The following is a 57531-nucleotide window of genomic DNA, read 5'->3' as shown; positions in this document are numbered from 1 at the left end:
TTCCGTGCCCGGCCCCGGCGCCTCCCGTACCGCCGCGCCCCGCCCCGGCCCCCCCGGCCCCCGGCGCGCGGCGCCCCGCCCCGGCCCCCCGGCGCCCCCGTACCGCGGCTCCCGAGCCCTGCGCCCGACGCCCCGTGCCCCACGCCCCATGCCCCGAGCCCCCCCGCCACGGGTTCCTCCCACCGGTGGGGGCGCGTTACCGCGATTGGCGGCACTTGTGAGGTATTCGTGATGTACCACTGCTGATGCCTGCTTTGAGTCGGCTTTGCTCCCTAGAATCCCGTTTGTCTTGACCCCGCGACGTCAGGAGGACGGAATGGCGGGTCTCGCAGCCGCGGTGCTCACCCAGGAGAACCGCGTGATCGTGTTCGTCGTCGCGGGCGTGGCCCTCGCGGCGCTGGTCGTCGCGCAGCTGCTCGTGCGGCAGGTCCTGGCGGCCGGCGAGGGCACGGAGAAGATGAAGCAGATCGCGGCGGCCGTGCAGGAGGGCGCCAACGCGTATCTCGCCCGGCAGTTGCGGACGGTGGGGGTGTTCGCCGTCGTCGTGTTCTTCCTGCTGTTCCTGCTGCCCGCCGACGACTGGTCGCAGCGGGCGGGCCGGTCACTGTTCTTCCTGGTGGGGGCGCTGTTCTCGGCCGTCACCGGCTACGTGGGCATGCGGCTCGCGGTGCGGGCGAACGTGCGGGTCGCCGCGGCCGCCCGCGAGGCCACCCCGGCCGAGGGCGAACCGGCGAAGGACCTGACAGAGGTCGCCCACCGGGCGATGAAGATCGCGTTTCGCACGGGTGGCGTGGTCGGCATGTTCACCGTCGGCCTCGGTCTGCTCGGCGCGTCCTGCGTGGTGCTCGTCTACGCCGCCGACGCGCCGAAGGTCCTGGAGGGCTTCGGTCTGGGCGCCGCGCTCATCGCCATGTTCATGCGGGTCGGCGGCGGCATCTTCACCAAGGCCGCCGACGTCGGCGCCGACCTGGTCGGCAAGGTCGAACAGGGCATCCCCGAGGACGACCCGCGCAACGCCGCCACCATCGCGGACAACGTGGGCGACAACGTCGGCGACTGCGCGGGCATGGCCGCCGACCTCTTCGAGTCGTACGCCGTGACCCTGGTCGCCGCGCTCATCCTCGGCAAGGCCGCCTTCGGCGACCTCGGCCTCGCCTTCCCGCTGCTCGTCCCGGCGATCGGCGTGGTCACCGCCATGATCGGGATCTTCGCGGTGGCCCCGCGGCGCGCCGACCGCAGCGGGATGAGCGCCATCAACCGCGGCTTCTTCCTCTCCGCGGTGATCTCCCTGGTCCTGGTGGCCGTGGTCGCCTTCGCCTACCTGCCCTCCTCCTACGCCGAGCTCGCCGGCGTCACCGAGCCCGGCATCGCCGCGCACGACGGCGATCCGCGGGTCCTCGCGCTCGTCGCGGTCGCCGTCGGCATCGTGCTCGCCGCGCTGATCCAGCAGCTCACCGGCTACTTCACCGAGACCGGCCGGCGCCCGGTCCGCGACATCGGCAAGTCCTCGCTGACCGGCCCCGCCACCGTCGTCCTCGCCGGCGTCTCCATCGGCCTGGAGTCGGCCGTCTACACCGCGCTGCTCATCGGGCTCGCGGTCTACGGTGCCTTCCTGCTCGGCGGCGCCTCCATCATGCTGGCGCTGTTCGCGGTCGCGCTGGCCGGCACCGGGCTGCTCACCACGGTCGGCGTGATCGTCGCCATGGACACCTTCGGGCCGGTCTCCGACAACGCGCAGGGCATCGCCGAGATGTCCGGCGACGTGCAGGGCGCCGGGGCGCAGGTGCTCACCGACCTCGACGCCGTCGGCAACACCACCAAGGCGATCACCAAGGGCATCGCGATCGCCACCGCCGTCCTCGCCGCCTCGGCGCTCTTCGGCTCCTACCGGGACGCCATCGCGACCGCCGTCACCGACGTCGGGGCCAAGGCGGGCGAGACCAACCTCTCCATGGACATCTCGCAGCCCAACAACCTCTTCGGGATGATCCTCGGCGCCGCGGTCGTCTTCCTCTTCTCCGGGCTCGCGATCAACGCCGTGTCCCGGTCGGCCGGAGCGGTGGTGTACGAGGTGCGGCGGCAGTTCCGCGAGCACCCCGGGATCATGGACTACACCGACAAGCCCGAGTACGGGCGGGTGGTCGACATCTGCACCAAGGACGCGCTGCGCGAGCTCGCCACGCCCGGACTGCTCGCGGTGACGGCGCCGATCGCCGTCGGCTTCGCCCTCGGCGTCGGCGCGCTCGGCTCGTACCTCGCGGGCGCCATCGGCACCGGGGCGCTGATGGCCGTCTTCCTCGCCAACTCCGGCGGTGCCTGGGACAACGCCAAGAAGCTGGTGGAGGACGGGTACCACGGCGGCAAGGGCAGCGACGCGCACGCCGCGACCGTGATCGGCGACACCGTCGGCGACCCCTTCAAGGACACGGCAGGACCGGCGATCAACCCGCTGCTGAAGGTGATGAACCTGGTCGCGCTGCTGATCGCCCCGGCGGTCGTGCAGTTCAGCTTCGGCGCCGACGCGAGCCCCTGGCTGCGGACCCTGGTCGCGGTGCTGGCGATCGGGGTGATCGTGGCGGCGGTACGGGTCTCGAAACGGCGCTCGGTGGCGGTCGGCGACGACTCGCCGGAGCGCGACGGGAGGTCGAAGGGCGCTCCGGTCGCTCCCTGAACGACCACGCGACAAAGGCATGCGACGCAACCACGCCACGCAACCACGCGACGAAACCACGCCACGCAACCAGGCGACGACCGATCGGCGACCGGGGCAACGACCGGCCCCGAGCGCATTGATGAGTTCTCGTCAAAACAGGGGCGGACGACGCCTTCTGACGTGACGTCCGCCCCTGCTTCCTTGGTTCAAACGGCTGCAATATCGGATGAATCGGTCGCACGATCGGTGGAAGCCGTGCGTCCGACGTGTATGTTCCGGGGCCGAGAGCCTTGGAAGGGACCGATCCGGTGAACAAGAAGCTTGCGGCCGCACTGTCCGGCGGCGCGGTACTCATGCTCGTGCTGTCCGGTTGCAGCGACGACGAGGGCGACAAGGTCAACGACTGGGCCAAGACCTTCTGCGACCAGGCCCAGCCGCAGATCCAGAAGCGCGCCAACGCCAACCAGCTGATCATCTCCACGGCCGCCGACAGCAAGCCCGAGACGATCAAGGCCGCCGACTCGAAGGCCTTCCAGGACATCGCCGACGCCGACCGGGCGCTCGCCAAGGCCGTCGAGAGCGCCGGGGCACCGCCGGTCGACAACGGCCAGAAGGTCCAGCAGGACGCCATCAAGGAGCTCAACGCCACGGCCGCGGCCTACGACGGGCTGAAGAAGCAGGTCGACCTGCTGGACACGACGAACCAGCAGAAGTTCGCGGACGGCCTCAAGGTCGTCTCCGACAACCTGGCGAAGATCCAGAACATGGACCAGGACGCCGTCGCCAAGCTCCAGGCCGGCGAGCTCGGCCAGGCCATGGCCAAGCAGCCGGGCTGCCAGACGCCGAAGGCGTCCGTGCCGCCGAGCGGCTCCCCGAAGGCCGGCGCTCCGGACGCGGGCGCTTCGACCCCGGCAGGCAAGCCCTCCGGCTCCGCGAAGCCCTCCGCCTCGGCGAAGTCGGAGGAGTAGGCGCCACCCCTGGGAGCCGCCCCCCCCGGGATGCGCCCCCCGGGAGGCGCCCCCCCGGGAGGCGCCACCCCCAGGGGGCACCTCCCACGGGGAAAGCGCGGGCACCGCGGAAGGCGCCTGCCGCCGGCCGAGGACGCCGATGCCGAGGACGCCGATGCCGCGGCCGAAGGTGGCGGTGGCGGTGGCTGACGATGTCGATGGCTGACGATGTCGGTGGCGGCCGTCACAATGGGGCACGTGAGTACGACCAGCACGACCCCCAGCCTTCCGGTGCCCACGCACGCCGCCCGACTGCGCGAGGCGCTGCTCGCCGCCGACTTCACCGCCGACGGCCTGCTCGACCTGCTCGGCGCCCAGGCCTACGCGGCCCTGGCGCGCAGCGAGACCGTCCCCGCCCTGCGGGCCACCCGCGGGGACTCCCCGCTGGAGACCCTCGTCCGGCTCTTCCTGCTCCAGCAGGAGGTCGACTCGACGCGCGCCGCCGCCGCGCTGCCGCTCGACGAGGCGCTCGCCGACGGCTGGGTGACGGCCGAGGACGGCACGGTCCGCGCCACCGTCGACGTCCGGCCGTACGGCGGTCCGGACGGCGAGGACTGGTTCATCGTCTCCGACCTCGGCTGCGCCGTCGGCGGTGCCGCCGGCATCGGCAAGCAGGGCCGGGACCTGGCCGGCGCGGCCGTCGTCCTCGGCGTCGGCGGGGCCTCCACCACCCTCGCCGGCATCACCGTCCGCACCCCGGTCGCCACCGCGCTCGACCTCGGCACCGGCTCCGGCATCCAGGCGCTGCACGCCGCCCAGCACGCCACCCTGGTCACCGCCACCGACCTCAACCCGCGGGCGCTGGAGTTCACCCGGCTCACCCTCGCCCTCTCGGGGGCGCGCGGCGCCGAGCTGCTCAGCGGCTCGCTCTTCGAGCCCGTCGACGGCGACACGTACGACCTGATCGTGTCCAACCCGCCGTTCGTGATCTCCCCCGGCTCCGGGCTCACCTACCGGGACGGCGGGATGGGCGGCGACGACCTGTGCCGCACCCTCGTCCAGCAGGCCGGGGAGCGGCTCAACGACGGCGGGTACGCGCAGTTCCTCGCCAACTGGCAGCACGTCGAGGGCGAGGAGTGGCAGGACCGGCTGCGCTCGTGGGTGCCGGCCGGCTGCGACGCCTGGATCGTGCAGCGCGAGGTCCAGGACGTCACCCAGTACACCGAGCTGTGGCTGCGCGACAGCGGCGCCCACCAGGGCGACCCGGAGGCGTACCGGGCGGCGTACGGGCGGTGGCTCGACGAGTTCGAGGAGCGCAAGACCAAGGCCGTCGGCTTCGGCTGGATCACCCTGCGCAGGAACGCGGCCGTCGCGGCCGGCACGATCGAGCCCTCCGTCGTCGTCGAGGAGTGGCCGCACCCGGTCGAGCAGCCGCTCGGCGAGACCGTGCGCTCCCACTTCGAGCGCCAGGACTACCTGCGCGCCCGTGACGACGCGGCCCTGCTCGCCGACTCCTTCGTCCTCGCGCCCGAGGTCGTGCAGGAGCAGGTCGGGCTGCCCGGCGCCGAGGACCCCGACCACGTGCTGCTCCGGCAGAACCGGGGCATGCGGCGCGCCACCCGCGTCGACCACGTCGCCGCCGGTTTCGCGGGCGTCTGCGACGGCACGCTCAGCGCCGGCCGCATCCTCGACGCCATCGGCCAGCTCACCGGCGAGGACCCGGTCATGCTGCGGGACCGCACCCCGCAGGCCATCCGGCTGCTCGTCGAGGAGGGCTTCCTGCTGCCGGCCGCCCAGACCCAGGCCCCGTAGGAGCGGACGGACGGGAAACGGAGGGGAGGGGACGGAGACGTGATACGGATCGAGCTGGACGAGGGCGCGCTCGGCGCGACGCGGATCGCCATGAGCCCGCTGCGCGACGCCTTCTGCGCCCTCCACCTCCAGCTGCCCGGCCGCACCCCCTCCTGGCCGTACCAGGAGTGGGTGGGGCACGCCCGCGCGGTGTGGCGGGAGGACGACCGGCTGCGGCCGCTGTGGGAGCTGGTCACCCAGGGCCCGGGCGAGCTGTCGGACTTCCTGCTGCCCCGGCCGATCGGCACCCCCGACGTGTACGAGGAGCTGGACCTGCTGCGGGCCACCGAGCCCGCCGCCGTGCGCGACTTCGCCGCGTACTACTACCCGGACCTGATGGAGGCGCCGTTCCTGCGGCCCTATCTGACGGACCCGGAGGCCGCGTGCGCGGCGCTCGCGGACGCGTACGCCGCCTGGTGGGAGGAGACGATCGCCCCGTACTGGCCGGTGATGCGCCGGCTGGTCGAGGACGAGGTCCTGGTCCGCGCCCGCACCTTCGCGACCGAGGGCGTCGACGCGCTCTTCAGCGGTCTGGAGAGCCGGGCGCGCTGGGAGCGCCCGGTGCTCGAACTCACCAAGTACCTCGACGCGGAGTACGCGGCGGGGGAGCGGCGGCTCGTGCTCGTGCCGCTGGTCTTCGCCGAGGGCTGCCGGCTCTACTCGACCGACGACCCCGAGGTGCTCGCCGTCTCCTTCCAGGCCCGCGGCGCCGCCGCGCTGCGCGAGCCCGTCGAGCCGGCCGCCGAGGACCGGCTCGGACTGCTGCTCGGCCGGGGCCGGGCCGCCGTGCTGCGCGAACTCGGCGCCCCGCTCACCACCGTCGGACTCGCCGACCGGCTCGCCCTCGCGCCCTCCACCGTCTCCGAGCACCTCTCGCTGCTCGCCGGCGCCGGCGTCGTCACCCGCCACCGGGTGGGGCGCTCCGTCTACTACCAGCTCACGGACACCGGGAGGTCCCTGCTGGCGCTCCTCGCGGGCGAGGGCGTGACGGTCCGCGCCGCCTGACACCGAACGGGAAACACCGGACGGGAAACACCGGACGGGGAACGCCGGACAGGGAACACCGACGGGAAACACCGGGCCGACGACCGGCCACGAAAGCCGCCCGCGCCAACCGCCCGCGCCAACCGCCCCCCGACGATTCGGGCGCTCCCGAATCGATGGCCCGGGCCCGGCCGGCCCGGACAGACTCCGGCGCATGCTCGCTATCGAAGCGGACGCGCTGCGCCGCACCTACACCAGCAGGAACGGGTGGTTCCGGCCGCGCCGGACCGAGACCGAGGCCGTCCGCGGGGTCACCTTCGACGTGGCCCCCGGCGAACTCTTCGGCCTGCTCGGGCCGAACGGCGCCGGCAAGACCACCACCATCAAGATGCTCAACACGCTGCTGCTGCCGACCTCCGGCACGGCCCGGGTGTGCGGGCACGACGTGGCCCGCGACCCCGTCGCCGTGCGCCGCCGCATCGGCTACGTCTTCGGCGGCGACCGCGGCCTCTACGACCGGCTCAGCGCGCTCGACAACCTGCGCTACTTCGCCGAACTGTACGGAGTCGAGGCCCGCGACCAGAAGCGGCGGATCGCCGAACTCCTCGACCTGGTCGGGCTCGCGGGCCGCGAGCGGGAGCAGGTCGAGGGCTACTCGCGCGGCATGCGGCAGCGGCTGCACATCGCCCGCGGCCTGCTGCACCGGCCCGAGGTGCTGTTCCTCGACGAGCCGTCGATCGGCGTCGACCCGGTCGCCGCGCGCGATCTGCGCCGTACCGTCGCCGACCTCGCCGCCGGCGGCACGACCGTGCTGCTCACCACCCACTACATGGCCGAGGCCGACGAGTTGTGCGGGCGCGTCGCCGTCATCGCGGGCGGCCGGATCCGCGCCCTCGGCACCCCGCAGAGCCTCAAGGCCCGGATCGGCGACCGGGACGTCCTGGAGATCGAGGTGTACGGGGTCGGCGAGGACGTCCTCGACGCCGTCCGGCGCGTGCCCGGGGTACGGGGCGTCGCCGTGGAGGAACGGGGCACCGCCCAGGCCCTCACGGTGCAGACCGACCGGGGCGCCGAGCTGCACGCGCCGGTCCTGGCCGCGCTCGACGGCGTGCGGGTCGGACGGGTCGTCAGCCGCGAACCCTCCCTGGAGGACGCCTACATCGCCCTGGTGGAGGGGGAGAGCGCCCAGGACTCCGAGGCCGACTCCGACCATGCCCCCGGTTCCGGTTCCGGTCCAGATGCGGATGCCGATGCCGATGCCGATGCCGAGTCCGATCCTGCTGCCCAGGCCGACCCCGGCCCAGGCCTCGACTCCGGCCCCGGCCCCAACTCCGGCCCCGCCTCCGGCCCCCGCACCGGCGCCCACCGCCCCGGACCGGCCCGCGACCTGACGGAGACGAGCGCGTGATCCGCACCCTCCGGCTGATCGCCGTCGGCGTCCGCACCCACGTCTCGTACATGTCGCGCTCGCCGATCGAGATCACCTTCGCCGTCCTCGTCCCCCTCGTCTACGCCACCCTCGCCGTCTACCTCTTCCGCGCCGCCGGCGACCCCGACCGGCTGCTCACCGCCTCCGTCGGCGCCGGACTCATGGGCATCTGGGGCTCGGTGCTCTTCGGCTCCGGCGGCGCCGTGCAGAACCAGCGCTGGCTCGGCACCCTGGAGACCCTGGTCGCCGCGCCCACCCCGCTCGCCCTCGTGCTGCTGCCCGTCACCCTCGCGACCGCCGTCATCGGCACGTACGCGATGGGCGCGACCGTGCTGTGGGGCGTGGTCCTCTTCGGGGTGCCGCTCGACTTCGCACACCCGCTGCTCTTCCTCCTGGCCGTCCCCGTCTGCGTGCTCTCGCTCGGCATGATGGGGCTGCTCCTGGCCGCCACCTTCGTGCTGCTGCGCAACGCCAACGCGCTGGCCAATCCGCTCGACACGCCGATCTGGCTGCTGTCCGGGCTGCTCGTGCCGGTCACCGTGCTGCCCGAATGGACCCGGCCGGTCTCCTGGGCGCTGCCCACTACCTGGGGCGCGCGGGCCGTGCACGCGGCGACCTCCGGCGGCCCGTCCGCCGCGGAGGTGCTGGTCCCGCTGCTCGTCGCCGCCGCGCTCGGCGCCGGATACGCGCTCGCCGCCGTCCTCGTCCTCGGCCGGGTGGAGCGCCGGGCCCGGGCCGCCGCGTCCCTGGCCCTCGCCTGACCCCGAGCCTGATCCCCGACCCGACCCCGACTCCCGACCCGGACCCCGACCCCCGATCCGGACCTCGACCCGACCCGGACCGCGAATCCGGACCCGACCCGATCCCGGTCCCGAAAGGCCCTGCTGATGTTCCGTTTCCTCAGGCCGGCGCGGCTCGTGCTCGTCGGCGGAGCGCTCTCGTACCGCGCCCTGTTCAACTGGACGGCCCCGCCCATGTTCATCGGAACGCTGCTGGTGGGCCCGCTGCTCCAGGTCTTCTTCTTCGTCTTCCTCGGCCGGGAACTCGGCGTCGCCGACGACCGTTTCCATCTTGTCGGGAACGCCGTGCTCGCGGCTTCCGCCTCCTGCGTGTACGGCGGCACCATGGCCGTCGCCAACGAGCGCCGGTACGGCACCCTCGGGGCCGTCCTGCTCTCGCCCCGGCACCGGGTTCCGCTGTGGACGGGCCGCGCCCTGCCGTACGTCCTCAACGGGCTGTTCGTCAGCGTCGTCGTGCTCGCCGCCGCCGCGACGCTGCTCGGTCTGCCGGTGCCGGCCGCCGCCCTGCCCGGGCTCGGGCTGGTGCTGCTCGCCGGGGCCGCCGCCTGCTCGGCCTTCGGGCTGGCGCTCGGCGCGCTCGGGCTGCGCTTCCGCGACGTGTTCCTGGTGTCCAACGTGGCGAGCTCGGCCCTGCTGCTGCTCACCGGCGCGGCCGTGCCCCGCGCCACCCTGCCCGGCTGGATGCGCGCCACCGGGGAGGCGCTGCCGCTGACCCACGCGGCCGACGCGGCGCGCCGCCTCACCGCCGGCGGCGGGCTCGACGGGCGGCTGCTCGGGGCCGAGCTGCTCGTCGGCGCGGGGTACGCGGTCCTCGCCGTCGTGCTGCTCGCCGTCTTCGAGCGCGGCAGCCGGCGCCGCGCCACCCTCGACGTCCTCTGAGGGACGCCACGGGATCCCCCCTGCCAAGGGATCTCCTGGGGGCCGGCCTCTGACGGACCTCCTGTAAGAAGCGACACAGCGGCGGCACCGGCCGGCGGAGGGAGCGCCTCGCCCGTGGGGGAGGAGTACCGGCCATCCTCGTGAAACCCGGCCAGGTGCCTCATCGCCGTTCACCGGGAATTCGTCCTCCTGACGCCGGGAGGTGCCAGCCTCGGCGCCGGGGGCCTTGGGGCCGAGGACGAGGGAACGGGGAACGGGCATGGAGAGCGGGCCGGCGATCTTCGCGGGAGCGGCGTTCACGCTGTTCGGGGCCGCACTGCTGCTCTGGACGGGGGTCCGGGTGCGGCAGGGCGAGCCGGTCGCCTTCGGGGTCGCGCCGGGGGTCGCCGCCGCCCTCGCCGGACTGTTCGGCGTGACCTTCCTGCTGCTCGGGATCTGGTGCTTCGGCCGGCTGTGACGTGCCCGCGCCGCGCGCGTGACGCGGCCCCGTCCGGCAGTCCGGGCGGCAGGAAGGGCAGGACTCGGGTTACCGTTCGAGTGGCCGTTGCGGGCTTTCGCCGTTTGACACGGGGGCGGGTTGTACCGTCACACTCCGCAGCGACGACAGCGTCACCGTGCGTGTCGCTGCCGTGCGTGCCAGCGCAGTCCGTACGCGGTGCCGCGTACGGAGGCAGTACGCAGTACGCGCAGTACGGGCCAGAGAGCGTCGACCGGAGAGAAGAGCGAAGTTGTCCCCGACCAGCGAGACCGCACAGGGCGGCCGCCGACTCGTCATCGTCGAGTCGCCTGCCAAGGCGAAGACGATCAAGGGCTACCTCGGCCCCGGCTACGTCGTCGAGGCGAGCGTCGGGCACATCCGCGACCTCCCGAGCGGCGCCGCCGAGGTGCCCGAGAAGTACACCGGTGAGGTGCGCCGGCTCGGAGTCGACGTCGACCACGACTTCGCGCCGATCTACGTCGTCAACGCCGACAAGAAGGCGCAGGTCAGGAAGCTCAAGGAGCTCCTTGCCGAGTCCGACGAGCTCTTCCTCGCCACCGATGAGGACCGCGAGGGCGAGGCCATCGCGTGGCACCTCCAGGAAGTCCTGAAGCCCAAGGTCCCGGTCCACCGGATGGTCTTCCACGAGATCACCAAGGACGCGATCCAGCAGGCCGTGCGCAACCCGCGCGAGCTGAACAAGCGGATGGTCGACGCCCAGGAGACCCGCCGCATCCTCGACCGGCTCTACGGCTACGAGGTCTCGCCGGTCCTGTGGAAGAAGGTCATGCGCGGCCTGTCCGCCGGCCGCGTGCAGTCCGTCGCCACCCGGCTCGTCGTCGAGCGCGAGCGCGAGCGCATCGCCTTCCGCTCCGCCGAGTACTGGGATCTGACCGGCACCTTCGCCACCGGCCGCGCCGGCGACCCGTCCGACCCGTCCTCGCTGACCGCCCGGCTCGCCACCGTCGACGGCAAGCGCGTCGCGCAGGGCCGTGACTTCGGCGCCGACGGGCGGCTGAAGAGCGAGAACGTGCTGCACCTCGACGAGGAGAAGGCCCGCGCGCTCGCCGCCTCCCTCGCCGACACCCGCTTCTCCGTCCGCTCGGTCGAGTCGAAGCCGTACCGCCGCTCCCCGTACGCCCCCTTCCGCACCACCACCCTCCAGCAGGAGGCCAGCCGCAAGCTCGGCTTCGGTGCGAAGGCGACCATGCAGGTGGCGCAGAAGCTGTACGAGAACGGCTTCATCACCTACATGCGTACGGACTCCACCGTGCTGTCCGACACCGCGGTCGCCGCGGCCCGGGCGCAGGTCACGCAGCTGTACGGCGCCGACTACCTGCCCGAGAAGCCGCGCGTCTACGCGGGCAAGGTCAAGAACGCCCAGGAGGCGCACGAGGCGATCCGGCCTTCGGGTGATCGTTTCCGCACCCCGGCGGAGACCGGTCTGACCGGCGACCAGTTCAAGCTGTACGAGCTCATCTGGAAGCGGACCGTCGCCTCCCAGATGAAGGACGCGACCGGCAACTCCGTGACCGTGCGGATCGGCGGCACCGCCGCCGACGGCCGCGACGCCGAGTTCACGGCCTCCGGCAAGACCATCACCTTCCACGGCTTCATGAAGGCCTACGTGGAGGGCGCCGACGACCCGAACGCCGAGCTCGACGACCGCGAGCGGCGCCTGCCGCAGGTCGCCGAGGGCGACGCGCTCACGGCCGAGGAGATCACCGCCGACGGGCACGCCACCAAGCCGCCCGCCCGCTACACCGAGGCGACCCTGGTCAAGGAGCTGGAAGAGCGCGAGATCGGCCGCCCGTCGACGTACGCCTCGATCATCGGCACCATCCTCGACCGCGGCTACGTCTTCAAGAAGGGCACGGCCCTCGTGCCGTCCTTCCTCTCCTTCGCGGTGGTCAACCTGCTGGAGAAGCACTTCGGCCGGCTCGTCGACTACGACTTCACCGCCCGCATGGAGGACGACCTCGACCGCATCGCGCGCGGCGAGGCCCAGTCCGTGCCGTGGCTGAAGCGTTTCTACTTCGGCGAGGGCGGCGCTCCGGGCGCCGGCGAGGGCTCCGGCGCCGCCGATGCCGGCAACGGCGACGGCGACCACCTCGGCGGTCTGAAGGAGCTGGTCACCGACCTCGGCGCCATCGACGCCCGGGAGATCTCCTCCTTCCCCGTCGGCAACGGCATCGTGCTGCGCGTCGGCCGCTACGGCCCGTACGTCGAGCGCGGCGAGAAGGACCAGGAGGGCCACCAGCGCGCCGACGTGCCCGACGACCTGGCGCCCGACGAGCTGACCGTCGAGTACGCCGAGGAGCTGCTCGCCAAGCCGAGCGGCGACTTCGAGCTGGGCACCGACCCGGCCACCGGCCACCAGATCGTCGCCAAGGCCGGCCGCTACGGCCCGTACGTGACGGAGATCCTCCCCGAGGACACCCCGAAGACCGGCAAGAACGCGGTCAAGCCGCGTACCGCCTCCCTCTTCAAGACGATGTCGATCGACACCGTCACCCTCGAGGAGGCGCTCCAGCTGATGTCGCTGCCGCGGGTCGTCGGCACCGACCCCGAGGGCGTGGAGATCACCGCGCAGAACGGCCGCTACGGCCCGTACCTCAAGAAGGGCACGGACTCGCGCTCCCTCACCTCCGAGGAGCAGCTGTTCACGATCACGCTGGAGGAGGCGCTGGCGATCTACGCCCAGCCCAAGCAGCGTGGCCGGGCCGCCGCCAAGCCGCCGCTGAAGGAGCTCGGCACCGACCCCGTCAGCGAGAAGCCCGTGGTCGTCAAGGACGGGCGCTTCGGCCCGTACGTGACCGACGGCGAGACCAACGCCACCCTGCGCACCGGCGACAGCGTGGAGACGATCACGCCCGAGCGCGGCTACGAGCTGCTCGCCGAGAAGCGCGCCAAGGGTCCGGCGAAGAAGGCGGCCAAGAAGGCGCCCGCGAAGAAGACCGCCGCCAAGAAGACGGCGGCGAAGAAGACCGCCACGGCGAAGAAGGCCACCGCCGCGAAGAAGACCACGGCGGCGAAGAAGACCACCACGGCGAAGGCCGCCGCGAAGAAGACGGCGGCCGCCAAGCCGGAGTGACGCCTCGGTGACAGTGCGGGAGGGTGCGGGCCGCGGGGCCCGCACCCCCCGTCTGTTTGTTCGGGCGAAGGCCACGGGCAGCTGGGGCGTCCGGATAGGGTGGACGGATGACGCGAGCAGAGCAGCCAGACACCGACGCCGCACTCGTCGCCGATTCCCGGGAGCGTGCCGTACGGGCCCTCCTGCGCCACCAGCCCCTGCGGAGGCTGTGGAGCGCGCACCTCCTCGGCGGCACGGGCGACGCGCTCGCCCTCCTCGTCCTCGTCCTGCTCGGCCTCCAGGCCTCCTTCGCGAGCGGCGCCCTCGGCGACGGCTACCGCGGCGCGGCCCTCTCCGTGGCCGCCGTCGTCGGCGCGCGGATGCTCGCCGCCGTCCTCTTCGGCGCCGCCCTGCTCGGCCCGCTCACCGCGCTGACCGCGCCCGACGGGCCGCTCGACCGCCGCTGGACCATGATCGGCGCCGACGGGGTGCGGATCGTGCTGCTGGTCCTCGCCCCGGTGTGGATCGACTGGACCCCGGACAACGCGCTGTGGTTCCTGCTCGGCACCGTCTTCGTGGCCGGTGCCGCCGAGCGCGTGTGGACCGTCGCCAAGGACGGCGCCGCGCCCGCGCTGCTGCCCGCCCCGCCGATCGAGGGCGCCGCCGTCCGGCCGCTGCCCGACCACCTCGGCGCGCTGCGCACCCTCAGCCTGCGCACCGGCTTCCTCGCCGTGCCCGCCGGCGCCGCCGTCCTGCTGCTCGCCACCCTCGTCGGCAACCTGCTCGGCAGCGGCATCGACTGGTTCTCCGAGCACCAGGCCGCCCTCGGCTCGTACGTCGCCGCCGGCCTGTTCACCGCGTCCGTGAACGTCCTCGCCTTCCTCACGCTGCCCGGCGGCCAGACCCCGCGGCCCCGCTCGCCCCTGGAGGGCCTGCGCCGACCGACGACCGGCGAGCCCGGCGCCGAGAAGCGCCCCGAGAAGGGCCGCACCGGCGCCCTCGGACTGCTCGTCCTCGCCTGCGCCACCGTGGCCGCGGCCATCGCCGCGGCGGCCGCCGTCTCCGCGCTGCACGCCGTCGACCTCGGCGGCGGGCCGGTCACCTTCGCCCTGCTCGTGCTCGCGCTGAGCGGCGCCACCGCCGTCGGCATCCGCACCGCCGGATCCGTGCTCACCGTGCTGTCCCGGCGCCGACTGCTCGCCCTCGCGATCACCGTCACCGGCATCGCGCTGCTTGCCATGGGCCTCGTCCCCGACACCGCGACCGTGCTCGCGCTGGCCGCGCTGGCCGGATACGCCGCAGGGGTCGCCGCCCGCACCGGGCACGGCCTCGTCGACCAGGAGACCGAGGAGGCCCGTCGGCCCCGGGTCACCGAGCACCTCCAGGCCGTCGCCCGGGTCGGCATGGGCGTCGGCGCCCTCGGTGCCCCGCTGCTCGCCGCCGCGATCGGCCCGCACCGGCTCGCCTCCGGCAGCTTCGTCTTCGCCCACGGCGGCGCCGCCTTCACCCTGATGCTGGTCGGCGCGCTGCTGCTGCCGGTCGCCGCGCTCGTCCTCGCCAAGACCGACGACCGGGCCGGCGTCCCGCTCCGCCGCGACCTGCGCGACGCGCTGCGCGGCGCCGACCCGGCCCAGGCGCCCTCGCCGACCGGCTTCTTCATCGCCCTGGAGGGCGGTGACGGCGCCGGCAAGTCCACGCAGGTCGAGGCGCTCGCCGAGTGGATCCGCGCCAAGGGCCACGAGGTCGTCGTCACCCGCGAGCCCGGCGCCACCCCGATCGGCAAGCGGCTCCGCTCGATCCTGCTCGACGTCTCCAGCGCCGGCCTGTCCAACCGCGCCGAGGCACTGCTGTACGCGGCCGACCGCGCCGAGCACGTCGACTCCCTGGTCCGGCCCGCCCTGGAGCGGGGCGCCGTGGTGATCTCCGACCGCTACATCGACTCGTCCGTCGCCTACCAGGGCGCCGGCCGCGACCTGTCCGCGACCGAGATCAGCCGCATCAACCGCTGGGCCACCGGCGGCCTCGTCCCGCACCTCACCGTGCTCCTCGACGTCTCCCCGGAGACCGCCCGCGAGCGCTTCACCGAGGCGCCCGACCGGCTGGAGTCGGAGCCGCCCGAGTTCCACGCGCGCGTGCGGGCCGGTTTCCTCGCCCTCGCCGCCGGCGACCCCGGCCGCTACCTCGTGGTCGACGCCGGTCAGGAGCCGGAGGCCGTCACCACCGTCGTACGCCACCGGCTCGACCGGATGCTGCCGCTCTCCGAGGCCGAGGTGAAGGCCCAGGAGGAGGCGCGCCGCAAGGCCGAGGAGGAGGCCCGGAAGCGGGCCGAGGAAGAGGCCGCGCGCAAGGCCGAGGAGGAGCGCCTGGAGCGCGAGCGCCAGGAACAGCTCGCCAAGCTCCGTGCCGAGGAGGAGGCCCGGCGCAAGGCCGAGGAGGAAGAGGCCCGGCGCCTGGAGGCCGAGCGGCAGGCCGAGGAGGCCCGGCAGCGCGCCGAGGAGGCCCGGATCGCGGCCGAGGAGGAGCGCCGGCGGCGCGAGGCCGAGGAGAAGGCCCGCCGCGAGGAGGAGGAACGCCGCCGCAAGCAGGCCGAGGAGGAGGCCCGGCTGCGGGCCGAGGCCGAGGAGCGCCGCAAGGAGAAGCAGCGCAAGGCCGAGGAGGCGCTGATCCGCGCCGAGGAGGCCCGCCGGCTGGCGGAGGCCGCCGCGGCGAAGGCGGCGGAGGAGGCGGCCCGCAAGGCCGCCGAGGAGGCCGCGCGCAAGGCCGCGCAGGAGGAGGCGGCGCGCAAGGCCGCGCAGAAGGCGGCCGAGGCGAAGGCCGCCGCCGAGCGGTCCACGCGCAGCCTGGAGGAGTCGGCGAACGAGGTCACCGTCGAGACGCCGGTCGTGAAGCCGGGTGCGGTGCCGGGCACCGGGAAGGGTGCCGAGGACGCGGGTGCCGAGGACGCGGTCGCGGACGACGTGCCGACCGTCTCGCCGAACGAGGTCACCGTGCCCACCCCGATCGTGCGGCTCGACGAGGAGACCACGGTCATCCCGCGGATCCGCGACGCCCGGCCCGCTCCGGCGGCGGACGAGACCGCCGTGCTGCCGGCCGTGCAGCCGGGTGACCCGGTCGACCGCGTCCCGCAGGGCTTCTTCCGGGACGAGCGCCCCGCCGGCGCCGGGCACGACGCCCGTGCCACCGACGGCCGGGCCGACGACGGGGCCGACGACAGGACCCGCGAGCTGCCGCAGCTCGACGAGCAGGGCCGGCCGCGCCGCCGCTCCGACTGGGCGGAGGAGACCCCGCTCGACGACCTGCCGACCCTCGCGGACGAGCTGCTCGGCGGCTTCGGCGACGACGAGGACCGCGGGCGGCGCCGCGGCTGAGACCCGCTGTCAGACCGGTGCCCCACAATGGAACGCGTACCTGAGGAGGGGCATCGGACATGGCCGTTTGGGACGACCTCGTGGGGCAGCCGCGGGTCGAGGAGCAGCTGGCCGCCGCCGCGCGCGACGCCGACGCGCTCGTGACCGCGCACGCCGCGGGCGAGGCCGCCCCCGACGCGTCGAAGATGACCCACGCCTGGCTGTTCACCGGCCCGCCGGGGGCCGGCCGGGACACGGCGGCCCGGGCCTTCGCGGCGGCCCTGCAGTGCGTCAGCCCGGACCGCGCGCTCGGCGGCGCGCCGGGCTGCGGCTTCTGCGACGGCTGCCACACGGCGCTGGTCGGCACGCACGCGGACGTCGAGGTGGTCCGCACCGACCTGCTCTCCATCGGCGTGAAGGAGACCCGCGACCTGGTGCGGCGGGCCCAGCTGTCCCCGGCCGGCGGGCGCTGGCAGGTCATCGTCCTTGAGGACGCCGACCGGCTCACCGAGGGCGCGGCCAACGTGCTCCTGAAGGCCGTCGAGGAGCCCGCGCCGCGCACCGTGTGGCTGCTGTGCGCGCCGTCCCTGGAGGACGTGCTGCCCACGATCCGCTCCCGCTGCCGGCACCTCTCGCTGACCACGCCCTCGGTGGAGGCCGTCGCCGACGTGCTGATCCGCCGCGACGGCATCGATCCGGAGCGGGCGCAGGCCGCCGCCCGGGCCACCCAGGGACACATCGACCGCGCCCGGCGGCTCGCCACCGACGAGCGGGCCCGGGCCCGGCGCGCCGTGGTGCTGAAGCTGCCGCTGCGGGTCGGCGACGTCGGCGGCGGCCTGCGGGCGGCCCAGGAGCTGATCGACGCGGCGGCGGAGGACGCCAAGCAGGTCGCCGAGGAGGTCGACGTCAAGGAGACCGAGGAGCTGAAGGCCGCGCTCGGCGCCGCGCAGGGCGGCCGGATGCCGCGCGGCACGGCCGGTGCGATGAAGGAGCTGGAGGACCGCCAGAAGCGCCGGCGCACCCGCACCCAGCGCGACAGCCTGGACCTCGCGCTCTCCGACCTGACCGGCTTCTACCGCGATGTGCTCGCGCTCCAGCTGCGCGCCAGGACGGCCCTGGCCAACGAGGACGTACGGGACTCCCTGGAGCAGATCGCCCGCGACACGTCCCCCGAGCGCACCCTGCGCCGGATCGAGGCCGTCCTGGCCTGCCGCGAGGCGCTCGACCGTAACGTGGCACCGCTCCTCGCGGTCGAGGCGATGACGATGGCGCTCCGCGACTGACCGTCCGGCGCGAGGGGGGCGTGGGGGCCTCTCCTCGCGGTCGAGGCGGGACGACGGCGCTCCCGAGCAGCCGTGGGCGCACAGTGCATGGGCCCGGGTTCGGACGTTTCGCGGGCCCGGGTTCGGCCCGTTCCAGGGGCCCGGGTTCGGGCGTCCCATGGGCCCGGTTACGGCACGTCCGGGGCCGATTGGACACGTTCCGCACCCGGACGGATACGCTCCGGGAATGGACTCCAGGCGCCTGCTCCGCACCTCCGCCACGGCCCTCGCGGCCGCCGGGCTCATCCTCTCCGGCTGCTCGACGAGCGGCAGCGGCGCGGCCGCGCCGTCGCACTCCGCCTCCGCCTCGCCCTCCGGGACCTCCCGGCCCGGCCCGGCCCGCTCGGGGCCGCCCGCCGCGTCCCCGGAGGAGCTGAAGGCGTACTACGGCCAGAAGGTGGCCTGGCGGGACTGCGGGGTGCCCGGCTTCCAGTGCGGCACGGTGCGGGTGCCGCTGGACTACGCGAAGCCGGACGGCGAGCGGGTCGACCTGGCGGTCTCGCGGGTGCGGGCCACCGGCCCCGGCAAGCGCCTCGGCTCGCTCCTGGTGAACCCGGGCGGGCCGGGCGGCTCGGCCGTCGGCTACCTCCAGGGGTACGCGGGCATCGGCTACCCGGCGCCGGTCCGCGCGCGGTACGACATCGTGGGCGTCGACCCGCGCGGGGTGGCCCGCAGTGAGCCGGTGGAGTGCCTGACCGGGCCGCAGATGGACGCGTACACGCAGGTGGACGTCACCCCCGACAGCCCGGCCGAGCAGACCGCGCTCCGCAGCTCGTACCAGCGCTTCGCGGCGGCCTGCGAGAAGCGCTCCGCCAAGGTGCTGCCGCACGTGTCCACCGTGGAGGCGGCCCGCGACATGGACGTCGTGCGGGCGGTCCTCGGCGACGAGAAGCTGACGTACGTCGGCGCCTCGTACGGCACCTTCCTCGGCGCCACGTACGCGGAGCTGTTCCCGGAGCGGACCGGGCGGCTGGTCCTGGACGGGGCGATGGACCCCTCGCTGACCGCCGAGCAGCTCAACCGGGAGCAGACGGCCGGCTTCGAGACCGCGATCAACGCCTTCGCCGCCGACTGCGTGAAGCAGGCCGACTGCCCGCTCGGCACCACGTCCGCCCCGGCGGCCCTCGATGCCCTGAAGCGCTTCTTCCGCGCGGTCGACGCCAAGCCGGTGCCGACCGGCGAGAGCCGCCCGCTCGGCGAGTCCCTGGCCACCACCGGGGTGATCGCCGCGATGTACGACGAGTCGGCCTGGCCGCAGCTGCGCGAGGCGCTGACCCGGGCGATGGGCGGCGAGGGCTCGGCGCTGCTCGCCCTCGCCGACTCGTACTACGAGCGGGAGCCGGACGGCACGTACGCCAACCTGATGGACGCGAACGCCGCCGTGAACTGCCTGGACCTCCCGCCCGCCTTCCCCGGCGGCCCCGCGGACGTCGAGAAGGCGGTGCCGTCCTTCGAGCAGGCCTCCTCGGTCTTCGGCCGCAACCTCGCCTGGGCGGCCCTGAACTGCACCTACTGGCCCACCCCGGCCACCGGCCGCCCCCACCGCATCACCGCCGAGGGCGCCGCCCCGATCGTCGTCGTCGGCACCACCCGCGACCCGGCCACCCCCTACAAGTGGGCCCGCTCCCTCGCCGCCCAGCTCTCTTCCGGCACCCTCCTCACCTACGAGGGCGACGGCCACACCGCCTACGGCCGCGGCAGCGACTGCATCGACACCGCGATCAACACCTACCTCCTCGAAGGCACCCCACCGACCGACGGAAAGCGCTGCTCATAGCCCCGTCCGGCGGGTGGTCGGAGCACCCCAGGAAACTGTGTAGACTTGGCGACGCTGCTGCACCCACCATGGGACGCACGGCATGCCGCCTTAGCTCAGTTGGCCAGAGCAACGCACTCGTAATGCGTAGGTCTCGGGTTCGAATCCCGAAGGCGGCTCAGATGGAGCCCCAGGTCAGATACCCGCTGACCTGGGGTTTTCTGTTTGGCCCCCTCACTAGGGGCCGGCCGTCGACGACCGGCGGGCCGCCGTGCGTGCCCCTTGCGTGCCCATCCGTGTCAGCGCCTGACGGGAGAGGCGGCCGAGGGCCATCTGCGCGTTTGCGTCGGCCGTGTGCCTTCCTCCCGTGCCGCCTCGAGCCTTCGCGAGCAGGCGCTTGATACCCGACTGTGCGACATGGCGACTGCGGAGTCGAGGGACGTCTTGTGAGTCCGTTGTGAAACCTGAATCCAAACATTCTCTACACGATGGGATGGATGGAGCAAGGCGGGGTCCTTTTTCGTTTCTGGCCCCTCACACTCGATTGTGTCCGAGTGGGAGAGGCTGAGGTCGGTGGCATGGTGGATATCTTCGATCGAATCGAATTGGCCGTTCGGGATATTTTTGGCGAAGGGCCGGTTTGTGTTCATGTGGGGGACGTCAAGGGCTGTGGTATCAAGCGGCATCCGACGTATTCCGCCCTTCATTCGGATGCTATTCGTGCGGGAGTTCGTTCGGGTTCGGCCTCTCGCCTTTGGGAATCCTTGATCACGATGGGGAGGCTGTGTGATCTGGATGGTGGCGACACGTGGCGACTGGTAATCCTCGACTGCATCACTCCCTGTTTTCGTTCGCTTTCCTCGAACGTCTCCCGTGAATTCCGAGTCGATCGCTCGGACATCCGGTCGGCGATGGTGGCAACCGCGTTGGAGGTGTGGGCGGACACCTCGACTGGGGTACCGCGACGCGTCAGGGATCTCATGGTGAAAGCGGCCTTCGACGTGGCCTTTCGCCGAGGGAAGGCCGTGTCTTCGGACTGCTTGATCGATGACCTCGAACTGCTCCGCTGCGAGGCGCCCGCTCAGGGATCGGATCTGAGCGCGCACTCGATCATCGATGTCAACGGAATCCGAGATGCGGACGTCGCGGAGCAGATCAGAGGTGAGCGATTCGGGTCGCTGCTTCAAAGATCGGGTTGTTTTGGTGCCGTGGCGGGTTTTCACAGCGAAATTCGCTCAGGTCGGCGCACTGGATCGGTTGGTCAAGCGGTGGAGGTCTCGGGGTCGACTCGTTCCCGGATTTCCGGCCGGAGTTCCTACTATTATTCCTCTGATCTCTACCCCTCGTTTGTCGGGCTCCTTGAAGCGGCAAGCGTGATGGGGATCGCCGAGTCTGCGGCGCGTCGGCTCATCAGGGCCGGGCAGTTTCCCTTTCCTGTGGCGAGAGCGGGCCGGAGCTACATGGTCTCCGTCAGGGCGCTCATGCATTTCATGGATATCCCGGACGTCATTGTTCATGTCGATTACGTCGAGAACGGCGCCACTCACGCGAGCGGCGGCGTTCGGTGAGGAGACCCGGGGGCGCGGGTCTGACCGGAGTGTGGGCAGGCGGGGCGGGGGCGAGGGGGGTTTCCTAGGATGCGGGGGTTCCGGCGGCGGGTGCCGTCGGGGGAGTGGGGGAGTGGGGATGGGGCGGGAGCTCGAGGTGACCGGGCGGACGCGGTTGCGGCGGATGCGGCACAAGGGGAGTCATCGGCGGGAGGACCTCGACGCGGTGCTGCGGGCGGGGTTTCTGTGTCATCTCGGGGTCGTCGTGGACGGGGCGCCGATGGTGGTGCCGACCGTGTACGGGGTCGACGGGGACCGGTTGTACGTGCACGGGTCCGTAGCCAGCCGGAGTCTGGTGCAGGCGCCGGACGGGGTGGTGTGCGTGAACGTCACGCACGTGGACGGGCTGGTGCTCGCGCGGTCGGTGTTCGAGCACGGGGTGAACTACCGCAGCGCGATGATCTACGGCGTGCCGCGGCTCGTGACCGACCCCGAGGAGAAGCTGCGCGGGCTGCGGGCGCTCACCGAGCAGTCGGCGCCGGGGCAGTGGGAGTACGTGCGGCAGCCCAGCCGCAAGGAGCTGGCGGCGACCGCGCTCGTCGCACTCGACCTCGCCGAGGCGTCCGTGAAGGTCGCGAGCGGGCCGCCGGACGACGGCGAGGGGCCCGACGCCGAGCTGGGGCTGTGGGCCGGGGTGCTGCCGGTCGAGACGCGGTTCGGGGTGCCCGAGGCCGATCCGCTGCTGCCGGCCGGTATCGAGCCGCCCGCGCACATCGCCGGGCGGGCCGGACGCCGGCTGGGGCAAGGGCCCGGCCGACCCTGAGCCGCCGGACAGGCCCAGGCGGTCGAGGGGCGGCGGTGAGCCGGACGGCGGAGTTCGGGGTGACGGAGCGCGGGGCGCGGGGCTGACTGGGGAGTGAGCCTCTGTCCGCGCGTCACCCCGAGGAGCAGCAGTCCATGGCCATGAACACCGTGATCTTTCCCGTGAAGGACCTGGCGCGGGCCAAGGCCCTGCTCACCACCCTGCTCGGCACCGCGCCCAGCGTCGACGAGCCGTACTACGTGGGCTTCGACGTCGACGGGCAGCACTTCGGGCTCGATCCGAACGGGCACGGGAAGGGACTCACCGGGCCCGTGCCCTTCTGGGACGTCGACGACCTCGACGGGCGGCTCCAGGGGCTGCTCGCGGACGGCGCGACCACCGTGCAGGAGGTGCAGGAGGTCGGCGGCGGGATGCGGATCGCCACCGTGAAGGACCCGGACGGGAACATGATCGGGCTGCGGTCCACCGCCCGCTAGGCGGTTTCCGTCAGGGCGTGCCCTCCAGGGGCACGAGGGTCAGCCGGGACAGGTGGGACTCGTCCGCGAGGGCGTCGACCGCCGTGATCCGGCCGTCCAGGACGGTGAAGCGGAGCACCGCCTTCGGAGCGCCCTCCGGGGTCGTCCACAGCAGGCCCGCCGCGCCGTTCACCAGCGCCGTGCGGGCCTCGCGGACCCGCCCCGCCACGCGGTGCGCCACGGCCGGCGCACCGTGCGCGGGCGCGGCCCCGGCCCGTACCGCCTCGGCGTCCGCCCGGAGCACCGCGTCCGGGTCCAGCAGGGCCAGCAGGGCGTCCACGTCGTTGGCGCGCCCGGCCGCCAGGAACTCCGCCACCACCTTCCGCTGCCGCTCCGGGTCCGGGGCCGGCAGTTCCTCGGTGCCCTCCACCCGGCGGCGCGCCCGGGCCACCAGCTGGCGGGTGGCGGGCGGGGTGCGGGCGACGAGCGGGGCGATCGTGTCGTACGGAACGGCGAAGTCCTCGTGGAGGACGAAGGCGAGCCGTTCGGACGGGGTCAGGGCGTCCAGGGGGTCGTCGGCCGCCGGGGCGTCCCAGGGTTCGGTCGGCACCGGGCGGCGGGACTCGCGCTCCCGCAGCCGGTCCAGGCAGAACGCGGCGAGCTCGGCCAGCCGTCCGCCGGACGCCCGCACCGCCTCCTCCACGAGGGAGGGGGCGGCCGGTGTCCCGGCGGCGCCGAGCAGCCGCTCGGCCACCGGGGCGGGGTCCGGGGGACGGGTCTCCACGGAGGTCATGGCAGCGGGGAGGGCGAGGGGGAGGAGGCCGGCGGCTCAGTCGCCGTGGCCCGGGCCGCCGCTGCCGAAGCCGCCGCTGGAAATGCCGCCCCACTTGCGCTTTTCCTCGCTCGGGGGGTCGGTGGCCTCTTCGCCGGAGTTCTTCAGGTGGTAGGGCATGAGCCGGTGCTCGCCGTCGGTCTGCGGCATCTCGCTGGGCTTCCGGTACTCGGAGGTCTCACCGGGCAGTGCGCCGGTGTCCGGGCGGTGCGGCTGGGTGTCGGGGTCGGGAGGCGGGAGCTCCTTGTTCTTGACCCGGATGCCGAGCATGAAGGCGCCGATGATGATGGCGACCAGGATCAGTCCGCCCAGCACCTGCGCCAGGCCGGACTGCCAGACACCGGCCGCCGTGGTGACCTGCGTCGAGTCCACGAGGAAAGTGTTCATACAACAGGGTTACCCCGTTTTGCCTGGAATGTTCCCTCACGTCTTCGCGAGCCTGGGAGGGGGGCTCGGGACCGGGCTTGGATTCACGTGAAACATTCCGGGGCGGCCGCCGCGTCAATGAGGTGAAGCAGGCAAGAGCGCCGGCCGGAGAGCCGGCGAGCGAACTCGTGACAGCGACGGAGGGGAGGGACATGAGAACGTCCCGCGCGGACGAGTTCCTGGAGTTCGCCACGGCCCGATCAGGGCCTCTGTTCCGCTCGGCGTGTCTCCTGACCAGCGGCGACACCCATCTCGCCGAGGACCTGGTGCAGGAGACGCTGGGCCGGATGTACGCCGTCTGGGGACGCATGGCCCGGATCGGCAACCCGGCGGGCTACGCGCAGACGGTGCTCGTCCGCACCTTTCTCAGCCACCGCAGGCGCCGCTCGGCCACCGAGCGTCCCCTCGGCGAGCTGCCCGACCACGCCCCCGAGACCGGCGAGGACCCGGCGCTGCGCATCGCCCTCCTCGACGCCCTCGCCGGGCTCGCGCCCAAGGACCGGGCGGTGGTGGTGCTCCGTTACTGGGAGGACCGCAGCGTCGAGGAGACCGCCGACGCGATGAACACCAGTTCCGCCGCGGTACGCACCCGCAGCACCCGGGCCCTCGCGGCCCTCCGCACCCGGCTCGGCGGCAGCATCGCCGAGTTCGCCACCCGCTGAGCCGCTGACTGAGCACCCACTGAGCCGCTCACCGAGCACTCGCTGAGCACCCGCTGAGCCGTCTGCCGAGCGATCCGCCGAGCCGGCCGAGCCGCGCGCCGGCCCGGCACCGTCCGGCACCGTCCGGCACCGTCCGGCACCGTCCGGCACCGTCCGGCACCGTCCGGCCGGGCTCGGCGGCTCGGCCCCCGCACTCCTTCCCCTTGTCGAACCACGGACCCGGAACGGTGATCCCGCCATGCCTCAGCACGAAGAGCACGACGCGACGAACGGACGATTCGAGGACGAGCTCGGCGCGGTCATGCGCCGCGCCGGCGAGGGCTTCGCCCTCGACGACCGCCGCGAACTCGTCACCGGCGGCCTCTCCCGCGGCCGTCGCCGGGTGGTGCGGCGCCGCGTCGCCACCGTCGGCGGCGCCCTCGCGCTGGCCGCGATCGGTGTCGGCGGGGTCTACGGCGGCTCCGTGCTCGGCACCGGCGGCTCCGGCTCCGGCGTCGAGCAGGCCACGGTCGCCGGGCCCAAGCCGAAGCCCGCCCAGACGTCGGCGCCGGCGTCCGGGGCCGGCACGGGGAAGAAGGACGCCGGGCCCACCGACATCGCCGAGATCCCCGTCACCGAACTCGCCGCCGTCCTCAAGGCCAACACCCCGGCCGGCGACTGGCAGATCGACAACCTCGACGGCACCGGCCCGGCCGTCAGCGGCGTCTACGACGACGGCAAGGGCAAGGCGGGCGTCTCCGTCGGCCTCTCCCGCGCCGGCCGGGGCAAGGACGCGGGCGTCGACATGGTGACCTGCCCGGACAAGGTGCTCGTCCCCTACGACGCCTGCACCACCGAGAACCTGCCCGGCGGCGAACGGCTCATGGTCTTCCAGGGCTACGAGTACCCGGACAAGCGGGTCCTGACGAAGAACTGGCGGGCCGTGCTGCTCACCAAGGACGGCTTCCTCATCGACGCGAGCGAGTACAACGCGCCGACCGAGAAGGGCTCCGCGATCAGCCGCCCGAACCCGCCGCTCGACCCCGCGCAGCTCAAGACCCTGGTCACGGCGCAGGGCTGGCGGCCCCTGCTCAAGCAGATCCCCGAGTTCCCGGCGAAGCGGCTGGCCCCCAGCACCACCCACGCGGCCCCGCCGCCGGAGCCGAGCGGCGCCGCCGTCCAGGCCACCCTGCGCTCCCTGCTGCCCAAGGGGCAGCGCCTGCAGGTCGTCGACAAGGGCGGCGACGGCGAGTACGGCTACCTGGTCGTCGACGACGGCAAGGGCAGGAGCCTGGTCCAGATCAACGTCCAGGCGGACATGAGCGACGTCCGCGGCCAGCTCTTCGGCAGCGGCGACGTCCAGACCCTGCCCGACGGCACCGTCGTGAAGCTCACGAAGCAGCCGGGGGAGAAGGGCGGCGAGGGCGTCGTCTGGTGGAGCGCCGACACCATGGGCAAGGACGGCTTCCGGGTCGTCGTCTCCGCCTTCAACGCCGGCACCCAGCACGAGGCCGCGACCCGTGCCGAGCCCGCGCTGACCACCGAGCAGCTGAAGACCATCGCGCTCAGCCCGAAGTGGCGTGCGCTGACGCACCAGTAGCACCGGAGGGGTCGAGCCCCGGCCCAGGCCTCGGCCGCGTCCTGAGCGAGCCCCGTCCCCGGCCCCCGTCCCCGGCACCCTCCCCGGCCGGGTCCCGATCGGGACCCGGCCGGGGACGGTCCCGGGGACGGGGCTCACTTCGCGTCCGCGTAGCGCTCCACCGTCGCCGTCGTGAACGGGAAGCGGACCGGGGTGTCCCCGAACGCGATCCGGCCCGCCTCGTCGCCCGCCGCCCGGATCGCCGCCGTCACCGCCTCCGCCTCCTCGGCCGGGCAGTGCACGATCACCTCGTCGTGCTGGAAGAAGACCAGCTCCGCCCGCATCCCGGCGGTGGCGCGGCGCAGCGCGGCGAGCATCAGCAGGGCCCAGTCGGCGGCGCTGCCCTGGACCACGAAGTTACGGGTGAAGCGGCCGCGGGCCCGGGCGTCGCTCGACGCGTACCCCGGCACGTAACCGTCCGGCCCCTGCCCGCGCCCCGGCCCCTGCCCGGGCTCGCCGGGGAGCTCGTCCTGCGGGATGCCCGCCTCGCCGTCCTCCTCGGCGCCCGCCGCCCGCGGGCTGGTACGGCCCAGCCAGGTGCGCACCAGGCGACCCTCCTCGCCCGCCTTCGCCGCGTCGTCCACATAGGCCACCGCGCGCGGGAAGCGGCGGCGCAGCGCGGCCAGGTTCTTCAGGCCGTCGCCGCTGGTCTGCCCGTAGATCGCGCCGAGCAGCGCCAGCTTGGCGTGGTCGCGATCACCGGCGAAGGCCCGGTCGGACAGACGGGTGTAGAGGTCGTCGGGGTGCCCCGCGACCTCCATGAGGCCGGGGTCGCGGGAGATCGCGGCCAGCACCCGGGGCTCCATCTGGTCGGCGTCGGCGACCACGAGCCGCCAGCCCTCGTCGGCCACCACGGCCCGCCGCACCACCTTCGGGATCTGCAGCGCCCCGCCGCCGTTGGTGGTCCAGCGGCCGCTGACCGTGCCCCCGGGCAGGTACTCGGGGCGGAAGCGCCCGTCGCGCACCCAGTCCGCGAGCCAGCTCCAGCCGTGCGCCGTCCAGATCCGGTACAGCTTCTTGTACGCGACGAGCGGCGCGACCGCCGGGTGGTCCAGCTCCTCCAGCTCCCAGCGGCGGGTCGACCGCACCCGGATCCCGGCCCGCGCGAAGGCCCGCACCACGTCGGCCGGCAGATCGGGCCGGACCCGGTGGCCGAAGGCGGCGGACACCTCGTCGGCCAGCTCCGCGAGCCGCCGCGGCTCGCCGCCGCCCGCGTACCGCTCGCCGAGCAGCTCGTGCAGCAGCTCTCGGTGCACGTCGGCCCGCCAGGGCAGCCCGGCGCGGTGCATCTCGGCGGCGACCAGCATGCCCGCCGACTCGGCCGCGGTGAGCAGCCGCATCCTGCCCGGGTGCTCGGCCCGGTCGTGGCGGCGCTGCTGCTCCGCGTACACCTCCAGGAGGGCGTCGAAGGGCAGTGCGGCCGTCGGGGACGCCGGCTCGAAGAGGGAGTCCTGCGCGGTGGGCTCCGGGGCCCGCAGCGGCGGGTCCGGCGGTACGGGCGCGTGGTGCAGGCGCGCCCAGGCGGCGGCCGCCGACCGGGGCTCGCCGAGCCGCCCCTCGTGGCCGAGGAGGAGCTGCTCGGCGTCCTCCACGTCGTAGCACCGCTCGACGCGCACCCCGGCGGCGAGCAGCCGCGGATACACCTCGGAGGTCGACCGCCACACCCAGCGGGCGACCTCGGGCCGGGACCGGACCGCCGTCACGAGGTCCGGCTCGCGCCGCACCGGGCCGGCGGGCAGTCCGTCGGCGCCGAGCGGGACGAGCAGCGCCCCCGCCCCGTCCGGCTCGGGCGCGAGGGCCCACCGGCCGCCGCCCCGGCCGCCACCCTCCGTCCCGGCACCGGCGTTCACGGGCGTTTCGTTCACGGGTGCGAGTCTGGCACCCGCCACTGACAGCCGGGCGTCGTCCACACCCGGGGCGGGGCCGGATGCCGCGCGGGTCGGATGCCGCGCGGGTCGGATGCCGCGCGCGGGCCGGCCGCCCGGGGGCGGGGGACCCGGGGCGGGGCTAACCTCACGGGGTGAGCGACACTCCGGGCGCCGTCGGCGACCGCATCAAGATCTGGTTCCGCTTCGCGCCCCGCGAGGGCTGGCTCCCCCAGGACACCGAAGGGCTGTGGGCCGAGCCGGTGGGCGAGGACACCGCGCGTGTCGACAACGTGCCGTTCCTCCAGAACGGCGTGGCCGAGGGGGACGTCGTCCGCTACGAGACGGACGGCGAGGGCCTGCACTGGGCCACGGACCGGGCGGCGGCCTCCGGCAACGTCACCGTCCGCGTGCTGCCCGAGCGCCACGGACCGCTCGGGCCGAGCGCCGGGGCGGTGCGCGAGCGGTTCGCGCCCTTCGGGGTCGGCGGCGAGTCCTTCAGCGCCGAGTTCCCGCTGGTCGCGCTCACGGTCCCGGCGGACGCGCCGATGGGCGAGATCAAGGCCCTCCTGGAGCGCGGCGAGGCCGACGGCTGGTGGCACTGGGAGCTGGGCTGCGCGACGGAGGCCTGGCACGCGGCCTGAGGGCACGTCTGAGGGAACCCGGCCACAGCGCGCAGCCTGAGGGCACGTCTGAGGACGCCCGGTCCGAGCGCGCAGCCTGAGCACGCAGCCTGAGCACGCCTGAGGGAACCCGGCCACAGCGCGCGGCCTAGGGGCTCGTCTGAGGACGCCCGGCCCGAGCGCGCAGCCTGAGCACGCAGCCTGAGCACGCCTGAGGGAACCCGGCCACAGCGCGCGGCCTAGGGGCACGTCTGAGGACGCCCGGTCCGAGCGCGCAGGCTGAGCACGCCCGCCTGAGGGCACCCTGCCCCGAGCGCGCGGTCTGAGGACGCATGGGGGCACGGAACCGGCGGGGCGAGCGCACGAGCGGGACGGGACGGGAACCCGGCTCCGACCCCGGTTCCCGTTCCGTCCCGACATACCAGCGTCGCCCCTCAGCGGGTGAGCCGCCAGGCGGGGAGCACCGCGCCCACCGCGGCGACCGCCGCGCAGACCGCGCCCGTCTTCGCGAGCGCCGCCCACGGCACGCTCGGCGTGACCGGGGCGCCGAGGGCGGCGAGCCCCGCACCCAGGGTGCCCAGGCAGAGCGCGCAGACGGCCAGGCCGAGGACGGCGCCCAGCGCGGTGGCGAGCAGCGCCTCGTAGGCCACGGTCCGCAGGATCTGGGCCCGGGTCGTGCCGGCCAGGCGCAGCGAGGCGAGCTCCGGGCCGCGCGCCGAGGTGGCCATGAGCAGGGTGTTGGCGAGCGCGATCACCGTGTAGAGCAGCGCGATGCCGAGGACGAGCGCCAGGCCGAGCCGGGTCTGCGACGATCCGCCCGGGCGGCCGGGGGCCGGGGCCGCGTGCGCCCGTTCCGGGGCGCCGCGCGGGGTGCCGACGCCGGGGGCGTTGGCCGGGGTGACGAGCGGGTCGTTGCCGCCCGCCCCGCGCGGCAGCACGCCGGCGACCCGGAGCCGTACCGGACCGCTGCCGTCCGTGCGCCAGATCTCGACGGTGTCTCCGACCCGGTGCCGCTCGAACTCCTCGGTCACCACGATCGACCCGTCGTCCAGACCGGCCGGCGCCGCCGTACCGGACACCGCCCGCGCCCCGTACTTCACCAGGGCCTCGGCCCCGTCCCGTACGAAGAGGGAGGTCGGCGCGCCGGCCGGCTGCCGGGCCGACTCCGCCGCCCGCGCGGCGCCCACCGTGCCCGAGGCGCCGAGCAGCGTGCCGGCGAGGGCGACGGTCACCAGGACCGGGGCGGCGACGGCGGCGGTACGGCGCACGGCGGCCGCGCTGTTCTCCCGTACGAGCATCCCCGTCGCCCCGGTCAGCCGCTCCGGCAGCCGCACGGCACGGGCCAGCGGGCGCACCAGGGCCGGGGAGAGCAGCGCCACGCCGGTGATCAGCGGCATCGGCAGGGTCGTGTACGTCTTGCGCTTCAGGAGCTCGGCCGGGTCGGTGGCGTACGTCCACACCAGCAGGCCGAGCCCGCCGAGCAGCAGGACGGCGCCGCACAGCGCCCGGCCGCGCGGCAGCGCGTCGGCGTCCACGTCCGCCTCGCGCAGCGCGGCCGTCGGGCCGATCCGGCCGGCCCGCCGGGAGGCGGCGAGGGCGCCCGCCACGGCGACGGCGAGACCGGTCCAGAAGGCCGCGTGATACGGCCAGCCGGCCGCCGAGGCGGTCACGGTGAACCAGGCCGGGGCGACCCCGCCGTCCACCAGGGCCCGGGCGAGCCGGGGCGCGCCCCAGGCGCCGAGCGCACAGCCGGCGGCGGAGGCGAGCACGCCGACGGCGGTCGCCTCGGTGAGCAGCAGCCGCCGGATCTGGCCGGGGGTGGCGCCGGCGGTGCGCAGCAGGCCGTACTCGCGGCGGCGCAGCGCGACGGCGAAGGCGAAGGTGGAGGCGACGACGAAGACCGAGACGAAGGCGGTCACGCCGCCGGAGGTGCCGAGCAGGGCGTTGAGGGTGACGAGCGCCCGCGCGTCCCGGGCGGCCTCGGGGTCGACCGCGCGCCGCTCGGCGCCGGTGAGCACCCGGGCCCCATTCCGGGCCTCGTTCCGGACCCCGGCGCGGTCCGCGCCGGGGCCCGGGTGCCCGCCGGCGGCCTCCCCGGTGACCCGCTGGACCAGCGCGCGGACCTCGTCGGCCGGGCCGTCGACGCCGACGGCGTCCAGCGGACCGTTCGTCGTCACCGTCCAGCGGGCGCGCAGCTCGCGCAGGAGTGCGGCGTCCACAGGCTGTGGACGGTCCAGCGGCGCCGTCGCGACGGCCGTGTTCGGCCCGCGCCTCACCTCTACCGCGAGCCGGTCCTGCCCCTGGACGACCACGGGCGAGGACGCGAACCGCACCGGCGCCCGCTCGTCCGCGCCCACGGTCGCGGACAGGCCGAGACCCATGACGGTCACCAGGCCCACGCCGAGCGCGAGCGCGGTGAAACCGCCGACGAAGGAGGCCCACCGGCCGCGCAGCCCGGCGAGTACGACGGTCAGCACGGCGCACCCGCCCCGGCGGTGGCGGTGGCGGTGGCGGTCGCGGTGGCGGTGGCGGCGCCGGCCTGGACGTGGGCCTCCAGGCCCGCCATCCGCGCCGCGACGGCCTCCGCCGTCGGCGCGTCCTGCGCCCCCGCGAGCCGGCCGTCGACGAGGAACAGCACGCGGTCGGCGCGGGCCGCCGCCACCGGGTCGTGGGTGACCATGACGAGCGTCAGACCGTCCCGGTCGACCAGCTCGCGCAGCAGGTCCAGGACGGCGCGGCCGGTGGTGGAGTCGAGGGCGCCGGTCGGTTCGTCGCCGAAGAGGACGGCGGGCCGGGTGATCAGCGCGCGGGCCAGCGCCACCCGCTGCTGCTGGCCGCCGGACAGCTCGGCCGGCCGGTGCCGCTCGCGGCCCGCGAGGCCGACCCGCGCCAGGGCCTCGCGGACCTGCGCGCGGGAGGGCCGGCGGCCCGCGAGGCGCAGCGGCAGGGCCACGTTCTGGGCGGCGGTGAGCGAGGGCAGCAGGTTGAAGGACTGGAAGACGAAGCCGATCCGGTCCCGCCGCAGCAGCGTCAGGCGCCGCTCGCTCAGCCCGGTCAGCGGGACGCCGTCGATCTCCACGGTGCCCGCCGTCGGCCGGTCGAGGCCGGCCGCGCACTGGAGCAGCGTGGACTTGCCGGAGCCGGACGGGCCCATGACGGCGGTGAAGCTGCCGGCGGGCAGGTCGAGGTCGACGCCGTCGAGGGCACGCACGTCCCGGTGGAGGCGCCGCAGCCCGCGCAGCCGCACGGCGGGGCGGGCGGGGCCCGTGTGGCCCGTCGGGCCCGCGTTCGGGAAGGAGGTCGAGGTCATGCCTCAAGCCAACCGTCCGGACGCCGCCCGATCACGACCACCAGCGGGCGTCGTGGGGGTAGTGCCTGCCCTACCTCCGGTGGCCTGCCGGGCCTCTGCCGGCCCCTGCCCGGGCCCGGCTCGCCAGCCGCCGGGCCTCGGGGGGGCCACGCCCCCGGCCTGGGGGCGCCTGGCCCCGGGGCCGTCGGGCGGCGGGGATGCAGGGCTGGCGGGGCCGCAGGCGGCATGGCCGGCGCGGCGCCGGGGCCCCAGCGCCCCCAATACCGCCAGGCGCCAGGACCGTCGGGCGGCGGGGATGTGGGGCCGGCGGGGCCGCAGGCGGCATGGCCGGCGGGGTGGCGGGGCGCCTGGGCCCCGGCTCGCCAGCCGCCGGGCCCCGGGGGGCCACGCCCCCGGCCCCGGCCCTCCAGGCCCCCGGCCCCGGCCCTCCAGGCCGCCCCGCCCCCGGGCCCCCGGGCCCCAGGGCCGCCCGGGCAGCCGGATCTCCGGGGCGCCCTCACCCCAGCCCCCCCCGGGCCCGGGGGCCAACGCCCCCCGGTCCCTCGGGGCGCCGTCCTACCCCTCCCCGCCCCGGACCGCCGCCACGAACACCGCCAGGGGGTCGCGCGGTTCGCGGCCGAGGAGGGTGCGCAGGTCGCTCTTCACGGCGGTGCCGTCCATGAAGCCGTACGCGATGGCCGAGTAGGTGCTCGCGAGCATCGGGACCTGGAAGGGCTGTGCGCCGGAGGCGGCGATCGCGGCGCGGGTTTCGGCGAGGGTGGTCGGGGCGTAGGTGGCGCCGAGGGCGGCGGCCAGGTCGGCGCCGCCGAGGGGACGCTCGCCGACCAGTTCGTAGACGCGGCCGGCGTGCGGGGCCGGGTCGGTGGCGACCGCGACGGCGATGTCCGCGAGGTCGGCGCGGGCGACCACGGCGAGCCGGCCGTCGCCGAGCGGCCCGGTGATGCGGTTCTCGGCGTCGGGTGCGGCGATCCAGGTCAGGAACTCCGCGTACAGGCCGTTGCGCAGCACCGTCCATTCCATCGAGGAGCGCCGCAGCCGCCGCTCGGTCCAGCGGTGTGCCAGGGCGTACGTGACGTGGTCCCCGTCGCCGGACAGGCTCGTGTAGACGACGTGGCGGACCCCGGCGGCCTCGGCCGCCGACAGCGCGGCCTCGTGGCGCGCGATGACGACGTCGTCCTCCCCGTACCCGGCCGAGATCAGCAGCAGGGTGTCGACGCCGGCGAAGGCCCCCGGCAGGGTCGCCGGGTCGTCGAAGTCGACGTGGCGGGTGCCGGGCAGCCCGGCGCGGGTGCCGAGGACGACGTCCTCGCGGCCGGAGAGGCGCTCGGCCACGAGTGAGCCGAGGGCGCCGGAGACGCCGGTGACGAGCAGCATGGTTTTCCCCCTGGGGACGGACGGAGGCCGTCGGGACGGACAATGGTGGGTGGGGCGGGCGAGGTGCCCGTGACCATCGTTGCCGGGGCGACCCGATCGCGGAAGGAGGCACATTGATGTCGGAGGGGCACACGGATGTGACCACCGGGCCCGTCGTGAGCTGTGCCGAGGACTGCGGGGTGCGGGACGTCCAGGACCGGCTCGGCGACAAGTGGACGGTGCACGTCGTGGTCGAACTCGCCGCCGGGCCGCGCCGGTTCAGGGAGCTCCAGCGGCTCGTGGACGGCGTCTCGCAGCGCATGCTCACCTTCACCCTGCGCCGCCTGGAGCGGGACGGGCTGGTGGCGCGCGAGGTGTTCCCGACCACTCCGCCGCAGGTCGAGTACTCCCTGACCGAGACGGGCCACAGCATGACGCACCTGATCAAGCAGCTGATCGACTGGTCCCTCGACCACCGCGCGACCATCGCGCGCTCCCGCGAGGAGTTCGACGCGAGGCAGTCGGCGTGACCGGCGCGCGCACCGTCGAGCGCGCCTTCGAGGCGCTGTACGGGGACGACGAGCACGCCGTCGACACGGCGGCCTCGCTGCTCGCGGCCGACCGCACCGCCGACGCCGAACTCGTCCGGCGCGGCGAGGAGTTCGTGCGCTCGCTGTGGGCGCGCGGCTGGCAGCCCGCCGATCTCGTACGGATGGCGCGCCGCGAACTCGACGACGCGCACGTGCGGTTGCTGACCGGGATCGTACGGACGGAGACCGCGCGCTACGAGCGCCTCCCGCACCGCTGGCAGGCGCAGCTCGACGCCCTCGACGCCCTCGACGAGGGAAACGGGGGAGACGGGGGACGGGCACGTCCGGGGGCGGACCGCTTCTCGCACGCGACCGCCGTCCTGGAGCTGTACCGGCTCCTGGTCCGGCTGCCCCGGCTCGACGCCGTCGGGCCCGTGCCCGGCGAGACGCTGCCGCCGCCCGTCGCGGGCGAGCCGAAGCTGCTCACCCGGATCCGGGCGCTGCTGGCGAAGGCCGAGGCGACCCCGTACGCGGAGGAGGCCGAGGCGCTCACCGCCAAGGCGCAGGAACTCATGGCCCGGCACAGCCTGGACGAGGCGAGCCTGGCGGCGGGGGCGCCCGCGCCGGAGACCCCGGGGGCGATCCGGATCGGCGTGGACCCGCCGTACGAGCAGGCCAAGGCGATCCTGCTGGACGCGGTGGCGGGCGCGAACCACTGCCGGGCGGTGTGGAACGAGGCGTACGGCTTCTCGACCGTGGTCGGCTTCGAGGCGGACCTGGACCCGGTGGAACTGCTCTACACCTCGCTGCTCGTGCAGGGCACGGCGGCGATGACCCGCGCGGAGGCCGAGCAGCGGGCCGGCGGCCGCAAGCGCACCAAGTCCTTCCGGCAGTCCTTCCTCCTCGCCTACGCGAACCGGCTCGGCGCCCGCCTCGCCGCGACCTCACGCCGGGTGGCCGCCGAGGCCCCGACGCTGCTCCCGGCGCTCGCCTCCCGCGACGTCGCGGTGACCGCCCGCACGGACGAGCTCTTCCCGGAGACCCGCACCACCCGGGTCCGCGCCGCCTGGGACGAGGCCGGCTGGCACCACGGCACCTCGGCGGCGGACCGGGCGGGCCTGGGCGCGCCGGGAAGCGAAGCGCGGGGCGTTCGGGGCAGGGGCGAGATCCGCTAGGCCCGGGCCCGGGCCGGACCGGCCCCCTGACCCGGACCGGCCCCGACCCGGGCGGCCCCGCCCCCTGACCCGGACCGGCCCCGCCCCCCGACCCGGACCGCCCCTGACCCGGACCGGCCCCGACCCGGACCGGCCCCGCCCCCGACCCCGGGTCAGGCCCCCACCCCCACCCGCGCACCAAATGCCCCTTTCGCCCCCTCGCGCCGCTACGCTCGCCCCATGAGCTGGCTCCGGGCCCTGAAGGAGACCGCGCGCTCGGGGCTCTCCGTCGAGCGGCGGCGGCTTGAGCCCGCCGTCGCGGGGCGGGGGGCGCTCGGGCTGGCGCTTGTGGTCGGGGGGTCGCTCGCGCTGTTCGGGCCGGTCGTGGCGGTCTCGTCGGCGTTCGGGGCGTTCCAGGCGGCGATCGCGACCTTCCAGCGCTCCTACCGGCCGCGCCCCACCCTCGCGCTCGCCTCCGGCGCGAGCCTCGCCGTGTCGACCTTCCTCGGTTATCTGACCGGCGCCCACCTCGTCCTCTTCCTCGCCCTGCTCGCGCTGTGGACCTTCCTCGCCGGGCTCTCCTGGGCGGCGGGCCCCACCGTCGGCATCATCGCCTCCTCCAACGTGGCGATCATGCTGGTCACCGTCACCCTGCCGACCTCCGTGGCCACCGCCGCCGGGCACGCCGCCATGATCGCGGTGGGCGGCCTGCTGCAGGCCGCGCTGATCGTGCTGCTGCCGGTGCGCCGCTGGGGCGCCCAGCGCGACGCGCTCGCGGACGCCCTCGCCGCCGAGGCCGACTACGCGCGCCGGCTGCGGCACGACCCCACCGCCTCCTTCGACCCCGTACCGCTCATGACGGCCCGCAGTGCCGCCGCCGTCACCCCGCGCCAGGCCCGGCGCCGGCCGGCCGAGCTGCACGGTGCGCGCGGGCTCGCCGAACGCATCCGGCCGGTCCTCGCCTCGCTCGCCGACCCGGCGGTGGGCGCCTCCGCCGAGGGGCCGGAGCGGGACCGGGTGCGCGAGCTGCTCGGCGCGGCGGGGGAGACCCTGGACGCCTGCGCGCACGCGATCCGGCACGGCGAACCGGTCGACCTGCCCGCCCCCGCCGCGGCCGCCCTGCACACCCCCGACACGCTCGCGATCCTCAAGGGCGCGCCCCGCCGCGCCGCCGTCCGGCTCGCCGCGCTCCTCGACGACGTGGTGGAGACGGCGGAGCCGCGCACCGAGACGGCCGCCGCGGCCCGCAGCCGGCCGACCCTGCTGGAGCTGCTCCCGGTCGCGCTCGGCCGGATGCGCGCCGAGCTGCGCCACGACTCGCCGGTCCTGCGGCACGCGGTCCGGGTGACGGCGGTGACGACCGCCGGCTACCTCCTGGGCACCTGGCTGCCCTTCGGCCACGGCTACTGGGCGCCGATGGCCGCGGTGATGGTGATGCGGCCGGACTTCACCCAGACCTACGCCCGCTCCGTCGCCCGCCTCGGCGGCACCCTGGTCGGCGTGGCCCTGGCCACCGGGATCGTGCGCACCGCGCACCCCGGCACCTGGCTGCTCGCCGGCCTGGCGGTGCTGTGCGCCTTCGGGATGTTCCTGCTGATGCGCACCGGCTACGCCGCCGGGCAGGTCTTCGTCTCCGCCTACGTGGTCTTCCTGATCGGCATGGAGGGCGCGGGCGTGGGCCAGACCGTCCGCGAGCGCGTGCTCCTGACCCTGCTCGGCGGGCTCCTCGCGATGCTGTCGTACGCCGTGTACCCGGCCTGGGAGACGCCCCGGCTGCGCGGCCGGCTCGCGGACTGGCTGAAGGCCGACGGGCGGTACGCGGCGACGGTCGCCGACCACTTCGCCGTGCCGGTCGGCCCGGCCTCCCCGGACGTGCGCGAGACGCTGCTCGGCACCCGTACGGCCCGGATCGCCTGGCAGGAGGCGGTGGAGCGGGCCACCCACGAGCCGGTGCGGCACCGGGGCCTGTCGCGCGCGGCGGCGGCCGGGGCGGAGGACGCGCTCGCCCAGTTCGGGCGGGTCGCGATGCTCCTGGAGGCGCACCTTCCGGAGGCGGGCACCCCGCCCGTGCCGGAGGCGGCGGCCCTCGCGGAGGCGCTGCGCACGGTGACGGAGCGGGGCGCCCGGGCCGTGCGGGAGCGCCGGCCGCCGCGCTGGGACGAGCTGCGGGAGACCGTCGAGGCATGGGAACGGGCCGACGCGCCCCAGCACTTCCTGCTGCGCAAGGGCGCGCTGCTGCTCCTCGCCGCGCTCGACGAGCTGGCGGCGGCGCTGGACGGCGGCCTTGAGGATCCGTCCCCTCCCCGTGTCATCCAGGAGCCGCCGTCCGGGAGTTGAAGGAAGTGAGGAGCCACACCCCTCACCGACTCCAGGAGCGAGGAACCGAGCATGCGCACCTTGCGTACGAGACACCAGCGCCGACTGCTGGCGGCGGCCGTGGTCGCGGCCGCCGCCCTGACCACCGCGCCCGCCGCCGTGGCCGCCCCCGCCCCGGCCCCTGTGGCCACCACCGCGACCGCCCCCGCCCCGGCGAAGACCACCTCGCCGGTCCGGGTGGTCGCCCCCGGCGAACGCGTGGACGCGGGCGGCGGGTTCACGATCTGGCTGACCGCCGAGGGCAAGCACTGGCTGAGCCCGGACGGCACGGAGAACTTCCGCAGCGTCGTGGACGGCAACATCGACCTGTCCCGGCCGGGCGTGAGCCACCAGGCCGAGGGCGACGCCACGGCGACCTTCCACTCCGGCCTCTTCTACGGAACCAAGCGGGCCGGGCAGGTCGTCCTCACCGACGCGGACGGCCGCAGGACCTCCGCGACCCTCCTCGAACTGCCGGGCCGCCCCGGCTGGGGCGTCTGGTACGCACACCGGACGGGCTCGGTCGAGGGCGTCGGCGTGGCGCTGTACGACCGCAACGGGCGCCTGCTGGCGGAGCTTCCGCCATTCTGACGCCCGGCCGGACGCTCGTGGAGCGACCCGCGGCAGGGCCCGGCACGGGGCGGGCCCTGCCCATCGCACCACCGACGAGCGCGAGGACCGCCACCGTGTCGCACGAGCCGCCGGAAGAGCCGCCGGTCGAGCAGCCGGACGAGCCGCCGGTCGAGCCGGCGTCCGGACCACGGGCGTTGCCGGGTCGGGACGACGCGGACTTCACCGCCTTCGCCGTCGCCGCGTGGCCGCGCCTGGTGCGTACGGCGCAGCTGCTCACCGGCGACTTCCACGAGGCCGAGGACCTGGTGCAGACGACCCTCGCGAAGGTGTACGGGCGCTGGCGCCGGGTGCCGCGCGAGGAGATCGACCTGTACGTGCGGCGGGCGCTGGTCAACAACAACCTCAGCCGGCTGCGCCGCAAGCGGGTCGTCCATCTGCTCACCCCGGTCCTCCCCGAGTCGCTGCGGCACGCCGTCGCGGGCCACGCGGAGGCGGTCGAGCGGCGCACCGCCCTCCTCGCGGCCCTCGCCGACCTGCCGCCCCGGCAGCGGGCGGTGATGGTGCTGCGCTACTGGGAGGACCTGAGCGAGCCGGACATCGCGGCGGTGCTGAACTGCTCGATCGGCACGGTCAAGACCCACGCCCGGCGCGGTCTCGCCGCCCTCCGCGCCCACCCGGGCCTGGCCCTTCCCCCTACCGGAGCCCCCCGATGACCCCCGCACCTCCCGATCGCCCCGATTTCCCCGAGCCCCCCGACGAACCGGACGCCGCCGACCTGCGGGCCGCCTTCGCCGCCGTCGCCCGTGACATCACGCCCGGGCCGGTGCCGCTGGCGGAGGTACGACGCCGGGGCCTGGCCCTGCGGCGGCGCCGGACGGTGGCCCTGGCCGCGCTCACCGTGCTCTCGGTGTCCGGCGCCGCCGCCGTGGCGGGCCTCGCGCTGTCCGCCGGGCCGCCCGAGGTCACGGCCGCCTCGCTCCCCGCCGCCCCGAGTGCCGCCCCGAGCACCGCCCCCGCACCCGCCGCACCCCTCCCGCCCCCGGTGCGCGTGGTGCGGCCGGGGGAGCGGGTGGCCGCGGGGAAGGGGTGGACGGTGTGGCTGACCGCCGAGGGCAAGCACTGGTCGGGGCCGGACGGGTACACCAACGCCCGGAGCGTGACGGACGGCAACATCGCGCTCTCGGAGCCGGGGGTCTCCTACCAGCGGGAGGGCGGCCGGGAGGGGGTCCTCCATTCGGGCCTCTACTACGGGACCCGCTCGGCGGGCCGGGTCGAGCTGCGGGAGGCGGACGGGCGGACCGTCCTCGCGACGCTGCTCGAACTGCCGGGCCGCCCCGGCTGGGGCGTCTGGTACGCGTACACCGCGCCCTCGGCGCACGACCTGCGCGACCCGGGCTCGGTGACGGACCCGCGTGACCAGGGCGGCCTCGCCGACGTCCTCCTCTACGACCGGTCGGGGCGCCTCCTGTCGCAGCTCCCCGGCGATCCCTCACGTACCGTCAGCGAGGCGCCACCGACAGGGCGTTGAGCTGCCTACTTGCCGGTAGCACGCTGAGTCGCGTAGTCACTACGCCACCCCTCGTGCACGTGCATCTGCTCATGCACCGGCACATGAACACAGCTATGATCCGAGGAAGTTGACACCTGCACCAATCACCTCGGGGAGCTACCAGTGCATCACGCGCACCACGCGTACAACGGCATGGCGGCCACGGAGCTTCGTGGTGTCGTGTGGCAGAAGAGCCGGCACAGCAACTCGCAGGGATCCTGCGTGGAGTTCGCCAAGCTGCCCGGCGGTGACGTGGCGGTGCGCAACTCCCGGCACCCCGACGGCCCCGCGCTCGTCTACACGCCCGCCGAGATCGAGGCGCTGCTGCTCGGCGTGAAGGACGGGGAGTTCGACCACCTGGTGCAGGGGTGACGCGGACGACGTGAGAAGAGGGAAGGGCCCCGGCGGCGACCGCCACCGGGGCCCTTCCTCGGTATCCGCCTCTGTCCGCGCCCGCGGGTGCGCACTACTCCGGGCCCAGCCGGAACAGCGCCCACACGACCTTTCCCTGGAGCGTGCCCGCGAGCGGGTGCCAGCCCCAGCTGTCGCTGAACGACTCCACCAGGAACAGGCCCCGGCCCGACTCGGCGGCGAAGTCCTCCTCGCTCGTCCGGGCCTCCGGGCTCTCCCGGCTGGGGTCGCGCACGGCGCACACCAGGCGCGAGGCCCAGCGCATCAGGTGCAGCCGCACGGGCGGATTCAGGCCTTCCTCGGGAATCGAGGTCATGGCCGGATCGGTCCCCGCGGGCACCGCGTGGCGCAGCGCGTTCGTGACGAGTTCGGAGACGACCAGGGCCACGTCGTCGAAACGGTCGGCGAGGTCCCAGTTGCTGAGCGTCTGGCTGGTGAACTTCCGGGCGCCGCGCACCGCTTCGTAGCGGGGCGGGAGGGCGCAGGAGGCCGAGTTCGACACGCTCGCGGGATCGATCGGCGGAAGCCCCTGCCGTAACGGCTCGAGCATGGTCGATCCATTCGGTCCCATGCGAGGCACTCCCGGGAATCGCGGCGGTGGTGCGACAAGGCGGTGCGACAACGGTGCGACGGCACGCGTGGATACGCGGCCGCGCGAACACCATGGTTCCGGAGGCGCCCAAGGGATGCAAGGGCAGATGCACGTGCACGCGCCGGACCTGTCCGTCCCCGTGCCGATTCTGTGCATAAGTCGTCCACGGGCGGCATCGGAGGTGCCCGGAACCCGCCCTCTATCCGTAATCGAATGTGTACGCGCTGAAGCGTTTAGTGGCAGAATCCGGGGCTCGACGGGGGCTCGACAGCGAGAGCAGCACCGTGAAGGGGAGGCTGGAGCCGTGACGGCAGGCGAATCGAGCGGGGCGAACGGAAGTGTGGTGCGCCGCATCCTGCTGGGCTCCCAGTTGAGGCGACTGCGCGAATCGCGGGGCATCACCCGGGAAGCCGCCGGTTACTCGATCCGGGCGTCCGAATCCAAGATCAGCCGTATGGAGTTGGGAAGGGTGAGCTTCAAGGCCAGGGACGTCGAGGATCTGCTCACCCTCTACGGGGTCTGCGACGAGTCCGAGCGCGGCTCGCTGCTCGGCCTGGCCCGCGAGGCCAACGTCGCCGGCTGGTGGCACAGCTTCGGCGACGTGCTGCCCGGCTGGTTCCAGACGTACATCGGTCTCGAAGGCGCCGCCTCCCTCATCCGCATCTACGAAGTGCAGTTCGTGCACGGCCTGTTGCAGACCGAGGCCTACGCCCACGCCGTCGTCACTCGCGGCATGCCGGGCGCCCCGTGCGCCGAGATCGACCGCCGCGTCGCGCTGCGCCTGGAGCGCCAGAAGGTGCTCGTCTCCGAGAACGCCCCGCACCTGCACGCCGTCCTCGACGAGGCCGCGCTGCGCCGCCCGTACGGTGACCGGTCCGTGATGCGGGGGCAGTTGAGGCACCTCATCGAGATCTCCGAACACCCGAACGTGACGCTCCAGGTGATGCCCTTCTCCTTCGGCGGGCACGCGGGCGAGAGCGGCGCCTTCACCATGCTGAGCTTCCCGGAGTCCGATCTCTCCGACGTGGTGTACCTGGAGCAGCTCACCAGCGCCCTCTACCTGGACAAGCGCGAGGAGGTCGGACAGTACGCGCGGGTGATGGAGCGCCTGCAGAAGGACAGTCCCGATCCCGCCGAAAGCCGTGATCTTCTCCGGGGACTCCTTCAACTCGGCTGATACGTCAGTACGATGACGGGACATCAGTGAGGCGGCTGTGACGCGGCGGTCGCCCGTGCCGAAGTCCGCCACCGCGGGTTAGGGGTCTCGTTCCATGGCGTCTGCTCTGTCTTCGGACTACTTCACCGAACTGGCGCACCAGTACATCGACGGCGAGTGGAAGCCGGGCAGCGGATCCTGGGACATCATCGACTTCAACCCGTACACCGGGGAGAAGCTCGCCGCGATCACCGTCGCCACCGCCGCCGAGGTCGACCGCGCCTACCGGGCCGCCGAGCGGGCCCAGGCGGAGTGGGCCGAGACCAACCCGTACACCCGCCGGCTCGTCTTCGAGCGGGCGCTGCGGATCGTCGAGGAGCGCGAGGACGAGATCGCCGAGGCGATCGTCGCCGAGCTGGGCGGCACCCGCCTCAAGGCCGGCTTCGAGCTGCACCTCGCCAAGGAGTTCCTGCGCGAGGCGATCCAGGTGGCGCTGCGCCCCGAGGGCAGCATCCTGCCCTCGCCGGTGGACGGCAAGGAGAACCGCGTCTACCGCCTCCCGGTCGGCGTGATCGGCGTCATCTCGCCCTTCAACTTCCCCTTCCTGCTCTCCATCAAGTCCGTCGCGCCCGCGCTCGCCCTCGGCAACGCGGTCGTCCTCAAGCCCCACCAGAACACCCCGATCTGCGGCGGCACCCTGGTCGCCAAGGTCCTGGAGGAGGCGGGCCTGCCCGCCGGCCTGCTCAACGTGGTGGTCACCGACATCGCCGAGATCGGCGACGCGCTGCTCACCCACCCGGTCCCGAAGGTCATCTCCTTCACCGGCTCCGACCGCACCGGGCAGCACGTGGCCACCGTCTGCGCCCAGCACTTCAAGCACGCCGTGCTCGAACTCGGCGGCAACAGCGCGCTGATCGTCCTCGACGACGCCGACCTCGACTACGCGGTGGACGCGGCCGTCTTCAGCCGCTTCGTGCACCAGGGCCAGGTCTGCATGGCCGCCAACCGGATCCTGGTGGACCGCACGGTGGAGGCGGAGTTCACCGAGAAGTTCGTCGCCAAGGTGAAGACCCTGCGGGTCGGCGACCCGGCCGACCCGGCCACCCACATCGGCCCGCTCATCAACGCCCAGCAGGCGGAGGCGGTGGCCTCGGTCGTCGAGCAGACCGTGGCCGGCGGCGCCACCGCGCTGCTGCGCGGCTCCGTCGAGGGCAGCCTGGTCTCGCCGACCGTCCTCACCGGCATCGCCGCCGACGCGCCGGTGCTCAGCCAGGAGATCTTCGGCCCGGTGGCCCTGATCATCCCGTTCGACGGCGAGGACGAGGCCGTACGGATCGCCAACGACACCCCGTACGGCCTGAGCGGCGCCGTGCACACCGGCAACGTCGAGCGGGGCGTCCGGGTCGCCAAGCGGATCCACACCGGCATGATCCACATCAACGACGGCACCGTGCACGACGAGCCGATCGTCCCCTTCGGCGGCGAGAAGCAGTCGGGCATCGGCCGGCTCAACGGCGAGGCGATGGTCGAGGCCTTCACCACCCGCAAGTGGATCTCCATCCAGCACGGGCGCAGCCGCTTCCCCTTCTAGGGCGCGTGTCGGGGATCGCGGACCGTAGCTGTCCGCGATCCTCCGTAGCGTGGTCGGTGTCGAGAAGGCGAGAGCCCGGCCACCGGTCCGGGCAGCACGGAAGGCGGCGGTCATGGTTGCTCTTGTTCCCCCGGAGGCGTACGGCGACGAGCGCGGCGCGTTCCTCAACTTCGTCGAGGCCCAGCGGGCCGCGGTGATCCGCGCGAGCCTCGGCCTCACCGAGGAGCAGGCGGCGAGCCGCCCCAGCGCCAGCGAGCTCAGCCTGTCCGGGCTGATCAAGCACACCGCGGAGGTCGAGCTCAACTGGCTGCGGCTCGCCCAGCAGCGCCCGAACGAGCGGCAGCGCACCCAGGAGACCTGGGGCGAGGCCTTCCGGCTCGTCGACGGGGAGACGATCCCCGAGGTCACCGCCTTCTGGCGGGAGGTGGCGAAGGAGACCGAGGAGTTCGTCCGGTCCGTGCCCAGCCTGGACCAGGAGTTCCCGCTGCCGCCGGCCCCCTGGTTCCCGAAGGACGGGCGGGTCTCGGTCCGCTGGATGCTGCTCCACCTGGTCCAGGAGATCGGCCGGCACGCCGGCCACGCGGACGTCATCCGCGAGTCCCTGGACGGCAAGGGCTCCTTCGAGCTGATCGAGATGGAGGGCCGGGCGTAGCGGATCTACTCTGGTCACCGTCGATCAGGGAGGTCCGCGGGATGTCGGCGATCCGCCTTCTCGTGCTGGGCGCGGTCAAACAGCACGGCCGCGCCCACGGCTACCAGGTCCTGGGCGACCTGGAGTACTGGGGCGCGCACGAGTGGTCCCACGCCAAGCCGGGCTCGGTCTACCACGCGCTGAAGCAGATGGCGAAGCAGGGACTGCTGGTCGCCTCCGAGAGCGCGCCGAGCACGGCGGGCGGCCCGCCGAGGGTCGAGTACGAGATCACGGACGCCGGCCGCGAGGAGTACCTGCGGCTGCTGCGCGAGGCACTGTCCACGTACGACCAGCAGATGGACGTGCTGTCGGCGGGGGTCGGCTTCATCGTGGACCTGCCGCGCGCGGAGGCGGTCGAGCTGCTGCGCGCCCGGGTGCGCGGCCTGGACGCGTGGCGGACCTCGGTCACCGAGTACTACACGCCGGAGGGCGGCCCGGGGCAGCTCGGGCACATCGGCGAGATCATGCACCTCTGGGTGCACTCGGCCGACTCGGGCCGGGAGTGGACCCTCGGTCTGATCGAGCGGATCGAGGGCGGTGCCTATGTGTTCGCGGGCGAGGGCGAGCCCTTCGTGGGCGTCCTCGCGGACGGCCAGGAGAACCCGTACGCGAACGGCGCCTGATCCCGTCCGGCCGGCCGCCCGCCTCAGTGGTGGAAGGACGTGGCGGCCTGCCTGTCGAGGGTGAACGGGTGCGGCTGGCGGCGCAGTTCGGGCAGCAGGCGCTCCAGGTCCTCGGCGAGCAGGTTCGCCAGGTCGGCGGAGAAGCCGTTGCGGCAGACGATCCGCAGCACCGACAGGTCCTCCCGGTCGGGCGGGAAGGTGTAGGCGGGCACCAGCCAGCCGCGCTCGCGCAGCCGGCGCGACACGTCGAAGACGTCGAAGGCGGTGACGTCGGGCGCGGTGGTGAACGCGAAGACGGGCAGCTGGTCGCCGCGGGTGAGCAGCCGGAAGTCGCCGAGCGTCTCGACCCGTTCGGCGAGCATCCGCGCCACGTCCCGGCTGGTCTGCTGGACGGCCCGGTAGCCGGCCCGGCCCAGCCGCAGGAAGGTGTAGTACTGCGCGACGACCTGGGCGCCGGGGCGGGAGAAGTTCAGGGCGAAGGTGGGCATGTCGCCGCCCAGGTAGTTGACCCGGAAGACCAGCTCCTCGGGGAGCTCGGCGGGGGAGCGCCACAGGGCCCAGCCGACGCCCGGGTAGACCAGGCCGTACTTGTGGCCGGAGGTGTTGATGGAGGCGACCCGGGGGAGCCGGAAGTCCCACACCAGGTCCTCGTCGAGGAAGGGCGCGACCATGCCGCCGGAGGCGCCGTCCACGTGCACGGGCACGTCGGTCCCGGTGCGCTCCTGGAGCTCGTCGAGGGCGGCGCAGATCTCGGCGACGGGTTCGTAGGAGCCGTCGAAGGTGGAGCCGAGGACGGCGACCACGCCGATGGTGTTCTCGTCGCAGAGCGCGGCGGCCGACTCGGCGTCCAGGTGGAAGCGGTCGCCGCGCATGGGCACCAGGCGCGGCTCGACCTCCCAGAAGTTGCAGAACTTCTCCCAGCAGACCTGCACGTTGACGCCCATCACCAGATTGGGCCGGGCGCCGGGGTAGCGGTCGGCGTTGCGCTTGGCCCAGCGGCGCTTGAGGGCCATCCCGGCCAGCATGCAGGCCTCGCTGGAGCCGGTGGTGGAGCAGCCGACCGCGGTGGCCGGGTCGGGCGCGTTCCACAGGTGGGCGAGCATGGCGACGCAGCGGCGCTCCAGTTCGGCGGTGCGCGGGTACTCGTCCTTGTCGATCATGTTCTTGTCGCGGCACTCGGCCATGAGCACCCCGGCCTGGGGTTCCATCCAGGTGGTGACGAAGGTGGCCAGGTTGAGCCGGGAGTTGCCGTCGAGCATCAGCTCGTCGTGGACCATCTGGTAGGCGTTCATCGGGGGCATCGGCCGGTCGGGCAGCCGGTGCCTGGGCGGCGCCTCGGTCATGCCGCCGACCGGGTCGGCCTCGCCGTAGAAGGGGTTGAGGGCGAGGCGCCGGAAGCGCTCGGTGTCGGGCGCGGTCTCGTCGGGTCCCTTGTGCAGCGGCACGGCGGGGCTCCTTCCATTCCGGGTGCGGGCGGTTCAGTGCAGCGGGTCGCCGTTCTCGTCGAGTTCCAGCTGGGGGCGGCCGGTGACGACCAGCCAGGCGGGCAGCGAGGCGAGCACGAGCAGCGCGATCATCGGCGGCGCGGCGGCGATGACGGCGGCGATGAAGAGGCTCACCCAGCCCTGCCGGGTGGTCGCGAGGACCATGCCGAGGACGGCGGAGGAGACGGCCACCGCCGGGTGGATCTCCGGTACGAGGGCCTGCGCGCACAGGCCGAACGCGGCGCCGATGAACACCACCGGGAACACCCGGCCGCCGACGAAGCCGCAGGACGCGGCCACCAGCAGGGCGAGCAGCTTCACCACGGCCAGCTTGGCCAGCTCGCCCGAGCCGAGGGCCCCGATCGAGCCGACCAGCTCCCGGGTCTCCTCCAGCCCCTTGAACAGCGTCAGGTGCCCGCCGAGGACGCCCAGCAGACCGAGCACCAGACCGCCCAGCGGCAGCATCAGCATGGGGTGCCGCAGCCGCCGGAAGGCGCGGTGGACGTACGGGAAGGCGTAGCAGCCGAGCAGTCCGAAGACGGCGGCGAGCGTGGCGACCACCATCGCGGCGAGCACGTCCTCGAAGCCGGGGTCGGTCAGCTGCGGCAGGCCCATGTCGAAGCTGGGGTGGGAGACCAGCTGGGTGGTCATCGCCCCGGCGCCGGCCGCCACCAGCGGCGCGAACAGCTTGTCCCACAGCCCGCCGCCGGCGAGCCCCGGGGCCGCCTTCGAGGCCAGCGCCTCCGAGATCACCAGGGCCGCGGCGACCGGAGTGCCGAAGAGCGCGCCGAAGGTGGCGGCGGTGGCCAGCGACACCCACAGCGCGCCCGGCAGCGCCGGCAGCACCGTGCGGCCCAGCCAGTACGCGAGCGCGATGGCGGCGACGATCGTCGGGTTCTCCGGGCCCAGGCTGACGCCGCCGGCCAGTGTGAGCGTGCTGGCGACGAGCAGTCCGGGCACCACCCCGGGGGCGATCGGCGGCCCGCCGAGCCCGCCCTCGGCCGGGTCGGAGCCGGCGTGCCCGTACGCCTTCCAGACCACGAGACCGACCGCCACGCCGCTCGCGGTGAGCATCACGACGATCCACAGCGCCGAGTAGTGGCCGACGCCGAGTGCGTCCGGAAGGGTGTCCCAGAGCACCTCCTGCAGCCGCTCGGCCAGCCCGCTGATCCCCAGGAACAGCAGCGCCGAACCGACCCCGACCACGAGCGCGGGCACGATCAGCGGCAGCAGGACCTTCCGGGAGAGCTCCGGGGCGGCGGACGGCGGGACGGGTGCTTGGGTGGCCACGAGCACACCATAAGTGAGCAAATGCCGCACAACACCCCGAGATTCCGGCTTGCACCTCACGTGGCGTCAGGACGGAGGCTTGGCACCGGACCGACACGAGCAGAGGACGGGAACGATGGGCCACTCCGTGGGACGGGTCGCCGGATACGCCGGGATCACGGTGCGCACCCTGCACCACTACGACGCGATCGGACTGCTCTCGCCGAGCGGGCGCAGCGCGGCGGGCCACCGCCGCTACTCCGACGCGGACCTCGACCGGCTCCAGCAGATCCTGTTCTACCGGGAGCTCGGCTTCCCCCTCGAAGAGGTCGCCGTCCTCCTGGACGACCCGCGCGCCGACCCGCGGGAACACCTGCGGCGCCAGCACCGGCTGCTGACCGCGCGCATCGGAGAGCTCCAGCGGATGGCGGCGGCCGTCGAGCACGCCATGGAGGCGAAACGGATGGGCATCAACCTCACGCCCGAGGAGAAGTTCGAGGTCTTCGGCCACAAGGACCCCGAGGCGTACGCGGAGGAGACCGCGCGCCGCTGGGCCGGCACCACCAGCCACGAGGCCACCCTGGCCCGGGTCGCCGGCTACACCAAGGACGACTGGCGGCGCATGAAGGAGGAGGTCGACGCCTGGGGCACCGCCTACGCCGCCCTCATGGACACCGGCGCGGCCCCCGGCTCCGCCGCCGCCCTCGACCTCGCCGAGGCGCACCGCGCCCACATCACCAAGTGGTTCTTCGACTGCCACCCGAAGGTCCACCAGGACCTCGCCGAGATGTACGTCACCGACGTGCACTACCGCGCCTTCTACGACGCCATGCACGAGGGCCTGGCCGAGCACCTGCGGTCCGCGATCCGCGCGAACGCGCGGCGGCTCACCGGCCGGGGCTGAGCCGGCCCGGCCCGCCCCGCGCCCGGCGCGGGCCCGGCGCGGGCCCGGCGCGGGCCCGGTGTGGGTCCGGGGCGGGTCCCGGGCGGCGGTCCGGGGCGGTGGTCCGGGGTCAGGGCCGCGGGGCGATCACCACGGCGGTGCCGTACGCGCACACCTCCGTGCCCACGTCGGCGGCCTCCGTCACGTCGAAGCGGAACATCAGGACCGCGTTCGCGCCGCGCGCCCGGGCCTGCTCCACCAGGCGCTCCATGGCCTGGTTGCGGGTCTCCACCAGGGTCTTGGTCAGCCCCTTCAGCTCCCCGCCGACGAGCGACTTCAGACCCGCGCCGATCTGGCTGCCGAGGTGCCGGGAGCGCACGGTCAGCCCGAAGACCTCGCCGATCACCCGCTGCACCTCGTGGCCCGGCACGTCGTTCGTGGTCACCACCAGCACGTCCTCGTGCCCACCCTGACCGCCGCCGTACTCGTCGATGCCCATGCGCATCCACCTCCTGGGCCACAGCCTGGCGCCCGGCGGTCCCGCCCGCATCCGGAGCGGGGCCGCCTGGAACCCGGGGCGTTCACCGGGCGTTGGTACCTTGGGGCAGCCGTCCCGCACGACACCCCCATGCCCCCACCGACCGCAGGAGCCCGGAACCCCGTGAACACGCTTGCCCTCGGACCGAGCTGGCTGGACCCGGACTATCTGATCCAGACCTTCGGTCTGATCGGTGTCCTCGTCATCGTCTTCGCCGAGTCCGGCCTGCTCATCGGCTTCTTCCTGCCCGGTGACTCGCTGCTCTTCACGACCGGCCTGCTGGTCACCACCGGCAAGCTCGACACCCCGCTGTGGCTGGTGTGCACGCTGGTCGTCGCCGCCGCCGTCATCGGCGACCAGGTGGGCTACCTCTTCGGCCGCAAGGTCGGCCCCGCGCTCTTCAAGCGCCCGGACTCCAAGCTCTTCAAGCAGGAGAACGTGGAGAAGGCCCACGTCTTCTTCGAGAAGCACGGCCCGAAGTCGCTGATCCTGGCCCGCTTCGTGCCGATCGTGCGCACCTTCACGCCGATCATCGCCGGCGTCAGCCGCATGAACTACCGCTCCTTCATCACCTTCAACGTCATCGGCGGCGTGCTGTGGGGCGCCGGCGTGACGCTGCTGGGCTCCGCGCTCGGCAAGGTCGAGTTCGTGCACAAGCACATCGAGCTGATCCTCGTCGCCATCGTGCTGATCTCCGTCGTCCCGGTGGTCATCGAGGTGCTGCGCGCCCGGTCCCAGGCGAAGAAGAACCCGCCCCGGGACATCGACCACGACGCCCCCGGCACCCCGAACCCGCCGGCCGAGCGCGGCCGCCACGCCAAGCGCTAGCAGCCCCGGAAGGGGTCAGAAGCCCCTCGTCCGCTTCGCCGCGCGGCGGGCCGCCGCCGCGCGCGGAGCCTGCATGAACAGGCGGGCCAGCTCGCCTCCGAGGTTCACGCCGATCGCGATCGCCAGGGCCAGGGCCGCCGCCTTGGCCAGGGACGCGAAGCCCGTGTCCAGGTTGTGCTGGGCGATCGCGAGCACACCGAAGTACGTCGCCGAACCGGGCAGCAGCGGGCCGATCGCCGCCGTCACGTACGGCAGCGACGAAGTGTGGTGGTAGCGGGCGATCAGCTGCCCGAAGAGACCCACCAGACCGGCCGCGACCGCCGTCGCCATCACCGCAGAGCCGCCCGCCGTCACCGCGATCGACGCGTAGATCACCCACGCCACCCCGCCGTTCAGCGTCGCGAACAGCACCGTCGCCCGCGACTGCTGGAGCAGGATCGCGAAGGTCGCGCACAGCACCATCGAGGCCGCGATCTGCACCACCGGGCGCTCGACCGCCTTCAGCGCCCCCTCCGGATTGAGCTCGGCGCCGAACTGCACCGCCAGGTACAGCACCGACAGCACGCCCACCACGATCGCCACGAAGAAGTAGCCGACCTCCAGCAGCCGGGCCGAGGCCGTGATGTAGAAACCGGTCAGACCGTCCTGGACGGCCGCCACCAGCGCCCGCCCCGGGATCAGCGCGAACAGCCCACCGGTGATCACCGCCGAGGGCCGCAGGTCCGCATGGAGCAGCGTCAGCGCCACGCCCACCGCCGCCGGCGGCATCGCCGCCACCAGGAACTGGTAGAACTCCGGCAGCCCGCGCCCCGCGCACAGCCACGCCAGCCGGTCGCCCAGCATCGCGCCGAGCGCCGCCACGAAGAACACCGTCGCCCCGCCGCCCAGCAGCACCGACGCCGCCCCCGCGAGCACCCCGGCCGCACCCGTCAGCACCCAGCCCGGGTACGGGTGCCGGTTGCGGCGGATCTCCGCGAGCCGCCGGTAGGCCTCCTCCGGCGACACGTCGTGCGCCGGGTCGTTGATGTCGGCGAGCAGCACGTACACGGCCTCCAGGCGCGTGTAGTCCGTGCCCCGCCGCCGTACCGTGCGGTTCGCCGTCACCGGGTCGTCCACCAGCGAGGGCTGGTACGTGATCGACAGCAGCGTGAACGTCACCGTCGGCTCGCAGCGGTCCAGACCGTAACTGCGGCAGATCGCGAACATCGCCGCCTCGACGTCCTCCGCGCCCTCGCCGCCCGCCAGCAGCAGCTCGCCGATGCGCAGCGTCAGGTCGAGCACCCGCGGCACCGGCGGCCCGGCCTCGTCCGCCTTCCGCGAGGGCTCCGGCACCGGCCGCTCACCGACCGGCAGCCGCAGCATCGTCCGCATCCGGTCCTGCCAGGGCGCGTCCTGCGACATCCGGACCATCGGTATGCCGTACGCGGGCGTGAACGCCGGCGGCGCGTTCTGCGCCGAATAGGTCGAGGGCGGGGCGAAGGCGGAACCTTCCTGCTCCGGCGCGGGCTCCGGCGCGAGCCCCTGCGGCAGCGCGAACTCCGAGGTCGGATGCTCCTCCTCGGGCGGCTCCGGCGGCTCCACCCCGGCAGGCGGCACGAAGGCGCTCCGCGCCTCGTCGGACACCGGCTTGCGGTCCTCCGGCTCCCCGTCCGGCGCGCCCGGCGCGTCCGGCTTCACCACCACTCTCCTCGCCCTCATTCCGCCCTGGTACCCACGCGGCCACGCCCCATACGGACCCGGCTCAGCCCAGTATGGACGCGCGAAGGGCGGCGCACCTCAGCAGGTGCGCCGCCCTTCACGGGGTGCTCGCGGGGAGCGGGGGCTCAGTGGCCGCCCTGCTCCTTGAAGCGCCGGTACGACTTCTCGACCTCGGCCTCGGCCTCGGCGCGGCCGACCCAGTCGGCGCCCTCGACCGACTTGCCCGGCTCCAGGTCCTTGTAGACCTCGAAGAAGTGCTGGATCTCCAGGCGGTCGAACTCCGGCACGTGGTGGATGTCGCGCAGGTGCTCCATGCGCGGGTCCGTCGCCGGCACGCACAGCAGCTTGTCGTCGCCGCCGGCCTCGTCCGTCATCCGGAACATGCCGATGGCACGGCACTTGATGAGGCAGCCCGGGAAGGTCGGCTCGTCCAGGATCACGAGCGCGTCCAGCGGGTCGCCGTCCTCGCCGAGGGTGTTCTCGACGTAGCCGTAGTCCGTCGGGTAGGCGGTCGAGGTGAAGAGACGGCGGTCCAGGCGGATCCGACCGGTCTCGTGGTCGACCTCGTACTTGTTCCGCGACCCCTTGGGGATCTCGATGAGAACGTCGAACTCCACGGGTGGATCTCCTCCTGAATCAACACATGTCAATGCTCGCGACCACGCGCGATGGTTAAGTGTCTCTCACGCACGCTCTTGATCGCGAAAGGGGCTGGTCATCACATGCCGGAGGCGAGAACCTGGCAGCTCGTGGCGGGCTCCGCCGCGCTCGGTCTGGCCCTGGCCGCCGGAGCGGTCACCACCGCCGGCCCGTGGGACAACGGTCAGCGTAAGGCCGAGCGGGCCAGGGCGGACCTCGCCGACGGACGAGGTGGCGCACATCACGCCGGACCGCCCGCCCCCGCCCCGCACCGCCCGGCCCCCGCCCCCAGCGCCGCCGGCGTCCTGCGCGCCCTCGGCACCACCACCGCACCCGCCGGCACGACCACCCGGACGGGCGACGACCTCGCCGCCGTCCTCGTACCGCTGCTCGGCGACCCCGGCCTCGGCCCGCTCCGCACCGCCTCCGTCGTCGACACCGCCACCGGCCGGCAGCTGTACGGCGAAGGCGCCGGCACCCCCATGACCCCCGCCTCCACCGTCAAGATCGCCACCACCACCGCCGCGCTCTCCGCCCTCGGCCCCGACCACCGCATCGCCACCACCACCGTGACCGGCCCCGACGCCCGCACGGTCACCCTCGTCGGCGGCGGCGACCCCACCCTCGACCACACCCGCCTCAAGGCCCTGGCCGACGCCACCGCCCGCGCCCTCAAGACCCGCGCCGCGACCGCGCCCGTCCGCCTCACCTACGACACCAGCCTCTACAAGGGCCCCGCCCTCCACCCCATCGGCCCCAACGAGAACCTCGCCCCCGTCACCGCCCTGATGACCGACGAGGGCCGCACCGACGGCCCCGGCACCGGCCCCGCCCCCCGCACCGCCGACCCCGCCCGCGACACCGCCACCGCCTTCGCCGGACTCCTGCGCCAGGCCGGCGTACGCCTCCACGGCGAACCGGCCCCCGGCCGCGCCGCCACCGGCCCGAAGGCCGTCCCGCTCGCCCGCACCGACTCCGCACCCCTCGCCGACCTCGTCGAACGCACCCTCACCAGCAGCGACAACGACCTCGCCGAAGCACTCGCCCGGCAGACCGCGCTCGCCCGCAAACAGCCCGCCAGCTTCACCGGCGCCGGGAAGGCCGTCCACGACGAACTCGCCCGCCTCGGCCTCCCACTCGCCGGCACCCGCTTCGCCGACGGCAGCGGCCTCGACCGCACCGACCGCGTCTCCGCCGCCCTCCTCACCGGACTCCTCACCCGCGCCGCCGACCCCACCCGGCCCGGCCTGCGCCCCGTCCTCACCGGACTGCCCGTCAGCGGCTTCACCGGCACCCTCGCCGGACGCTTCGGCACCGGCCCCGCCGCCACCGGCGCCGGCCTCGTCCGCGCCAAGACCGGCACCCTCACCGGCGTCAACACCCTCGCCGGCACCGTCGTCACCCCCGACGGACGCCTCCTCGCCTTCGCCTTCCTCGCCGGCCGCACCCACTCCCCCGACGCCGCCCAGACCGCCCTCGACCGGCTCTCCGCCGCCCTCGCCGCAACCACCACCGCCCCGCCCCCGCGCACCTGACCCGCCCCGCCGCGCGACGCGCCGACCGAGCCCCCCACCCCGGCGAGTACTCGCCCGAACCCTCACCGAACGGGCCCCGAGAACGTACGGTTGACGCATGACGAGCATCGGTGGTGCAGGCACATCGGGGATGGTCGACTGGAACCTCGCCGTCGCGACGGCGACCCGACTGGTGCGCCCGGGCCCGGAGGTGAGCCGGGACGAGGCCCGCGAGGTCGTCGCCGAACTCCGCCGGCACGCCCGCGCCGCCGAGGACCACGTCCGCGGCTACACCCGCATGATCCCCGAAGGCCACACCCCCGACGACACCCCCGTCCTCGTCGTCGACCGGGCCGGCTGGATCAAGGCCAACGTCGCCGGCTTCCGCGAACTGCTCACCCCCCTCCTCGACAAGATGAAGGAACGCCGCTCCACCACCCCCGGCGGCACCGTGCTCAGCGCCGTCGGCGGCAAGGTCACCGGCGTCGAGCTCGGCATGCTGCTCTCCTTCCTCGCCTCCCGGATCCTCGGCCAGTACGAGACCTTCGCCCCCGCCACCCGCGACCTGCCCGCCGGCCCCGACGGCGGCGGCCGCCTCCTGCTCGTCGCCCCCAACATCGTCCACGTCGAACGCGAGCTCGACGTCGACCCCCACGACTTCCGCCTCTGGGTCTGCCTCCACGAAGAGACCCACCGCACCCAGTTCACCGGCGTCCCCTGGCTCCGCGACCACCTCCAGGGCGAGATCCAGTCCTTCCTCGCCGCCACCGACGTCGACCCCTCCACCGTCGTCGAACGCCTCCGCGAAGCCGCCCAGGCCCTCGCCGGCAGCCGCCCCGAGGGCGAACGCGACGAACCCTCCCCCTCCCTCGTCGAACTCGTCCAGACCCCCGAACAACGCGAGATCCTCGGCCGCCTCACCGCCGTCATGTCCCTCCTCGAAGGCCACGCCGACTACGTCATGGACGGCGTCGGCCCCGAGGTCGTGCCCTCCGTCACCGAGATCCGCGAGAAGTTCCAGCAACGCCGCGCCCGCGGCGCCTCCCGGCTCGACCTCGCCCTGCGCAAGCTCCTCGGCCTCGACGCCAAACTGCGCCAGTACCGCGACGGCGAACGCTTCGTCCGCGCCGTCGTCGACCAGGTCGGCATGGACGGCTTCAACCGCGTGTGGACCTCGCCCAACACCCTGCCCACCAAGACCGAGATCGCCCGGCCCGCCGACTGGGTGGCGAGGGTGCACCGTAAGGCAGACTCATGAGACGGACGCGTCGGATGACCGAAGAACACCCCACCAATCACCCATCCGAGGGACCGTAGGCGGCGGGTGAGGCGTGCAATGCTCGGCTGACGGCCAGGTTCTGTCACCATCGACGCACTCTGAGTGACCGAACCCCCCTTTCCGACCGTTAAGACTCCGACCGAGGCACCCCACTCTCTCCACGAAGGGCACCGGACATGGGTCCCCATCCTGCGGTCGCGGCGATACGCCTGGCGGTCCGCCGCGTACTCCACGACGTCCTCACCGAACACCACCACCAGCCCACCGGGCAGCCGCACACCCCCGGCACCCCGCCCGGCGCACACCCCCTCGTGCTCGTCGCCTGCTCCGGCGGCGCCGACTCCATGGCGCTCGCCTCCGCACTCGCCTTCGAAGCACGCAAACTCCCCCTCCGCGCCGGCGGCATCACCGTCGACCACGGCCTCCAGCACGGCTCCACCCAGCGCGCCCACGAGGTCGCCGACCGGATGACCACCCTCGGCCTCGCCCCCGTCGAAGCCGTCACCGTCACCGTCGGCCGCGAAGGCGGACCCGAGGCCGCCGCCCGGGACGCCCGCTACGCCGCCCTCGACGCCGCCGCCGAACGCCACGGCGCCACCGCCGTCCTCCTCGGCCACACCCGCGACGACCAGGCCGAAACCGTCCTCCTCGGCCTCGCCCGCGGCTCCGGCATCCGCTCCCTCTCCGGCATGGCCGCCGTCTCCGGCACCGCAGGCCGCTACCGCCGCCCCTTCCTGGAACTCGACCGCCAGACCGTCCGCAAGGCCTGCATCGCCCAGGAACTCGCCGTCTGGGACGACCCCCACAACAGCGACCCCGCCTACACCCGCTCCCGGCTCCGCCACGAAGGCCTCCCCGCCCTCGAGAAGGCCCTCGGCAAGGGAGTCGTCGAAGCCCTCGCCCGAACGGCCCAGCTCTCCCGCGACGACGCCGACGCCCTCGACTCCTGGGCCGCCGACGCCGAAGCCGCCGTACGCGACGAAGCCGGCCGCCTCGAATGCGCCAAGCTCCACGGACTGCCCCCCGCCGTCCGCCGCCGCGTCCTGCGCCGCGCCGTGATCGCGAGCGGCGCCCCCGCCGGCTCCCTCTTCGCCCGGCACATCGAGGAAGTCGACCGGCTGATCACCGGATGGCGCGGCCAAGGAGCCATCAACCTGCCCGGCCGCGTCGAGGCACTGCGGCAGGGTGGCAGACTGGTCATCCGGCAAGGCTGACCGCAAGTCGCAAGCTGCAACGAAAGTGACCCGGGTGAACGAGAAGGACATGGGCGCCGACCTCCAGTCGGTCCTCATCACCAAGGAAGAGATCGACGCGAAGCTCGCCGAGCTCGCCGCGAAGATCGACGCGGAGTACGCGGGCAAGGACCTGCTCATCGTCGGCGTCCTCAAGGGCGCCGTGATGGTGATGGCGGACCTGGCACGTGCCCTGTCCACCCCCGTCACCATGGACTGGATGGCCGTCTCCTCCTACGGAGCCGGCACCCAGTCCTCCGGCGTGGTCCGCATCCTCAAGGACCTCGACACGGACATCAAGGGCAGGCACGTCCTGATCGTCGAGGACATCATCGACTCGGGCCTGACCCTGTCCTGGCTCCTGTCCAACCTCGGCTCGCGCGAGCCGGCCTCCCTCGAGGTCTGCACCCTGCTGCGCAAGCCGGACGCGGCCAAGGTCGCCATCGACGTCAAGTGGATCGGCTTCGACATCCCCAACGAGTTCGTCGTCGGCTACGGCCTCGACTACGCCGAGAAGTACCGGAACCTCCCCTTCGTCGGCACCCTCGCCCCGCACGTCTACGGCGGCTGAGGCACCCCGACAGGGCCGGACACGGCCCGGCACGATCCGGCAGGGCCCCCGGCACCGGGGAACCCGCACCGCCCTCCCCGCGTTGAAGCAACGGAAGGCGGCCGCGGGCCCCCATGCTGGGGTACCGTCCGAAGAACAGCTTTTTCATACCGCAGCTCCAAACAACCGCAGCTACTCAGCAGCATTCACCTACGGGCAGGAGGGACGGGGCGTCGTGCACGCCTCGTATGGATGGACGTGAAGCGATACTTCCGCGGGCCGGTCATGTGGATCGTGCTGGCCGTCCTCGCCGTGGTCGTGCTGATGCAGGTCGTCGGCTCGTCCGAGGGCTACAAGACGGTGGACACCGGCAAGGTCGTCCAGGCGATCGACAAGAACCAGGTCAAATCCGCACAGCTCACCACCGGTGACGAGCAGGTCGTCAAGATCACGCTGGTCGACGGCCAGAAGATCGACAAGAGCGGCAAGGTCCAGGCCAGCTACATCGGCACCCAGGGCGCCGACCTGGCCGACAAGCTCCAGGAGAAGTTCGAGGCCGGGCAGATCGAGGGCGGCTACACCGTCTCCCCGACGAAGCAGTCCCCCTTCATCTCGGTCCTGCTCTCCCTGCTGCCCTTCGTCCTGATCGTCGTGGTCTTCCTCTTCCTGATGAACCAGATGCAGGGCGGCGGCTCCCGCGTCATGAACTTCGGGAAGTCCAAGGCCAAGCTCATCACCAAGGACACCCCCAAGACGACCTTCGCCGACGTGGCGGGCTCGGACGAGGCGGTCGAGGAACTCCACGAGATCAAGGAATTCCTCCAGGAACCGGCCAAGTTCCAGGCCGTCGGCGCCAAGATCCCCAAGGGCGTGCTGCTCTACGGCCCGCCCGGAACCGGCAAGACCCTCCTCGCCCGCGCCGTCGCCGGCGAGGCCGGAGTGCCCTTCTACTCGATCTCCGGCTCCGACTTCGTCGAAATGTTCGTCGGCGTCGGCGCAAGCCGCGTCCGCGACCTCTTCGAACAGGCCAAGGCCAACGCCCCCGCCATCGTCTTCGTCGACGAGATCGACGCCGTCGGCCGCCACCGCGGCGCCGGCCTCGGCGGCGGACACGACGAGCGCGAGCAGACCCTCAACCAGCTGCTCGTCGAAATGGACGGCTTCGACGTCAAGGGCGGCGTCATCCTGATCGCCGCCACCAACCGCCCCGACATCCTCGACCCCGCCCTCCTGCGCCCGGGCCGCTTCGACCGGCAGATCGCCGTCGACCGCCCCGACATGCAGGGCCGCCTGGAGATCCTCAAGGTCCACCAGAAGGGCAAGCCGGTCGCCCCGGACGTCGACCTCGGCGCCGTCGCC

At 73.9% G+C, this 57531-nt stretch carries 48 protein-coding genes and 1 tRNA gene (1 of these 49 running past the window's edge); 37 read left to right on the top strand and 12 right to left on the bottom strand.

Annotation, left to right across the window (positions count from 1 at the left end; all coding sequences use genetic code 11):
- Positions 1-316: 316 nt before the first annotated feature.
- From ACIGW2_RS11080 to ACIGW2_RS11005, 16 genes are all read left to right on the top strand, one after another.
- Entirely contained in the window at positions 317-2671 is a 2355-nt protein-coding gene (locus tag ACIGW2_RS11080; RefSeq protein ID WP_391654208.1) for a sodium-translocating pyrophosphatase, read from the top strand.
- Positions 2672-2961: 290 nt separating this feature from the next.
- Positions 2962-3621, top strand: a complete 660-nt coding sequence (locus tag ACIGW2_RS11075; protein ID WP_391654209.1) for a small secreted protein — start codon at positions 2962-2964, stop codon at positions 3619-3621.
- A gap of 228 nt (positions 3622-3849) precedes the next feature.
- Positions 3850-5412 (top strand): methyltransferase, encoded by a 1563-nt coding sequence (locus ACIGW2_RS11070; protein WP_399842864.1) that lies wholly within the window; start codon positions 3850-3852, stop codon positions 5410-5412.
- 39 nt (positions 5413-5451) lie between these two features.
- Entirely contained in the window at positions 5452-6456 is a 1005-nt protein-coding gene (locus ACIGW2_RS11065) for an ArsR/SmtB family transcription factor (protein ID WP_399842862.1), read from the top strand.
- A 193-nt stretch (positions 6457-6649) separates the two neighbouring features.
- On the top strand, positions 6650-7843 hold the full coding sequence (locus tag ACIGW2_RS11060) for an ATP-binding cassette domain-containing protein (RefSeq protein WP_399842859.1): 1194 nt from the start codon (positions 6650-6652) through the stop codon (positions 7841-7843).
- Complete coding sequence (locus ACIGW2_RS11055; RefSeq protein ID WP_399842857.1) at positions 7840-8625, top strand: ABC transporter permease; 786 nt, start codon at positions 7840-7842, stop codon at positions 8623-8625. Before ACIGW2_RS11060 ends, ACIGW2_RS11055 begins: the two co-directional genes overlap by 4 nt.
- 126 nt (positions 8626-8751) lie before the next feature.
- Positions 8752-9543 carry an ABC transporter permease gene (locus ACIGW2_RS11050; protein ID WP_391654214.1) on the top strand — a complete coding sequence of 264 codons (792 nt, stop codon included), beginning with the start codon at positions 8752-8754 and terminating at the stop codon, positions 9541-9543.
- A 259-nt stretch (positions 9544-9802) separates the two neighbouring features.
- The gene (locus ACIGW2_RS11045) at positions 9803-10000 is read left to right on the top strand and encodes a hypothetical protein (protein WP_399842855.1); all 198 of its coding nucleotides are present in this window, start codon (positions 9803-9805) and stop codon (positions 9998-10000) included.
- Positions 10001-10271: 271 nt separating this feature from the next.
- Entirely contained in the window at positions 10272-13115 is a 2844-nt protein-coding gene (gene topA / locus ACIGW2_RS11040; RefSeq protein ID WP_399842852.1) for a type I DNA topoisomerase, read from the top strand.
- 107 nt (positions 13116-13222) lie between these two features.
- A complete protein-coding gene (gene tmk / locus ACIGW2_RS11035; protein WP_399842850.1) occupies positions 13223-16462 on the top strand; it encodes a dTMP kinase in 3240 nt (1079 codons plus the stop codon).
- Positions 16463-16521: 59 nt separating this feature from the next.
- The gene (locus ACIGW2_RS11030; RefSeq protein WP_399842847.1) at positions 16522-17724 is read left to right on the top strand and encodes a DNA polymerase III subunit delta'; all 1203 of its coding nucleotides are present in this window, start codon (positions 16522-16524) and stop codon (positions 17722-17724) included.
- A gap of 226 nt (positions 17725-17950) precedes the next feature.
- Positions 17951-19540 carry an alpha/beta hydrolase gene (locus tag ACIGW2_RS11025; RefSeq protein ID WP_399842845.1) on the top strand — a complete coding sequence of 530 codons (1590 nt, stop codon included), beginning with the start codon at positions 17951-17953 and terminating at the stop codon, positions 19538-19540.
- An 84-nt stretch (positions 19541-19624) separates the two neighbouring features.
- Positions 19625-19698 (top strand) — tRNA-Thr (locus ACIGW2_RS11020).
- Positions 19699-20097: 399 nt separating this feature from the next.
- Positions 20098-21087, top strand: coding sequence for a helix-turn-helix domain-containing protein (locus ACIGW2_RS11015; protein WP_399842842.1), 990 nt, complete (start codon positions 20098-20100; stop codon positions 21085-21087).
- A gap of 118 nt (positions 21088-21205) precedes the next feature.
- On the top strand, positions 21206-21889 hold the full coding sequence (locus ACIGW2_RS11010; protein ID WP_391654219.1) for a pyridoxamine 5'-phosphate oxidase family protein: 684 nt from the start codon (positions 21206-21208) through the stop codon (positions 21887-21889).
- 134 nt (positions 21890-22023) lie between these two features.
- The gene (locus tag ACIGW2_RS11005; protein ID WP_391654220.1) at positions 22024-22365 is read left to right on the top strand and encodes a VOC family protein; all 342 of its coding nucleotides are present in this window, start codon (positions 22024-22026) and stop codon (positions 22363-22365) included.
- Positions 22366-22375: 10 nt separating this feature from the next.
- On the opposite strand, the gene ACIGW2_RS11000 is transcribed toward ACIGW2_RS11005, so the two are convergent.
- Entirely contained in the window at positions 22376-23128 is a 753-nt protein-coding gene (locus ACIGW2_RS11000) for an RNA polymerase subunit sigma-70 (RefSeq protein WP_391654221.1), read from the bottom strand.
- A 45-nt stretch (positions 23129-23173) separates the two neighbouring features.
- A complete protein-coding gene (locus ACIGW2_RS10995) occupies positions 23174-23563 on the bottom strand; it encodes a DUF6479 family protein (protein ID WP_361585094.1) in 390 nt (129 codons plus the stop codon).
- A 191-nt stretch (positions 23564-23754) separates the two neighbouring features.
- Between ACIGW2_RS10995 and ACIGW2_RS10990 the strand changes: the two genes are divergently transcribed.
- Together ACIGW2_RS10990 and ACIGW2_RS10985 are read left to right on the top strand one after the other, a co-directional pair.
- Entirely contained in the window at positions 23755-24264 is a 510-nt protein-coding gene (locus tag ACIGW2_RS10990; RefSeq protein ID WP_356066491.1) for a SigE family RNA polymerase sigma factor, read from the top strand.
- A 238-nt stretch (positions 24265-24502) separates the two neighbouring features.
- Positions 24503-25843: a hypothetical protein gene (locus ACIGW2_RS10985; protein WP_399842837.1), complete on the top strand. Its 1341-nt coding sequence runs from the start codon at positions 24503-24505 to the stop codon at positions 25841-25843.
- A gap of 134 nt (positions 25844-25977) precedes the next feature.
- Here the strand turns inward: ACIGW2_RS10985 and ACIGW2_RS10980 are convergent, their stop codons facing one another.
- Complete coding sequence (locus ACIGW2_RS10980) at positions 25978-27747, bottom strand: bifunctional 3'-5' exonuclease/DNA polymerase (protein ID WP_399842835.1); 1770 nt, start codon at positions 27745-27747, stop codon at positions 25978-25980.
- Between the two features lie 155 nt (positions 27748-27902).
- On the opposite strand from ACIGW2_RS10980, the gene ACIGW2_RS10975 reads away from it, so the two are divergent.
- Positions 27903-28391 carry a DUF4265 domain-containing protein gene (locus tag ACIGW2_RS10975; RefSeq protein ID WP_391654227.1) on the top strand — a complete coding sequence of 163 codons (489 nt, stop codon included), beginning with the start codon at positions 27903-27905 and terminating at the stop codon, positions 28389-28391.
- 413 nt (positions 28392-28804) lie between these two features.
- Here ACIGW2_RS10975 and ACIGW2_RS10970 read toward each other — a convergent pair whose 3' ends face one another.
- The 3 genes from ACIGW2_RS10970 to ACIGW2_RS10960 all read right to left on the bottom strand — a co-directional run bounded on the left by ACIGW2_RS10970 (position 28805) and on the right by ACIGW2_RS10960 (position 33054).
- Complete coding sequence (locus ACIGW2_RS10970; RefSeq protein WP_399842832.1) at positions 28805-30847, bottom strand: FtsX-like permease family protein; 2043 nt, start codon at positions 30845-30847, stop codon at positions 28805-28807.
- The gene (locus ACIGW2_RS10965) at positions 30841-31680 is read right to left on the bottom strand and encodes an ABC transporter ATP-binding protein (protein ID WP_399842829.1); all 840 of its coding nucleotides are present in this window, start codon (positions 31678-31680) and stop codon (positions 30841-30843) included. The genes ACIGW2_RS10970 and ACIGW2_RS10965 overlap by 7 nt, the downstream gene beginning before the upstream one ends.
- Positions 31681-32235: 555 nt before the next feature.
- Entirely contained in the window at positions 32236-33054 is an 819-nt protein-coding gene (locus ACIGW2_RS10960; protein WP_391654231.1) for an NAD(P)H-binding protein, read from the bottom strand.
- Positions 33055-33170: 116 nt separating this feature from the next.
- Between ACIGW2_RS10960 and ACIGW2_RS10955 the strand changes: the two genes are divergently transcribed.
- From ACIGW2_RS10955 to ACIGW2_RS10925, 7 genes are all read left to right on the top strand, one after another.
- Positions 33171-33563: a winged helix-turn-helix transcriptional regulator gene (locus tag ACIGW2_RS10955; protein ID WP_391654232.1), complete on the top strand. Its 393-nt coding sequence runs from the start codon at positions 33171-33173 to the stop codon at positions 33561-33563.
- On the top strand, positions 33560-34738 hold the full coding sequence (locus tag ACIGW2_RS10950) for a DUF2786 domain-containing protein (protein ID WP_391654233.1): 1179 nt from the start codon (positions 33560-33562) through the stop codon (positions 34736-34738). Before ACIGW2_RS10955 ends, ACIGW2_RS10950 begins: the two co-directional genes overlap by 4 nt.
- 219 nt (positions 34739-34957) lie before the next feature.
- Positions 34958-37054, top strand: a complete 2097-nt coding sequence (locus ACIGW2_RS10945; RefSeq protein WP_399842825.1) for an FUSC family protein — start codon at positions 34958-34960, stop codon at positions 37052-37054.
- A gap of 51 nt (positions 37055-37105) precedes the next feature.
- The gene (locus ACIGW2_RS10940; RefSeq protein ID WP_391654235.1) at positions 37106-37663 is read left to right on the top strand and encodes a hypothetical protein; all 558 of its coding nucleotides are present in this window, start codon (positions 37106-37108) and stop codon (positions 37661-37663) included.
- Positions 37664-37839: 176 nt separating this feature from the next.
- Positions 37840-38358, top strand: coding sequence for a SigE family RNA polymerase sigma factor (locus ACIGW2_RS10935; protein ID WP_399843507.1), 519 nt, complete (start codon positions 37840-37842; stop codon positions 38356-38358).
- Positions 38355-39173, top strand: coding sequence for a hypothetical protein (locus ACIGW2_RS10930; protein ID WP_399842823.1), 819 nt, complete (start codon positions 38355-38357; stop codon positions 39171-39173). The genes ACIGW2_RS10935 and ACIGW2_RS10930 overlap by 4 nt, the downstream gene beginning before the upstream one ends.
- Before the next feature lie 174 nt (positions 39174-39347).
- On the top strand, positions 39348-39566 hold the full coding sequence (locus ACIGW2_RS10925) for a DUF397 domain-containing protein (RefSeq protein ID WP_356066557.1): 219 nt from the start codon (positions 39348-39350) through the stop codon (positions 39564-39566).
- Between the two features lie 94 nt (positions 39567-39660).
- On the opposite strand, the gene ACIGW2_RS10920 is transcribed toward ACIGW2_RS10925, so the two are convergent.
- Entirely contained in the window at positions 39661-40176 is a 516-nt protein-coding gene (locus ACIGW2_RS10920) for an ATP-binding protein (RefSeq protein WP_361589538.1), read from the bottom strand.
- A gap of 325 nt (positions 40177-40501) precedes the next feature.
- Between ACIGW2_RS10920 and ACIGW2_RS10915 the strand changes: the two genes are divergently transcribed.
- The 4 genes from ACIGW2_RS10915 to ACIGW2_RS10900 all read left to right on the top strand — a co-directional run bounded on the left by ACIGW2_RS10915 (position 40502) and on the right by ACIGW2_RS10900 (position 44258).
- Complete coding sequence (locus ACIGW2_RS10915) at positions 40502-41374, top strand: helix-turn-helix domain-containing protein (protein WP_391654237.1); 873 nt, start codon at positions 40502-40504, stop codon at positions 41372-41374.
- A 94-nt stretch (positions 41375-41468) separates the two neighbouring features.
- On the top strand, positions 41469-42944 hold the full coding sequence (locus ACIGW2_RS10910; protein WP_361589533.1) for an aldehyde dehydrogenase family protein: 1476 nt from the start codon (positions 41469-41471) through the stop codon (positions 42942-42944).
- Between the two features lie 112 nt (positions 42945-43056).
- The gene (locus ACIGW2_RS10905) at positions 43057-43596 is read left to right on the top strand and encodes a DinB family protein (RefSeq protein ID WP_361589531.1); all 540 of its coding nucleotides are present in this window, start codon (positions 43057-43059) and stop codon (positions 43594-43596) included.
- Between the two features lie 41 nt (positions 43597-43637).
- Positions 43638-44258, top strand: a complete 621-nt coding sequence (locus ACIGW2_RS10900; RefSeq protein ID WP_391654238.1) for a PadR family transcriptional regulator — start codon at positions 43638-43640, stop codon at positions 44256-44258.
- A 23-nt stretch (positions 44259-44281) separates the two neighbouring features.
- Here the strand turns inward: ACIGW2_RS10900 and ACIGW2_RS10895 are convergent, their stop codons facing one another.
- The gene (locus ACIGW2_RS10895; protein ID WP_391654239.1) at positions 44282-45703 is read right to left on the bottom strand and encodes a glutamate decarboxylase; all 1422 of its coding nucleotides are present in this window, start codon (positions 45701-45703) and stop codon (positions 44282-44284) included.
- A 33-nt stretch (positions 45704-45736) separates the two neighbouring features.
- Positions 45737-47032, bottom strand: a complete 1296-nt coding sequence (locus tag ACIGW2_RS10890) for an ion channel protein (protein WP_399842816.1) — start codon at positions 47030-47032, stop codon at positions 45737-45739.
- Positions 47033-47147: 115 nt separating this feature from the next.
- Here ACIGW2_RS10890 and ACIGW2_RS10885 point away from each other — a divergent pair, with 115 nt between their 5' ends.
- Positions 47148-47915: a MerR family transcriptional regulator gene (locus ACIGW2_RS10885; RefSeq protein ID WP_399842814.1), complete on the top strand. Its 768-nt coding sequence runs from the start codon at positions 47148-47150 to the stop codon at positions 47913-47915.
- 109 nt (positions 47916-48024) lie between these two features.
- On the opposite strand, the gene ACIGW2_RS10880 is transcribed toward ACIGW2_RS10885, so the two are convergent.
- Positions 48025-48393, bottom strand: a complete 369-nt coding sequence (locus ACIGW2_RS10880) for a YbjQ family protein (protein ID WP_361589517.1) — start codon at positions 48391-48393, stop codon at positions 48025-48027.
- 162 nt (positions 48394-48555) lie between these two features.
- On the opposite strand from ACIGW2_RS10880, the gene ACIGW2_RS10875 reads away from it, so the two are divergent.
- Positions 48556-49260 (top strand): VTT domain-containing protein, encoded by a 705-nt coding sequence (locus ACIGW2_RS10875; protein ID WP_361589514.1) that lies wholly within the window; start codon positions 48556-48558, stop codon positions 49258-49260.
- Positions 49261-49275: 15 nt separating this feature from the next.
- Here ACIGW2_RS10875 and ACIGW2_RS10870 read toward each other — a convergent pair whose 3' ends face one another.
- Together ACIGW2_RS10870 and ACIGW2_RS10865 are read right to left on the bottom strand one after the other, a co-directional pair.
- Positions 49276-50937 (bottom strand): threonine/serine exporter family protein, encoded by a 1662-nt coding sequence (locus ACIGW2_RS10870; RefSeq protein WP_391654242.1) that lies wholly within the window; start codon positions 50935-50937, stop codon positions 49276-49278.
- A gap of 146 nt (positions 50938-51083) precedes the next feature.
- Positions 51084-51575, bottom strand: coding sequence for an inorganic diphosphatase (locus ACIGW2_RS10865; protein WP_356066433.1), 492 nt, complete (start codon positions 51573-51575; stop codon positions 51084-51086).
- 105 nt (positions 51576-51680) lie between these two features.
- Between ACIGW2_RS10865 and dacB the strand changes: the two genes are divergently transcribed.
- The 5 genes from dacB to ftsH all read left to right on the top strand — a co-directional run.
- Complete coding sequence (dacB, locus tag ACIGW2_RS10860; RefSeq protein ID WP_391654243.1) at positions 51681-53132, top strand: D-alanyl-D-alanine carboxypeptidase/D-alanyl-D-alanine-endopeptidase; 1452 nt, start codon at positions 51681-51683, stop codon at positions 53130-53132.
- Positions 53133-53229: 97 nt separating this feature from the next.
- The gene (locus tag ACIGW2_RS10855; protein WP_399842808.1) at positions 53230-54369 is read left to right on the top strand and encodes a zinc-dependent metalloprotease; all 1140 of its coding nucleotides are present in this window, start codon (positions 53230-53232) and stop codon (positions 54367-54369) included.
- A 197-nt stretch (positions 54370-54566) separates the two neighbouring features.
- Positions 54567-55604 (top strand): tRNA lysidine(34) synthetase TilS, encoded by a 1038-nt coding sequence (tilS, locus tag ACIGW2_RS10850; protein ID WP_391654245.1) that lies wholly within the window; start codon positions 54567-54569, stop codon positions 55602-55604.
- A 49-nt stretch (positions 55605-55653) separates the two neighbouring features.
- Positions 55654-56193 (top strand): hypoxanthine phosphoribosyltransferase, encoded by a 540-nt coding sequence (gene hpt, locus ACIGW2_RS10845; RefSeq protein ID WP_265865395.1) that lies wholly within the window; start codon positions 55654-55656, stop codon positions 56191-56193.
- 231 nt (positions 56194-56424) lie between these two features.
- On the top strand, positions 56425-57531 hold the 5' portion of the coding sequence (gene ftsH / locus ACIGW2_RS10840; RefSeq protein WP_361589501.1) for an ATP-dependent zinc metalloprotease FtsH. 918 nt of this gene lie beyond the right edge of the window; the window shows 1107 of its 2025 coding nt (coding positions 1-1107); its start codon is at positions 56425-56427; its stop codon lies off the right edge, out of view.

It is taken from the genome of Streptomyces sp. NPDC053541 (assembly GCF_044544705.1).
Lineage (GTDB): Bacteria > Actinomycetota > Actinomycetes > Streptomycetales > Streptomycetaceae > Streptomyces.
Note: the sequence above shows the minus strand (reverse complement) of the source record. Positions and strands in the feature narration are given on the sequence as shown.

What these genes read in the sequence shown, in the direction of transcription:
- ACIGW2_RS11080 (WP_391654208.1), top strand. Translation starts at nt 317, where the DNA reads ATGGCGGGTCTCGCAGCCGCGGTGCTCACCCAGGAGAACCGCGTGATC.
- ACIGW2_RS11070 (WP_399842864.1), top strand. Translation starts at nt 3,850, where the DNA reads ATGGGGCACGTGAGTACGACCAGCACGACCCCCAGCCTTCCGGTGCCC.
- ACIGW2_RS11060 (WP_399842859.1), top strand. Translation starts at nt 6,650, where the DNA reads ATGCTCGCTATCGAAGCGGACGCGCTGCGCCGCACCTACACCAGCAGG.
- ACIGW2_RS11050 (WP_391654214.1), top strand. Translation starts at nt 8,752, where the DNA reads ATGTTCCGTTTCCTCAGGCCGGCGCGGCTCGTGCTCGTCGGCGGAGCG.
- ACIGW2_RS11045 (WP_399842855.1), top strand. Translation starts at nt 9,803, where the DNA reads ATGGAGAGCGGGCCGGCGATCTTCGCGGGAGCGGCGTTCACGCTGTTC.
- tmk (WP_399842850.1), top strand. Translation starts at nt 13,223, where the DNA reads ATGACGCGAGCAGAGCAGCCAGACACCGACGCCGCACTCGTCGCCGAT.
- ACIGW2_RS11030 (WP_399842847.1), top strand. Translation starts at nt 16,522, where the DNA reads ATGGCCGTTTGGGACGACCTCGTGGGGCAGCCGCGGGTCGAGGAGCAG.
- ACIGW2_RS11025 (WP_399842845.1), top strand. Translation starts at nt 17,951, where the DNA reads ATGGACTCCAGGCGCCTGCTCCGCACCTCCGCCACGGCCCTCGCGGCC.
- ACIGW2_RS11015 (WP_399842842.1), top strand. Translation starts at nt 20,098, where the DNA reads ATGGTGGATATCTTCGATCGAATCGAATTGGCCGTTCGGGATATTTTT.
- ACIGW2_RS11010 (WP_391654219.1), top strand. Translation starts at nt 21,206, where the DNA reads ATGGGGCGGGAGCTCGAGGTGACCGGGCGGACGCGGTTGCGGCGGATG.
- ACIGW2_RS11005 (WP_391654220.1), top strand. Translation starts at nt 22,024, where the DNA reads ATGGCCATGAACACCGTGATCTTTCCCGTGAAGGACCTGGCGCGGGCC.
- ACIGW2_RS10995 (WP_361585094.1), bottom strand. Translation starts at nt 23,563, where the DNA reads ATGAACACTTTCCTCGTGGACTCGACGCAGGTCACCACGGCGGCCGGT.
- ACIGW2_RS10990 (WP_356066491.1), top strand. Translation starts at nt 23,755, where the DNA reads ATGAGAACGTCCCGCGCGGACGAGTTCCTGGAGTTCGCCACGGCCCGA.
- ACIGW2_RS10985 (WP_399842837.1), top strand. Translation starts at nt 24,503, where the DNA reads ATGCCTCAGCACGAAGAGCACGACGCGACGAACGGACGATTCGAGGAC.
- ACIGW2_RS10965 (WP_399842829.1), bottom strand. Translation starts at nt 31,680, where the DNA reads ATGACCTCGACCTCCTTCCCGAACGCGGGCCCGACGGGCCACACGGGC.
- ACIGW2_RS10960 (WP_391654231.1), bottom strand. Translation starts at nt 33,054, where the DNA reads ATGCTGCTCGTCACCGGCGTCTCCGGCGCCCTCGGCTCACTCGTGGCC.
- ACIGW2_RS10955 (WP_391654232.1), top strand. Translation starts at nt 33,171, where the DNA reads ATGTCGGAGGGGCACACGGATGTGACCACCGGGCCCGTCGTGAGCTGT.
- ACIGW2_RS10945 (WP_399842825.1), top strand. Translation starts at nt 34,958, where the DNA reads ATGAGCTGGCTCCGGGCCCTGAAGGAGACCGCGCGCTCGGGGCTCTCC.
- ACIGW2_RS10940 (WP_391654235.1), top strand. Translation starts at nt 37,106, where the DNA reads ATGCGCACCTTGCGTACGAGACACCAGCGCCGACTGCTGGCGGCGGCC.
- ACIGW2_RS10930 (WP_399842823.1), top strand. Translation starts at nt 38,355, where the DNA reads ATGACCCCCGCACCTCCCGATCGCCCCGATTTCCCCGAGCCCCCCGAC.
- ACIGW2_RS10925 (WP_356066557.1), top strand. Translation starts at nt 39,348, where the DNA reads ATGGCGGCCACGGAGCTTCGTGGTGTCGTGTGGCAGAAGAGCCGGCAC.
- ACIGW2_RS10920 (WP_361589538.1), bottom strand. Translation starts at nt 40,176, where the DNA reads ATGGGACCGAATGGATCGACCATGCTCGAGCCGTTACGGCAGGGGCTT.
- ACIGW2_RS10910 (WP_361589533.1), top strand. Translation starts at nt 41,469, where the DNA reads ATGGCGTCTGCTCTGTCTTCGGACTACTTCACCGAACTGGCGCACCAG.
- ACIGW2_RS10905 (WP_361589531.1), top strand. Translation starts at nt 43,057, where the DNA reads ATGGTTGCTCTTGTTCCCCCGGAGGCGTACGGCGACGAGCGCGGCGCG.
- ACIGW2_RS10900 (WP_391654238.1), top strand. Translation starts at nt 43,638, where the DNA reads ATGTCGGCGATCCGCCTTCTCGTGCTGGGCGCGGTCAAACAGCACGGC.
- ACIGW2_RS10885 (WP_399842814.1), top strand. Translation starts at nt 47,148, where the DNA reads ATGGGCCACTCCGTGGGACGGGTCGCCGGATACGCCGGGATCACGGTG.
- ACIGW2_RS10880 (WP_361589517.1), bottom strand. Translation starts at nt 48,393, where the DNA reads ATGGGCATCGACGAGTACGGCGGCGGTCAGGGTGGGCACGAGGACGTG.
- dacB (WP_391654243.1), top strand. Translation starts at nt 51,681, where the DNA reads ATGCCGGAGGCGAGAACCTGGCAGCTCGTGGCGGGCTCCGCCGCGCTC.
- ACIGW2_RS10855 (WP_399842808.1), top strand. Translation starts at nt 53,230, where the DNA reads ATGACGAGCATCGGTGGTGCAGGCACATCGGGGATGGTCGACTGGAAC.
- tilS (WP_391654245.1), top strand. Translation starts at nt 54,567, where the DNA reads ATGGGTCCCCATCCTGCGGTCGCGGCGATACGCCTGGCGGTCCGCCGC.
- hpt (WP_265865395.1), top strand. Translation starts at nt 55,654, where the DNA reads ATGGGCGCCGACCTCCAGTCGGTCCTCATCACCAAGGAAGAGATCGAC.